Source organism: Vibrio sp. SALL6, from assembly GCF_002002385.1.
In the GTDB taxonomy this organism is placed as follows: Bacteria; Pseudomonadota; Gammaproteobacteria; order Enterobacterales; family Vibrionaceae; genus Vibrio; species Vibrio parahaemolyticus.
On the sequence record NZ_MQVK01000023.1, the window covers coordinates 173,015 to 230,685 of the forward strand.

Consider the following 57,671-nt stretch of genomic DNA (forward strand, 5'->3'; position numbering starts at 1 on the left):
AGCTTATCGCTCGTCTTCGCGCCCAACTACGCAGAGCATCTGGTAACGCTTCTCCGGTCATGCAAATAGGCGATTTAAGCCTAGATACCAGAACCTCAAAAGTGATGTGGCAAGGCCAAGCAGTGAGCCTAACAGCGCTGGAATATAAAGTAGTCGCTTACTTTATGCATAATCCTGAAAAAGTCATTTCACGCACGGAGCTTGTGGAGCACATTTACAAGCAAGACTTTGATCGTGATTCCAACACAATTGAAGTATTTATCGGTCGTATTCGTAAGAAAATCGCTCCAAAAATCATCAAAACCGTGCGTGGCTTAGGGTATCAACTGAATGCCGAATAAGAACAAACTGCCGCTGCATGCCTTAAAACGCTTAAGTATCAAAAGCCGATTGGTGTTGGCGGCGGTTGTGTGGCTCACCGCCATGATCCTTGCTGCGGGTGTCACCATTCCTACCCAAGTTTATAACTATATGGTGGACGACACGCGCTCCCAACTGAGCATCTTTATGGATGAAATCGCCGCACAATTGGAAGTCGATCATACAGGCCATCTTTCGTTAGCTGCTCAACTGTCGGATCCTCGCTTTAGTCGCCCGTACAGCGGCTTATATTGGAGTGCATCGACAGACTCAAGCCTCGAACGCTCTCGCTCGTTGTGGGATAAAAGAATCGAGTATAAAGAACTCGATAAAGATGCTTATGGTGCAAGAGACGAAAAACTGATTACTCTGGAAAAAGCGCTATATCTACCCGACTACGATGGTCCAATTCATATCATCGTAGGTATCGACGAAGAGCCAATAAAAAGCACACTGCAAACCCTTATTGGTCAACTCTGGCTAATTCTAGGATTGTTGTTTGCTGGCGTTCTGACTGTCATTCTCTTGCAAATCGTTTGGTCATTGAGTCCATTAACTAAACTTCAAAAAGAGCTGGCAGAGCTCAAAGCTGGAAATAAAAAGAGTTTAGAAGAAACTTATCCGAAAGAGATTTCGCCGCTTATTTCTGACCTCAATGCTCTGCTTTTCCACTATCAGGAGTTACTGGAGCGTGCGCGTAACCACGCGGGTAATTTGTCACATGCACTCAAAACGCCGCTATCTGTGTTAAAAAATGAAGTGCAAACGCTAGAGCCCAAAACGCAAGCACGCTTAAACGCCCCACTCAACCAGATTCAAGATCACATCGACTATCATTTAGGTCGCGCTCGAATGGCGGGTTCCATGAACATCCTTTCTGTCAAAGCCAATCCAGCAGAGCGAGTGGATGCTATCTCAATGGCGTTCGATAAAGTCTATGCCGAACGAGACATCACCTTAGTTAATGAGCTTGATTCTGAGTTGAATGTTGCTGTCGAAAAAACCGACCTCGACGAAATGATCGGTAACTTGCTTGAAAATGGCTATAAATGGGCAAATAGCATGATTCGCGTCCACTCTACTCAGGATAAGGATAGTATCCACCTGATTATCGAAGACGATGGGCCTGGAATCCCTCAAGCGCAATTAGGCCAAGTCATCAAACGTGGTGTCAGATTAGACGAAACAACGCCAGGTTCTGGGCTCGGTTTAAATATTGTGAGTGAAATGGCGCACAGCTATCGAGGCCAATTGGCTTTGGAAAAGAGCAAAATAGGTGGTTTAAAAGCCACATTAACGTTGCACCGTAGCCGTACTTAAAACGAATCACGAAAGACTCTTTTTCATCGGTAAACGCTAATCAAACCGATGAAAATAGAAGCGATACGAGCATTTTTCACGCTAAGTGATGAAAACCATCAACTTCGGATCCGCCAAATGATGTGTTTTTATTGATTTAGATACGATTTGGGTTGCCCAATTCTAAGTGGAATGATAGTATCCGCGCTCGCTTGAACAGTTCCTGTTTCAAGCTTTACCACGAACAACAAGGTCGCATTGTTGATTGTGAACATTTGATTTTTACTAATTTGAGAGTAAATACTATGAAATTCGAAGCAGTAGTACGTACTGAACTAGGTAAAGGTGCGAGCCGCCGCCTACGTCACGCTGGCAAATTCCCTGCAGTTGTATACGGCGGTGAAGAAGCAGCAGTAGCTATCGTTCTTAACCACGACGACATCGTAAACCAAATGGACAAGCCTGAATTCTACGAAGGCATCGTTCTAGTTATCGATGGCAAAGAAGTTAAAGTTAAGCCACAAGACGTTCAACGTCACGCGTTCAAGCCAAAAGTTGAACACATGGACTTCATCCGTATCTAATTCCCTACCAAGGAATTAGTCGGATTAAATCCAGACCTTTTGCATAAAAGATAATCGGATTTACCAACCGAGACATCTAAAAAATTTCAAAACCCCGGAGTCTTACCACCTCCGGGGTTTTACTATATATGGCATTTGATTTACGAACGGGCAATGTACTTCATTAAAGTGAGGTCAGTCAGCGTCATGCTATCAATGACTTCGGATTCTTCTTCCCCGGTACGCACAAAACCACACTTCTTGTAAAAATTCAGCCCTTGCTTATTAGTGTTCAGTGCTTTCAGACTTATCTGCATTACTGGCGTAGAGAGTAGACGTGTTTCGAGCTCATCTAACAGTGCGCTTCCTGCCCCTTGCCCATAATGTAACGGCGAGACATAGCAACACGTTACCAACGCCGTTTTATCTTCACTGGTGTGGTTAGGCAACTCGTAACTTAAAAACCCGACGATTTCCCCTTGTTTCTCAACCACGATCAATTGAGCCAGTTGCTCCGTCATAACTCGTGTCCACATCCTTTCTCGGCGCTCAATGGTAAACTGCTCTATATAGCTTTGTGGCATTAACCCTTTGTACGCCACCTGCCACGAATCGACATGTATTTTAGCAATTTGAGCTGCTTCTTCTCTGACAGCATTCCTTACTGTGTATCCCATTACTTTCCTTTCTATTCATCCTGAGTAAATACGCGCAATCGGTTATAAGCTTCAAATCCCAAAGATTCGCACAACTTAATCGAAGGTGTATTTTCGATATTTACTCGGTATCTCACTTTACGATCTCGCGTTTTAACCTCCGCCACTAAGTGTGAAAGCAAGCGCTTACCGTACCCTTTTTCTCTCGCTTTAGGGCTAACCAGTAACGATAACGACTCAAATGGCTCCTTTCCTTCGTAGCAATATGACGCTAATGCCGCAACCAATTTACCCTCTTCTAAAATGCCATAGAAGAAGTGGCTATCGAGCTCGAAATCGGCTTTCTCAATATCTTCTGCGCTGTTACTACGTAAAAATGCGTCAAGCAACTCATTGTCAGATTCAATATTCAAAGTGAACACATCAGCATCTTTATTGAAGGTATTATCATTAAATAAATGATAGTCGACGTCGTCATATTCGCAGAATAATTGCAGGTTATTTAATTTTCTCTCTAGCTCACTCGGCTGAAAATGTTTAATTTTATGCCAGAGATTTTCCGGACAGGATAAAAGAGTAAACGCATCAGATTGGAATAAATAAACAGCGGTGTGTTCGGAAAACCTTTTCCAAAATTGAGAGTCATAGTAATAACCGTTGTACGGTTTTTGACTGAGTTCAAACTGATTGCGCCAAGAGCAATCGATTTCTGCTGTTTTCGCAGATGATTTTATAAGCATCCCTACCTCTCTACCTTTGCAGTAGAAAATTATAACTATTTGTTTCGTAGGAACTTAGAAAAACATGAATTTGGCAAAATAATAACCTAACTTAGCGTCATACCTCACCAAAATGCGTATTGATTCACATAAACAACACACATTCAATTAACTGCCTCACAAAAAATAGCTTAAGCCACATAAAATAAATGCTAAATACCAATTCTGTTTATTTATAGACATAGTTTGCATGCTTATTAATTCGTATCTTCGATAGAAGTATAAATAAGAGATAGATCACTAAACTTTCACATTAATTCCGTATATTTCACGCCGTAACAATAACAAAATCACAAAGAAAGGATCCCTTATGAAGTTTTCCAAATCTCTATTGGTAGTGGCAGTGGGCGCTGCGCTAGCAGGATGCGGCTCAGACAGCGACAATTCACCAGTAACCTGTGAGACTGCAGATTCTTGTACTAAATTCACCGTTCTACACACTAACGACAACCATGGCCGCTTTTGGGAAAACAGCAAAGGCGAATACGGCATGGCTGCACGCAAAACTTTGATCGACTCTATTCGTGCAGAAGTGGAATCAAGCGGTGGCGAAACCATTCTATTGTCTGGCGGTGATATCAACACAGGTGTTCCTGAGTCAGACATGCAAGATGCAGAACCGGACTTCATAGGGATGAACCTGCTTGGTTACGACGCAATGGCTGTCGGTAACCACGAGTTTGATAACGCTTTAGATGTTTTGAACAAGCAGATCCAATGGGCTGACTTCCCTATGCTCGCTGCAAACATCTACAAGAAAGACACCGATGGTAAAGTAACCGATGAACGTTACTTCGCGCCTTACAAAGTCTTCACGATTAACGGACTTAAAGTTGCGGTTGTTGGCCTAACAACAAAAGATACAGCGAAACTGGTAAACCCAAGTAACGTTGCTGATATCTACTTCGAAGATCCTCAAGTTGAAATCAAAAAAGTACTTAAGGAAATCGAAGCAAACGAAACTGTCGATCTAGTTTTTGCAACAACACACATGGGTCACTACCAAGATGGTAACCATGGTAGCGAAGCACCAGGTGACGTTTTATTAGCGCGTTCTCTTGAAGAAGGCCAACTAGATGCAATTATTGGTGGCCACTCACAAAACCCAGTATGTATGGAGCCGGGTACTAACGAATACGCAGACTTCAAACCAGGTGACGAGTGTGCTCCAGACCAACAAAACGGCACATACATCATGCAAGCGCATGAGTGGGGTAAATATGTTGGTCGTGCAGACTTCGAATACTACGATGGCAAACTACATCTAGCAAACTACGCTTTGATTCCAGTTAACCTAAAGGCAAAAGATGCGAACGGCGACTACCAATTCATCGCTGAAGAAATCAAGCCAGATGCTGTAGTTAAGCAAATTCTTCGTACTTACCAAGAGCAAGGTCAAGATCTGCTTGACGTTAAAGTATCTTCTACGGATGGCAAACTTGAAGGCGACCGCGGTGTAGTTCGCTCACAGCAAACGAACCTTGGCCACCTACTAGGTGAAGCGTACCGTACATACGAGCTAGTGAAAGCAGACTTTGGTGTGATGAACTCCGGTGGTGTTCGTGATTCAATCCAAGCTGGCGATATCACTTACCGTGATGTACTAACAGTACAACCATTTGGTAACTTCGTAACAAAAGCGACCATGACAGGTAAAGAAGTAAAAGAATACCTAGACGTCGTTGCTACGAAATCTGCGGGTTCTGGTGCTTACGCTCAACTAGACAACATCACTCTAGATGTAGATTGTGATGCTGGCTCAGTAACTATTACTGACATTAACGGTAAAGGCTTCAACCTAGACGCAACTTACACGTTCGCTGTAATTAGCTTCAGCGCTGCAGGCGGTGATGACTACCCAGTTATCCAAGTTGAATCAACTCAAATGACAGACGCATCAGTACTGCGTGAGTTCTTCGTAAACAACCCGCAAATCTCGGCGGATAGCTACAACAAGAACCTAGACAACATCAAGTACTTCAGCAATAGCCAAGCAGTGAAAGGCTGTCCTGCAACTGGTAGCTAATACTCTACACCTTACGCTCTGACTAGAATGGTTCTATCGAATCAATCCGTCAGAGCTCCTAAATCAAAACCGAAGCTTTGTGCTTCGGTTTTTTATTTTCGATAAATTGCTGATAATTCTCCACCTTCACAATCTGTTCAAAAATTGTTCACTTGTGTTGTTGACGCCCCTGTGCTGGGCTTCTATGTTTGATAAGGTCTTTCAAATATGCAGGCTCATCGGCTAAATTTCGCGAGACATTTTTATTCGCATAGTCAATGATTCTGAGAAAGATGTGAATGGCGTTACAAACACTGCTCTCAAACAATTTGTCTTTGGACTTCAAACGATGGTGATGTGCCTCCACGCGCACGCCAATGAGCAGCGATCTGGACGTCAATGTGTTCAAACTGCTGCCATCGAGTTCTGGAGGTCAAAAATGAAACGAGCCAGCAATAGCTACAGACTCCAAATGATCAAAGAAGTGGTCATCCGCCGAGAGCGTGAAGCATGTACCGACCCTATGGCAAGGTACATTCACCAGTTAATGGATGAGCTTCCAACAAGCAAATTAGAGGTTGAGCTCAACCATCGATTTGCAGGAAATCACTTTGACGAACAAGCGGGAGGCTGGGTTAGCGACCGTTGGTCGATGAAATAACGCCAATTACCGATTTATAGGGAAAAATGGATAGGAGATTCCCGGTTCTTAAAGGATACCTTGCCGGGCCGGGAATATGTAAAAAGCAGAAGCAAGAACGATGGCGTGTCCTCACCTTAATTAGAAATGCTTCTAAAACAAATCTTGTTGAGGTGATGAACTATCTTGAAGCTGTTCTGGCTTCGTCTTCCCTGCCAACATCTTTCTTCTGTATCTTTGACGACACAACTTAATAACGTGCAACTGCTGAGCGGGGGTTAAGTTCAGCCAATTAAACCGTTCGTCTCTTTTTCTCATACACCCCTTGCAATACCCTTTTTCATCGGAGGTACATACTCCAACACAAGGGCTTGGGACAGTGAAAAATTCCAGTTGCTCCATACTATAAACGCTCTTTCCATGCTAGGGCGTGTTTGCCTAGTTTAAATAACTAAACGAGAAGATTACTCACCGACAAAATCTGTTATACACTTCGTTATGTCAAAAACATACGAAACCATAACCGTATGCTGACAAAAACAGTGTTTTATTACTTATACTTACCGCGTTTCTAAAAACGGAGTCTATAAAATGAAGCTTAGCCTAAAAACGTTAGTTACAGCAATCTCTCTCCCTGTTCTTATGACTGCTTGTGCTAGCAACGGTGATGATGTGAAAGAAATTACGGCTCAAGATTTACAGCACCACAACTGGGAACTTGTTCAAGTTGATGGTAAGAATATCGTTCTAGACGAAAATCAAAAAGCGGCTCGCCTAGAAATCGGTGAAAACCTAACAGCAAACGGCAATGCGGGTTGTAACAACTTCTTCGGTCAAGCTGAGCTGAAAAACAACCAACTACGCATCGAGAAAATGGGCATGACCATGAAGATGTGTATGGAAGATCAAATGAAGATCGAAAATGCAATGACACAAACACTATCTAACTGGAGTGACATCACTCTAACTAAAGATGGTCTTGTTCTGAAAAATGCCGATCATGAATTGACGTTTACTTTACGTGACTGGGTAAATTAATCCCAAGTCAGTAAACAAAATCATTTTTAAAAGCAGCCAACGGGCTGCTTTTTTTATACCTAAATTACGTGCCCTACTTTATGAATCAATGCCGCTAAACTTTCTACTTCCAACTTCTTCATTACATTGGAACGATGTACTTCTATAGTACGAAGCGAAACACACAGTTGGTTCGCCATATCCTGATTTTTCATCCCTTTAACCACCAGAATCAGTACTTCTTTTTCTCTTCTGGTAAGGCTTTGAAGAGTTAGTTTTGCACTTTGTTTTTCTTGGTTTTTTAGTGAACATTCCATAGCATTATCGATTGCCGCCACTAAAGTATTACCGTCCACAGGCTTTTGAAAAAAGTCCAACGCGCCTTCTTTTAAGGCGTCGACTGCCATTGGAATATCACCATGCCCAGTCAGATATATAACGCTGATTGGACTGCATTGATTACGCATTAGCAGGTGAAGCTCCTGCCCACGCATTTCTGGCATTCGGCTATCCAACAATACACATCCAGCTTGATGCAGATTCACACTCTGTAAGAAATCTTGCCCGTTTGAATAGACATCGACGCTATAACCATAACTTTCTAACATAAAAGCCATTGATTCTAAAACAGGCACTTCATCGTCAACGATATAAAGTGGACAAAGATTACGACTCATTCTGAGCTTCCTGATACGGTAAAACGATAGTCACTTGGCACCCAAATGGGTCAATTGACCTAAAATTGATGGAACCTTGGTGCGCTTCAATTACATCGCGACAAATAGCAAGCCCTAGCCCTAGGCCATTTTCCTTCGTGGTATAAAAAGGCTGATCAAGAGGGGTATTTTGCTCTTCGAGCCCGACCCCGTTATCCATGACATCAATGATGACAACGTCATCACAAAAGCTGACATGGAGATCAACAAACAACTCTTTTTGCGAAGTCGAATGAGCAAGACAGGCATCTTTGGCGTTATTAAGCACATTAATGATCACCTGTTGCAATCCAGTCACATCCGCATAAACGTTTTGTACCTCGCCCGAATACATCACACCTAGTTGGATATTGTGACGTTGGAACTCATAATCCACCAACTTCATTGCATCATTGATGACGGCAGGTAAGTCAACCCAGCTTTTCTCGATTGGCGTCCGGTGAATCAAACTACGTAAACGCTGCACTATGTCACTCGCAGACGTCACTTGTTGTTGAATTTTCTCTATTATCGGCAACATTTCCTCGGGTGTAGTGCCTTGCTCCATCCGCATCTTTGCACCTTGGCTGTAGTTTTTAATCGCAGCCAATGGTTGATTAATTTCATGTGCGATACTGCTGCCTAATTCTCCCACAATCGTAATACGTTGAGCGTGTTCCAACATGCTACTCTTGCGACGTAAATCATTGAGGGTAGCTTTCAACTTTTCTCTACTACGTTTGAACGTCCACTCTAGCCAAAAGTGATAGATAGTCAGTAACACCAATGTTAGCAGCGCTGCGATAGCGACTGCTTGGTTTTTATGTAGCCACTCTTGAACCTTTTGCGCCCAAGGTTTCTGTAAGGGATGTAAGTCCAAATGTTTGTAGACTTTATCTACGTTAACGCTAGGCGCAGGTAGCGTCCAACCCACATTGTTGGCAGCAATAGCGGCTGAATGATCTGCAGGCATTGCAAACAGGGTTTGTGCGACCTTTTGCCCAACATCTACTGGAGCACGCTCCGTCATGGCCATGGTCCAATTTGGGTACAAAGGAGTACTAACTGCGCAAACCGAATCAGCAGGCCTTCTTTCGTTGAGCACTCTCAAATTATGCAGCTCTATCTTGCCTTCGGCCGCCATGTTTTCCAGCGTACAAGCAGGAACAATTGCAACATCAATTTGGTCGTCGATCACATCGAGAATCAACTGATCGGTCGGTGGGCCAGTAAAATGGATTGTTTCAAAGAACGATGAGTTGAAATACCCAAGCTTGTCGAGCTCATAACGTAGAGCAAGAAAACCACCAAACGCCTTTTCTGATACAGCGGCGATACTGGCTTCATTGATGTCTCTCAGTGTTTTAAAAGGCGATTCTTCACGCACAACAACGACTGATGCTATCGACTTGTTCGGCACATTGCTGTAAGCCGTTTTCTGCGTTGCTAGCCAGTTAATAGGGTACTCACGAGCAAGCTTAGTTGCCTGTCCTGGGCTCGTTAATATGAAATCCAACCAACCGTGTAAAAAGGCTTCTTCTAGTTGGTCAAAATCGTAAGTATGTAAGTTGAATTCATAGTTAGGGTTTTGTTCTTCCAACCATGTCATTGTGGGTTGCCAAGATTCTTTAGCGTGAGAATGCCCTCTCAATGCCAACACACCTACATCAAATGTTGTCCTATCAGGCTGATGTTCTGCTTTGACTTGAGAAATACAGGTAAAACAAACAAATACAATAAAATAAAGGAGTTTTTGAAAATAATTTTTAGTCACTTAATAAAGCACAACGACTGCGTATTGGTTTCGCATTTTAGCACCGTTCCCCTCTCTAACTTTGTTGCTTTAGATCAATCCCACATCATTATTGTGGGAAACCACAATACCGCCTAACTATTGATTTCCTCAGAATGCCTTACCCACAAAGGGGTAGAGCGCATTTCCGCTTATTTTAAGCCATGAACACCAAAAATGATTAAGAAACGTTCATGCCTGTACTCCCCCTTCAAAAGCATTCTATCTGTCGAAACATCAAGGATTCGGCAGCAAAACTTTAAATTAAAATACGGAAGCAACTCATGAAAAAATCGACAATTGCGTTGGGTGTGTTGGCCGCTGTCGCAGCGGTTGGCTACTCAGCTTACAATACGATGTTCTCTGCTGAGGCTGTAATAGTGGATGCTGCTGCTCAAGAGCAGAAGTTCACACAATACGCTCACCCAGAACACTTCATCTCTGCACAACAACTGAAATCGCTGATGGATGGTGACAAAGACGTGGTTGTGATCGGTGCGCTAAACCCTATCAAACCAGATAGTCCTATTTCTGGTTCTTACACTATGTGGCGTAACGATTACTCAGCGGCTGAAGAGACCTACGACTTCGGCGGTATGAGTAATAGCACAGAAGAAATGGAAACAATCCTAGGCAGCTTCGGCGCTACAGCAGACAGCACAATCGTCGTCTACGCTGCGGGCTCACACCACGATGCTGCGCGTCTTTACTGGCAAATCCATAACCTTGGCCATCAAGATGTTCGTTACCTTGACGGGGGCTTGAACGCTTGGATGGGCGCTGGCTACCCAACTGGCTCTGCAAACCAAAGCGTTGCAGCGGTTGAATACAACGCACCTAACACACGGCAAGATAACAATGCCCTAGCAACGCTAGACATGGTTATCGCAGCGCAAAACAACCCTGATTGGGTGATCCTAGATACTCGCGGCAACGACGAGTTCAACGGTGAAGTTGCGGTTTCTGGCGCATACGGTCCGGGCACTATCCCAAGCAGTGTTCACATTAACTGGACCAAAGCGTTGAACGAAGACACAACGCTGAAATCAGCAGAAGAACTGCAAGCCCTTTATGGCGACATCATCAAAGGTAAGAAAGTTATCGCTTACTGCCAGTCTGGTGTTCGTTCTGCCCACACCACCATGATTCTTACTGAAGTACTAGGTGCAGAAGGCGTTTACAACTACGACGGCTCATGGATCGAGTACAGCCATGCTCACTACGAGCAAAAGAATCCTGAAGTGAACGTTATCAACGGCAAGAGCTAATCAACACGGAAACCGCAGTTAATGAACAATGTAATTTTTAGCCAAAAGCTATACGACACCGCGCAAATGATTGTCGATGGCTGTATGGGTGATGCCGATCCGGCATGTCAAACCGCATGTCCAATGCACACAGACGTAAAGCAATACCTTCGCATGGCGGGTGAAGGTAATTTTCAAGGTGCTCTGGATCTGATCCGCAGCAAATTATTTCTTCCTCAAACGCTTGGCCGCATCTGTGCACACCCTTGCGAGGCTTCTTGTCGTCGTAACACTGAATTCGGCCAGCCGATCAGCGTTGCAGGCATCAAACGCTTCGTCGCAGAAAAACTGGATAACCAAGATCACTGGGATCTTAACATTGCACCTCTGACTAACAAGCACATCGCGATCGTAGGTGCCGGCCCTGCTGGCGCGCAAGCAGCTATTGAGCTTCGTCGTCAAGGCCACGAAGTAACGATTTACGAAAAGCTAGACGTTTACGGCGGCATGATGCGTGTGGGTATCCCTGAATACCGTCTACCACGCGATGTTATCGATTTCGAATACAGCTACCTAGCGATGCTGGGTATCAAAACTCAGTTTGGCGTTGAGATCGGCAAAGACATTAGCTTCGACACTCTACGTAGCGAACATGATGCTGTGATTCTGGCTCACGGTGCACACGTCGGTTCGATCATCCCTCTGCCGGGTCATGACAACGATGGCGTGTTTTCTGCGGTTGAATACCTAAAAGAGATTTCTGAAACTCGCCAATTTCCACGTGCAGGTAAACGAGTGATGGTTATCGGCGGTGGTGACGTTGCTATGGACTGTGCGCGCTCTTCATGGCGTATCGGTGCAAGCGACGTTTACCAATGTTCACTTGAGAGCCTAGAGAACCTACCTGCAAGCCAAATCGAAATCGATGAGTCGCTAGAAGAAGGTGTCGAGTTCAACGCAGGTTGGGGCCCTGTTGCTATCGAACACGAAAACGGCAAAGTAACCGGCATCACTATCAAGAAAGTCCTGTCTATCTTTGATGAGCAAGGCAACTTTGCACCTCAGTACAGCGAAGAAAGCAAAACCATCTCTGTAGACACCATCGTTTTTGCAACCGGTCAAATCGTGGCAGACATTACTGACGGTGCACTAGAGCAAACTCGCGGTGGTCGTTACGTGGTCGATAAACAAACACTAGCATCGAGCCTAGAAGACGTCTTCGTAGCCGGTGACGCGTGTGGCGGTAACATCGTGATTGAAGCGATGGCATTAGGTCGTAAAGCCGCAATGAGTGTTGAGCGTTTCCTAACGACTCGCCCACTAACTGAAGACCGCGACTTTGAGCAAGAATACAGCTACTCATCTCGTCTAGACGTACCACTACCAAAAGGTACGGTAGATACCCCTCGCCTACACGGTGAATTGCGTGATGCTGAAGAGCGTAAACAAGACTTTGCACAAGTGGATTTAGGCTTTACTGAAGAACAAATCAAACAAGAAGCATCTCGCTGTCTGCAATGTAGCTGCAAGCTATGTATGACCGAGTGCATCATGATGAATGACTTCAGTGACTGTCCAAAGACCATCTTCTCTGACTTCGTGAACAACAAGTCGATGGATCCATTGCTGGCTTACTCATGTAACGCCTGTGACCAGTGCACCATCGTGTGTCCGAAAGACTTCCCGATGAAGGAAATGTTCCTAGGCGCACGTGCTGACTTTGTTAAGGCAAACAATGGTGAATCACCAATGCCGGGTCATAAAGCGATCAATATGCACCAGAAACTGGGCTTCTCAAAAATCTTCACTATGGCAAAACGAGCGGTATCGACAAAATGAGTAATAAAGTATTTATGCCAGGATGCAGTTTGCCATCCTATTCACCAGAAGGCGTAGCGGCCATTGCGAGCTACCTAAAAGAAGTATTCCCAGAAATGGGCGCAGTACAGAAATGCTGTGGCAAACCGACCGCGGCTATCGGTCAAACAGAGAAGTTCAAAGAACGCTACGGCCAGCTTCAAGCAGACTTCGACAAGCTAGATGCACAAGAAGTCATCGTGGCGTGCCAAAGTTGCTACGGCATGATCAAAAAATCTGGCGGCACACAAAAACCAGTATCTTTGTGGAAGCTACTTCCTGAAATTGGTTTACCGGAAGAACTGCGCGGCAAAGCCAAAAACAGCGACGTAGTGTTTACCATTCACGACTCTTGTTCAACTCGCTACGAGAAAGAACTGCAAGACGGTATCCGTTGGATATTAAACGAACTTGGTTACAAAACCTCTGAGCCAGAACACACACGTGAAAACACGCGCTGTTGTGGTTTCGGTGGCATGGTCGTGCCAGCAAACCCTGACGTAGCAACACGCGTAATCAAGCGCCGTGTCGAAGAATTCGAGACAGACTACGTTGTGGTTTACTGCTCGGCTTGTCGTGCATCCATGATGGGTGTTGGTACGAAATCTTGGCACATTCTAGATCTAATGTTCGGCCCGGTGATCATGCAAGGCGATGAACCGCCAGTCAACGTACTCGCTAGCCCTGTGAAAGCTTGGTTCAACCGCTACAAATCAAAAGCGGGTCTGATCAAGTGTATGTCTGTGTAGCTATGTCTATGTAACTACTTCTTTGTAGCTATATCTTTTTAATTATTAGGTTTAAGTGAAGTTGAACTTATGAAATTCGTAAAAATCGCTCTTATCGTCGCTGTTGTAGCTATTGCTCTGTTCGCGGCAAAACAAACTGGTATTCTTGAAATCATCACTGACATCAAGAGCCTACAAGATTGGATCGCAAGCTTTGGCGTGTGGGGCTACGCCGTATTCGTAGCAGCATTCGTGTTTGCGTGTGTTTTCCTACTACCGGGCAGCGCTTTCACCATTGTGGCAGGTATCGTATTTGGCCCTATCAAAGGCGGTATCTTAGCGCTGCTTTCTGCAACGCTTGGCGCAGTAGCGGCATTCATCGTGGCACGTTTCCTACTGCGCAACACCATCATGAAAAAGTTTGGCGACAACCCAATCTTCAAGAAAATCGATGACGGTGTAGCAGCAAACGGTACAAGCTTCTTAATTCTGACTCGTCTTGTGCCTGTCTTCCCTTTCAGCCTACAGAACTACGCTTACGGTCTAACCAGCCTAAACCTAGGCACTTACGCACTGGTTTCTCTACTGACAATGGCGCCAGGCGCATTCATCTTCGCTTACATGGCGGGGGATATTGCGACAAACGGCGTGTCTGTGATGTTGCTAGTGAAATTTGCGGTTGCGGGTCTTGTGCTGTTTGGTATGTCTCTGATTCCAAAATACATCGCGAAGAAAAAAGGCATCAACATGGAAGAATTAGCGAAGTAGTCCGGTCTATCCAACATTGATGCTAAAAGAGTGCAGCTATCGTGCTGCGCTCTACCCTTTACATCATTGATAGTAATTCCCTGAATCAATTAATAAATCCTATTGGGATTCACATTGATAATGCCGCGAGATAGATTACTATCCTTGTGAAGGACAGAGGCCATTCGCTAACAAACTCAGCGAAGCTTCAAACAAGAACCAGAAGAAAAACACGGACTACGTATGAAAAAGCTACTCAGTACCATTGGCATTTTAGCCACCACTTTTGCGACTTCATCTTTTGCTGACTCATCGGCCACTAGTGAATGGCAAAAAATCGAACAACAAGCCGACGGACAAACCGTCTATTTTCATGCTTGGGGTGGTAGCCAAGAGATCAACCGCTATATCCAATGGGCAGGAAAAGAGCTTAAATCTCGCTACAACGTGACGCTAAATCACGTGAAAGTCACTGATATTTCTGAAACTACCACTCGCCTAATCGCAGAAAAAGCCGCAGGCAAAAACAGCGGTGGCAGTGTTGATATGGTTTGGATTAATGGCGAGAACTTCAAATCAATGAAGGATAACCAATTACTGTTTGGTCCTTTTGTTGAAGGTTTGCCAAGCTGGCAGTACGTTGATAAATCATTGCCAATTGATGTGGATTTTTCAGAGCCGACTGAAGGTCTGGAAGCACCTTGGGGTGTGGGGCAATTAGTGTTTATTCACGATGAGCAAACCCTGCATAACCCTCCTCGATCTTTTGCTGAAATGCTGAGTTACGCAAAAGCGTTTCCAAATCGCCTAACTTACCCTCGCCCACCAGAGTTTCATGGGACAAGCTTTATTAAAGCACTGTTGATTGAGTTGACCAACAACGATCCCGCTTTGCAAAAACCAGTCACTGGTGAAACATTTGAGCAAATCACTCAACCGCTATGGGCTTACCTAGATGAGTTCCATAAAGTTGCTTGGCGTGGCGGTAAGCAATTCCCAGGAGGGACGGCTGAAACGCTTCAATTACTGGATGATGGTCAGATTGATCTTGCGATTACCTTTAACCCAAACGCGGTTTTTTCTGCGCAATCGAGTGGTAATCTTGCAGAAAGCACCAAAGCGTATGCGATGGACGCAGGTGCACTCTCAAACATTCACTTCTTAGCGATTCCTTGGAACGCAAATGCCAGTGCCGGTGCGCAAGTTGCGATAAACTTTTTATTGAGCCCTGAAGCACAATCTCGCAAAGGTAACCTTAACATCTGGGGCGATCCTTCAGTGCTAAACAGCCAATACCTAACAGGTTCGGCTAAAAATACTCAACAATTCAAATCTATCGCTGAGCCGCATCCGAGTTGGCAATCTGCCTTAGAAAAAGAATGGTTGAAACGCTACGGGAATTAATAAGAGCCCATGTTAAGAGCGCTATATTTAGTCATTATCGCTGTTTGTATTTTACCTACCATTCCGGGACTACTCGGAGTGGTGGTTTCTGCGCTCGGTTATGTACCTCCTATCGGCTTGCACCACTTTTCTTTGGATGGCTTTAACGCTGTTTTTGATTGGGAGGGTGTTTGGACATCCATCGGGCTGACTTTCTACTCTGCCATTTTTAGTAGCTACTTGGCTTGCTTGATCACATTTGCAATTTTGCAAGCATCGTGGGGCAGCAAGTTTTGGCGAAAAATTGAAGTTAGCCTCTCGCCACTTCTCGCTATGCCGCATGTCGCGTTTGCAATTGGCTTTGCGTTCTTGTTTGCACCAACAGGTATGGGCGTTCGTGTTCTCAACCAACTGTTTGGTTACGATCCCAATGCACAAACGGTGAATGACTTAACATTGCTGATTAAAGACCCGCATGCACTCGGTTTGGTCATCATGCTTGCGATTAAAGAAGTGCCGTTTTTATTGTTGATGAGTATTCCAATTCTTCAGCAATTGAAAGTCGATAAGATTGAAAAAGTCAGTCATTCGATGGGCTACAGTTCGGCGCAAGCGTGGTGGAAATGCGTATTCCCACAATGGATAGCAAAACTGCGCTTTCCAATGCTGGCGGTATTGGCTTACAGCTTGTCGGTTGTTGATGTTGCATTGATTATTGGCCCTACCAACCCACCGACGTTTGCAGTTTTGGTATGGCAGTGGTTTAACGATCCTGATTTATCACTTCTACCAAGAGCTGCCGCAGGCGCGGTCGTGTTGTTTGCTATCGCTAGCCTTTTGATTGGATTTGCACGCTTAATGGAATGGTGTATTACCAAAGGCTTCAAACGCTGGCAGTACTCTGGTCGAAACGGGTTTCGTTTACCCGGTAAAACCCTATTTTCACTGATTGCGCTACTTGCACTTCTAATGATTCCACTCATGGTGGTGTGGAGCTTTGCTCAACGCTGGCGCTTTCCAGATTTACTACCGAGCCGCTATAGCCTGCGTTTTTGGGAATACGAATGGCACAACATTCTTGGCACACTGGAGCAGAGCATGCTAATTGCCGTTATCAGCGCGACCGTCGCTCTAGCCCTTGCCTTGATCGCACATGAGTATCGCCTTCGTTATCGCTGGCAGGTGCCCGGTTACATCATCGCCATCCCAATGCTGATTCCTCAGCTATCCGTGCTATTCGGTATGCAAGTAGTGACGCTGTACTTAAACAGTAACGCGTATTTCTTTTGGGTATGCTGGGCGCACGTATTCTTCGCGTTCCCATTTATTTACCTCTCGCTAGACGGTCCATGGCGCAGCTTCGATAACGGCTTAACTCGCGTCGCACTCAGCTTGGGTAAATCACCGATGCAAGCTTGGCTAAAAGTGAAACTGCCAATCCTCCTACCTGCGATTGCATTCGCATGGGCTGTCGGGATTAGCGTAAGTCTGGCGCAATACCTGCCGACATTGGTGCTAGGGGCTGGGCGCATTAGCACCATCACCACCGAAGCCGTTGCGCTATCCAGTGGTTTTGACCGACGTGTCACCGCGATTTACGCCATTTGGCAAGCACTCTTGCCGTTCTTGTTCTTCTCTTTTGCGATACTACTAAGCCGCTTACACGTGAAGTATCGCCGCTTGTCTATAAAAGGTTTACTACTGAATGAGTCTTTGTCTCGAAAACCTCGCCATCCGTAAAGCCAATGGCGACACGCTTTTTTCAGCGTTCAACATGACCGTAGAGAAAGGTGAAATTGTTACTCTGATGGGACCAAGCGGCTGTGGTAAATCCACTTTGTTGGATGCCATAGCTGGGCACCTATCCGCTGAGTTCAACTACTCTGGATCCATTACGCTTGATAACGAAAAGTTGGATGCCCTCCCTGCCCATAAGCGTCAGGTCGGTATTCTGTTCCAAGACGATTTGCTCTTCCCTCACTTGACGGTTTGGGAGAACCTTGCCTTCGCGCTACCAAACTCAATCAAGGGTGAGGAGCGTAAAGCACACGCCATGCAAGCACTGAAGAACATTGCATTGACCAAACTTGCCGAATCCTTCCCAGATCAAATCTCCGGAGGACAACGTGCCCGTATTGCTTTGACTCGTATGCTGTTGGCAAAGCCGAAAGTTGCGCTACTCGATGAGCCCTACAGCAAGTTAGATAAAGATCTGCGCGTACAATTTCGCAATTGGGTGGTCGAGCAATTGCAGCAAGCGAACATCCCTACTTTGATGGTAACGCACGATGAAGACGATATTCCCAATGGCAGCCGCTGCCTAAACTGGCCGTGGGAGACAAATCATGCTTGATAGCCTGAGTATAAAGCTCATCCGCAAACCGCTGGCACTCAGTGCGACATACCTCGACAAATGTGGCATCACCGCAAACCAAACGACAGCATTTGGTTTTGTGCTTGGCTGCTTTGCCCTACCGGCTTTGATCACCGAACAATACTTGTTGGCATTGCTGTTTATTTTGCTGAACAGAATCTGTGATGGATTAGACGGTGCACTGGCGAGGATTCAAGGCATTACTGATGCGGGCGGCTTTCTCGATATCAGCTTAGATTTTCTGTTCTATTCCCTGATTCCTTTTGGTTTTGTGTTAGCAAACCCAGAACAAAATGCCATTGCAGGGGCATTTTTGATTTTTTCCTTTGTCGGAACGGGAAGCAGCTTTTTGGCTTTTGCCATCATGGCAGGGAAACAAGGCATCGATAATCCGGTGTATAAACACAAATCTCTCTTCTACATGAGCGGTTTAACCGAAGGCACGGAAACCATCGGCTGTTTTGTGCTGTTTTGCCTGATGCCCCAGCACTTTTCGGTCATTGCTTACATTTTTGGTGCGGCATGTTGGTTTACCACATTTACGCGAATTTACTCTGGGTTTCATACGCTAAAAGGCCGTTAACATCGCTCAGAAATGTACGTATTCTTGAGAAAGAACATCACTAAGCGACTGTTTATTAACGCATCAAAGCACATGCTAAATTGAGGTATATACTCTTTGGGTGGAGAAACCATTCGGAGGCTATATGAAAAAACACATCAAGTTAGGCATGTTGCTCACCATTACTTGTGCGATCGTGCTTGGCGGCTGTAGCTCACCTAACCCGTACGGAGATGCATACGGCTCGTCCGACACTCGCAAAGTTCAGCAGGTTTACTACGGCACGATAGAAAAAGTAGAACCCGTAACCATTGATGCCTCTACCCAATCCAACGCCATCGGTACAATAGCAGGGGCTGCCGTGGGTGGCATTTTGGGTTCGAAAATTGGGGGCGGTTCTGGCTCGGATATCGCAGCCATTGGTGGTGGTTTATTAGGTGGCTATGCAGGTAGTAAAGCCGCCGAAGCAACCGCGAAAAGAAATGGTGTGAACCTGACTATTCGCTTAGAGGATGGAAAGATCATATCTGTCGTTCAAGAAGCAAACCCAAACATGATTTTCCAGCCAGGCCAAGCCGTTCAAATCAACATGTCTGGTAATGACGCAAGGGTTGTACCTCGCTAATTTGAACACGATGACTCCGTTCCATTGGTCTGCTGTTTTGGCTCAAAGAGCTTAGTCCGCGCAAGCGTACGTTGCTTACTCATCGGCTTGCGCGATTCTATTTGTATCAAATTTGATCGTCGTCAATGGAACATCAATCTCCCACACCTTTCGATGTTCAAATGACATCAAATTGCTAGCATGAGCCCATTCCAGATAACTTTGGGCTTGTTATGACACCGACTGTTGACCACGTACTCCTTAATATCGCGCTAAACCTCAGCTCTAATCGCTCTCATGAGCAGCAATATCAAAACCTCATTGATGGGGTCGCGCAAGTATTCCCATGTGATGCGAGCTGCCTGTTTATCTTCGATGAGGATGGGTTTCTGACTCCTGTCGCGGTAAAAGGCTTATCCAGCTCGGTCTTAGGTCGTCGCTATTTCCCCAAAGCACATCCACGCTTAGATGCCATTATTCATAGCCGTGAGCCGGTGCGTTTCGATGCCGATTGTTCATTGCCTGATCCTTTTGACGGCACACTATTAACCGAAGACCAGTGCATTGATGTTCACGATTGCATGGGCTTTAGCTTGTATGTGGAAGGACAACTTGTTGGCGCGTTAACCATGGACGCCCTAACCATTGGCGCATTTGATGACATTGACCCTGTCGCTATCGAAACCTTTGCGGCTTTGACCGCTGCGACATTGCGTAACATTGCGCAATTAAAAGCACTCAAAGCACAAAACCAGAAGCAAAAAAGCGTCACTCAAACCCTTATCCAGCAAGCCCGTTCTCAACATGGTGAAATGGTGGGTTTGAGTCCGCAGATCAACCAGTTACGAAACAACATTGCGACCGTTGCTCAATCAGATTACGCGGTACTTATCACAGGAGAGACCGGAACTGGTAAAGAACTGGTCGCGCACTCGGTACACGCGCAATCTCATCGTAGCGATAAGCCGATGATTTACGTCAACTGTGCGGCCCTGCCTGAGGGTCTGGCTGAGAGTGAACTGTTTGGCCATGTCAAAGGCGCATTCACTGGAGCTAATAGCCACCGTGCCGGTAAGTTTGAACTGGCAGACGGTGGAACGATTTTCCTTGATGAAGTGGGCGAACTGCCTTTGATTTTGCAAGCAAAATTGCTACGCGTAATTCAGCAAGGCGAGCTGCAACGTGTAGGTAGCGATCAGCATTTGATGGTCAATGTGCGCATCATCGCCGCGACCAATCGACAATTAGAAAAAGAGGTCGAATCTGGCACGTTTCGAGCAGACCTTTTCCACCGTTTGAACGTGTTCCCAATCCAAGTCCCCCCACTGCGTGCCCGTGACGGGGATATTCCCGTTTTAGCAGGATATTTGTTGGAAAAAGTACGCCAACAATTCAATGCACCCAATCTGCACGTTCATCCTAAAGTGTTGACTCAATTGGAATCTTTACCTTGGTACGGAAACGTGCGCGAGCTCGAACACACTTTAACTCGCGCGGCTTTACACGCCATTCAACAAGGCGCAAGCACGATCATGCTTAACCATTTCGACACCTCATTGGCTCTCGATGATGTAAAAAACACATCACATTATTTACCCAAAGAAAGCCAACCAATGCGAGAGCTAATAGAAAGCTATCAGCGTGATTTAATTGAACATGCTTTGAGCCAAACTGGTGGCGTTTGGGCAAAAGCAGCGGAGTTTTTGCAAATGGATCGCGGGAACTTATATCGGATGGGTAAAAAACTTGGGATCAATAAATAACCAACCACAAGAAGCTGATGTAATTAAGACATCATCCGCGTTGTCTTAATTACATCACCCGCCCTATCAAAAATACACAAAATCATTAAAAATTAACAAGATAATAATTGGCACGCATTCTGCTCTCTAGTGGTCAACATCACGACTATTAAAACAATCACTGGAGAACCCAATATGTTCTGTATTCAATGTGAACAGACAATTCAAACCCCTGCTGTTAAAGGTTGTTCTTTTGCACAAGGCATGTGTGGCAAAACTTCTGAAGTATCAGACCTACAAGACGTGTTGGTTTACACACTGCAAGGGGTTTCTTTTTGGGCATCAAAAGCACTTGAATTCAACATCATTAACGATGAAATCAACCAATGGGCACCCAAGGCATTTTTCTCTACATTGACGAACGTTAACTTCGACCCTGAACGCATCCTGGAGTTAACTTCTCAAGCCGCAACGTACAAAGCATTGTTAAAAGAGCAAGTGATGTCTGCAGCAACGCTTGCCGATACCGAAGTCGCTGACATTCCTGCGGTTGCTCACTTTGAGCTACCAAACAGCGCAGAAGCAATCTTAACTTTTGCTCCGCAAGTCGCGGTTAACCGTGGTAAAGACCAAGTACATGAAGATGTTATTGGCCTACGCCTACTTTGCCTATACGGACTTAAAGGTGCAGCCGCGTACATGGAGCACGCACGTGTTCTTGAGCAAACCAACAACGATATCTATGCCGAACACCATGAAATCATGGCGTGGTTGGGCACAGATCCTGAAGATCTTGGCGAACTACTTGATTGCTCAATGCGCATTGGCCTGATGAACTACAAAGTGATGGAAATGCTCGACCAAGGTGAAACAACGACCTTCGGCCATCCAGAACCAACCACGGTGAACGTCAAGCCAGTAAAAGGTAAATGTATTCTTGTTTCTGGCCATGATTTGCATGACCTAGAAAAAATCCTGCAACAGACCGAAGGCAAAGGCATTAACGTTTACACCAACGGTGAAATGCTGCCTGCACACGGCTACCCTGAGCTGAAGAAATACCCTCATCTCGTCGGTAACTACGGCAGCGCATGGCAAAACCAACAGAAAGAATTCGCAAACTTCCCTGGCGCAATCGTAATGACGTCAAACTGCTTGTTGAATCCAAATGTGGGTCAATACGCAGACCGTCTATTCACCCGCAGTATTGTTGGCTGGCCTGGAGTTGCTCACATCGAAGGCGATGATTTTAGCCAAGTGATTGAATGTGCTCTAGCGCAAGACGGTTTCCAACACGATGAAATCGAACACCACATCACGGTTGGTTTTGGTCGCAATGCACTGATGAACGCCGCCCCTGCGGTTATCGACCAAGTGAAGCAAGGCAACATCAAACACTTCTTCCTAGTCGGCGGTTGTGATGGTGATAAAGCGGAACGCAGCTACTACACCGATTTTACGGCTGAAGCGCCAGAAGACACGCTCATCCTGACCTTGGCGTGTGGTAAGTTCCGCTTCAACAAGAATACGTTTGGCGATATCAACGGTATCCCTCGCCTATTGGATGTGGGCCAATGTAACGATGCTTACTCTGCAATCCAGCTTGCACTTGCACTGGCGAAAGAGTTTGACTGTGACATCAATGAACTACCACTCACGCTTGTGCTTTCTTGGTTCGAGCAAAAAGCGATCGTTATCTTGCTAACGCTATTTGCATTGGGCGTGAAAGGCATTTACACAGGCCCTACTGCACCGGCATTCCTTACGCCAAACCTAATCGCCATCATCCAAGAGAAGTTCGATATGCGCAGTATTGGCAATGTTCAGGATGATCTAAAAGCTATCCTAGCAGCTTAATAAACTTGCTTGTTCGCGCCTCCTTACGTGGAGGCGCTATCTATTTCGAACTAAAAATAGCCACAACCAAAGAGATTGTTATGTTTTTTGAATGGCAAGGTAACCAACCCGTCACGCTCCGTTGCATCGACAAATACTTCGAAACACACGACACCGTCAGCATCAAATTGGCCGAACTAACCGAATCACTTCTGTTTCAGTTTAAGCCAGGCCAGTTTATTAACTTAGGCGTCGAAATTGATGGAAAAATGGAGTTTCGTGCCTATTCAATCAGCTCGATCAATGAAGACGATCACCTTCAACTCACCATCAAACGAGTATCTGGCGGTAAAGTATCGAACTACATCGTTGACTCGCTGCTGCTCGGTGATACCGTTCAAGCATTACCACCAGCGGGCGAATTTAACTGCATTGACCACCCACCCGTTTTACGTGATGGCGAAACAAGAGCCTTGCTTATCAGTGCAGGTTGCGGCGTCACGCCCGTATTTTCGATGGCAAAACACTGGCTGAGTGAGCAAGATGGAAACGACAACGATGTGGACATCGCATTTCTTCATATCGCACGCAGCCCAGAAGAGACGATTTACTACGACCAGCTAGAAACGTTCGACGCTGTGTATCCCAACTTCCATTTAAAGCTGTTGCTGAAAAACCGCGAAGGAACGTCACACCCACAAGGTCGTTTGAATGCCGACTGGCTTAAAGAGCTTGTTCCTGATTTCAAACAGCGCACCGTTTACCTGTGTGGTCCAAGTCAGTTCATGCAAGATGTTCACGGCTATTTGAATGACCTTGGTTTTGACATGACGAACTTCTACCAAGAGAGTTTTACGCCAGCAACTGGCGCAGAAACATCGGTCTCCGATGAAGTTGTTCGTGTTTCTGTTCCTGACTTTGCTCAAACCATCGATGCGCAAAAAGGTCAGGTACTGGCCGATGTGCTTGAAGGCGCAGGTTTACCATTAATCGTCGCTTGTCGTAGCGGCATTTGTGGCTCGTGCAAATGCAAGGTTCGTCAAGGCAGCGTCTCTTCCACCAGCCTAGAAACATTAACGCCAGAAGAAATTGAACAAGGCTATGTGCTCGCCTGCTCATCAACCATCGAAGCGGATCTTGAAGTGCAGATTGGTTAGTTTTCCAAATACAAAAAAGCGCCGCGATACGTCTGTCTAGTTGTTTCGCGGCGCTTTTTTTGATGTTACTTCTGTTGCAACAAAAGTCTTTTAGCTAAATAACAACACTTTCAATGCTGCTTCGCTGTCTACGTCCATAAACTCTGGTGGGTTATCCAGACGCTCACGGAATGTCAACTCTGGCGCTTCTTCTTTCATGCTTTCAATCAAGAAGTCGCTTGTCACAGATGGCGAGTTCACACATGCCATCACTTGACCGCCGTCTGCCAACAAATCCGGCAATCGACGTAGAATCTTTTTGTAATCTTTCGTCAGCGCAAAGCTGCCTTTCTGGAATGAAGGCGGATCGATGATAATCAAGTCATACTGACCAGATTTTTTAATCTTACCCCACGATTTAAAGATATCGTGCCCCATAAAGCTTACCTGGTTGATGTTATGACCATTTAGCTTGTGGTTCTCACGACCTTTAGACAGCGACGCTTTTGCCATGTCGACGTTAACCACTTTATCTGCGCCACCCGCAATGGCAGCGACAGAAAAGCCACAGGTGTAAGCAAATAAGTTGAGCACGTTTTTATGCTTCGCATTTTCGCGAACCCAATCACGACCGTAGCGCATGTCCAAAAACAGACCGAAGTTTTGATTGCGGCCAATATCCAATTGGTATTTCAAACCGCTTTCTTCAACGACAGGGCGAGCGTCTAATTCACCGACAAGCACTTCTGAAGGCGCACCATCGGCATAACGGTGCTGAAGAACCATAGTGCGACCTTGCTTATTTGCCCACAGTTGTGATTGTGCCAACGCATTGAGGCCGCTTTTCAGCTCAGCGAGAAACGCGTCGTCGACTTCTTTAAACAAGTTGATAATCAACTGACCTTGTAACCAATCACAGGTGATTTGCTCTAAGCCCTCAAAACGACGGCCACGACCATGAAACAGTCGACGAATTTCGTTCGGAGCTTGCGCGAGCTCGGTTTCTAGATGCTGAAAAAACAGCGGAAGTTGTGATGCTTGCATCGAGTTCTCTTATTAGTTTTCTTTGTGACGGTTATTTGATCGTAGGCCAGTTCAGTTCCCAAGGGGAAAGCCAAGTATCCAAACCCTGAGAGACGATTTCACTGTGCCATTTGCTACCCAGCACTTGGTATTCTCGTGGATCGCAAACAAAGCGATATTGCTCATCTCGGTATTGGAAGCAAAGTGAAAATGCATGCAGGTAACCGCGATCAGCCTCATTGCCTGCATTGTAAATCGGGTCGCCAACAATACCTGAGCCAACCGATTTTAATGCCACGCGGATTTGATGCGTTTTACCAGTGTGTGGCTTACATAAAAATAGGCGCTCTCCGGGCTCTGCCGCAAGAGAGAAAAACTGGGTGACGGCTGGGTTATTTTTGCTGTTGACCAGCTTCCATGATGAACGGCGCGAACGCTCCATATCACCAGCGACCAAACCTTGTTTCTTTTTCGGCTTTTTAGAGCCAATCGCCAGATAGAACTTTTCCACTTGGCGGTCAGCGAAGGCTTGTGATAACGCACTGGCCGCTTTGGCGTTGCGTCCGAGGAGCAGAATACCCGATGTCATTTTATCCAAGCGATGGATAAGATAGAGCTGCTCATCACCACTCTGCTTAGCCACTTCTTGCAGCAGCATTGTGTCGCCATCGTCTTTATGAACAGAGACGTTGGGATGCTTATTGATGATCAGAAAATCGGGATGGGTATGTAGAATATCGAACATAAAAAACTGGCTCCACGTTTGGAGCCAGAAGTATACCGATTCTGATTGATTAGGCGAGCTTAAACTTACCCACTAGTGTTTCCAACTCTTGCACCTTGCGGTTCAAACCTTCTACGCTTTGTGAGCTGTCATTCGCTAGTTGCAGTGAACGAACCGAAATATCGCTGATCGACGTAATATCTGCGGCAATTTCTTTTGTCACCGCAGTTTGCTCTTCGGCTGCGGTCGCAATAGAGTTCACCATGCTTTGCACGTGCCCTGCACCAGCAACGATTTCTTCCAATGATTCCACCGCTCCCGAGCTTTGGCTAACACCAATTTCCACCAAACGGCAACCATCTTCGGTGTAAGTCACGGCTTCTTGCGTGCCAACTTGAATCGCTTGGATAATCTCGCCTACTTCTTGTGTTGCTTTCGTCGTACGCTCAGCAAGTGCACGGACTTCATCAGCCACAACCGCAAACCCGCGACCAAACTCACCCGCACGCGCAGCTTCAATTGCCGCGTTTAACGCAAGCAAGTTAGTTTGCTCTGCGATGTCTTCAATCACTTTAATCACTGCGCCAATTTTCTCGCCATGAGCACCAAGGTGATTCATCTGAACCGACATGTCCGCCATTTGCTTCGATACCTGTTGAATGCTCTCTACCATTTCAACAATGACCGTACGGCCTTGCTCGGCTGTGGCTTCTGATTTACGAGCCTCTTCAAACGTAGACGCACCTTGTTCCGCCACTTGTGAAATGGTCAAACTCAGCTCTTCTGCTGCCGTTGCGATAAGGTTCGCTTTGTCGGCTTGGCTACTCGCACCAGAAACAATGTCTTGGCTAACAACAGACAGCTCACTCGTGACCGACTTAACTTCTTCAGACACGACGGAAATAGAGCCGATCAACCCCGTTAAAGATGCCTGCATTTTATTTAAAGAGGTCGCTAAGTTAGAAAGCTCATCACCCGATTCGTCTTTGATAGGAGAAGCTGTCAAATCGCCTTCCGCCACGCGTTGTGCCAAAGTATCCAGCGCGGTCAAACGCCCTGTGATTGAATTAGACAACAAGTATGCAATGAACACTGTTGCGATCGCCGCAAACGTACCTAGCGCGTAAATGGTGTTCTCAATATCGTTGAATGAATCGGTCAATTGGAGAAGCGCATCATGTGTGCTTTGTCGACCTTCTGCCGTTGCCGCATTGAGCATGTCTTCAATTGGGGCTAGATTCACCTCGTACAACTGACGGACTTGCTCAACGTTTTCTTCTAAACTGCGATGCCCAATATTCGGCTGAATTTGGCTCTCAAAGCTCGACGTAAAATTCGCCATAAGCTGCTCAATTTTTTCGATATTGCGATAGTCTTCTCCACCAGCGGTTTCAAGACGTTTTACATCAGCCAACGCAGAGGCAAACTCTTTCTTGTTCGATTGATATTCACGTTGTGCACCACTGGTATTGATGATCATACCGACAGCATCTCGATAAATATCCCCAGCTTCATCGATCAAAGCCATGTATCCAATGGTCTCTGGGACGTCGTCTGTTCTGACTTCTTGTGCCACTTTATGTGAATTAATCACTTCAAACGTAATAATCGCGATCATCACCAACATGGTTGCCAAAATGGCACCAAAGCTCGCATATAACTTTTTACGAACTGACATTTTCACTGACAAGGTTCCTTATAAATTATGTTCTGTGCAGACATTGCTGTATCAATCTGCACATAAATTATTTCGGGACGATAGACACCCCTTTGCAGTGGTTGCGCATTTTATGTGACAAACATCACATTGCAATTAAAGTTTTATAAAAAGACACAATTAATCTAAAAATGTCAGTCTTATCCTACAGACACAAAAAAAGCGGGAGCCTTACTAAGCCCCCGCTTTTCTTTATCTTTTTAAGTCGTTTACAGTTTCTTCGAAAGTAATCCTGCAAAACCAATAATCGCGATACCTAAAACCATGATTTCGCCTTTGCCACTATCGAAGCCAGACTTAATGCCCATGAAGGCAACAATAGCAATCGCTACCGGAATGACGTATTTAACGAGGTTGTACCATAAGCCAAATAGTGGGAATGATACTTCGCCATCATTCGTGATTTCTTTTTCAAGCTCTGCACGGTTTAAGCGCCAGCCAGCAAAGATACATACCAACATACCCCCAACCGCTAGGAAGATTTTGTCTGTCAGTAGGTCGAAGATATCGAATGCGCCGGTACCAAATAGCGTTGGTCCCATACCGCCTAGCGAAAGCGATGCAAAGACACAAAGTGATGCCATCACGACACTTGCTGAAACTACTGCGTTAGAACGTTTCATGCCTTTCTCATCGATAAGGTAAGAAACCACTACTTCTAACAATGAAACCGAAGAGGTAAGCGCCGCTACCGTTAATCCGATGAAGAACAGAAGCGCAAGTAGCAAACCAATCACACCGCCCATTTCCGCGAACAATTGAGGAACAACGACGAACACCAGACCTGGGCCGGCTGCTGGCTCCATGCCAAAAGCAAACATTGCAGGGAACATCGCGACACCAGCAAGGATCGCTACGCCGGTATCCATTGCCGTAACCATACCTGTTGTTTGAACGAGGTTTTCTTTCTTCTTCAAGTAAGAGCCATAAGTCATCATACAACCCATACCAAGACTCAATGAGAAGAACGCCTGACCTAATGCTGCAAGTACCACGTTACTGTCTACTTTTGAGAAGTCTGGCATGAACAAGAATTCAAGGCCTGCCATCGCACCTGGAAGCATCAAACCTTTCACCGATACGATGATCAAGATGACAAACAGCAGCGGCATAAGAACTTTACCCGCTTTTTCGATACCGCCAGAAATACCTTTCATTACGATCAGTACGTTAAGGAAAAGGTACACCCCCATCCAGAACAGCGGTTGTAGCGGATCAGAAATGAAACCACCAAAGCTGTCACCGATTGCCTCCGGCGTGCTTAGTAGACCACCACCGACTTTAAAAATGTACGCTAACGCCCAACCACCTACGACTGGGTAAAAACCCATGATAAGTAACCCACTAAATACACCAATTACGCCAGTGAACGTCCAGCGTCGGTCAGTGGATTTAAATGCGCCTACTGCTGATAGACCTGTCTTACGACCAATAGCGAACTCAGTAAGCATGACGCTAAAGCCGATAAAAATAACAAAGAAAAGGTAGATCGCAACGAACGCACCGCCGCCACTCTCACCTGCTGTGTACGGGAACTTCCAGATGTTACCCAAACCAACAGCGGAACCCGCTGCGGCCATTACGAAGCCTAATTTAGACCCCCACGTATCACGTGGTGCTGCTGTATTAGTTGTAGCCACGCTTATTCTCCAAAGATTTGTTGTGTTGTGTATGCATAGAGATAGGCGTCTAAAATGTTTGTGTAAATTTTTGTATACACTTATAAGAAGTTTGTTCGACGCTCTATGTATAGCAAGTAAAGCAGTTCCCCATTAGAATTGGAACCCCAAAAAGTACATTTATCGCACAAGTGTAGTATTACGCACGTTAAATGCTGCTTTTTTGTTCGAAAGTTAAAAAATAGCCTTATTTTTCACATTAAAATAACAGAATCACCTGTTATGAAATTTGTTCCTCATGTAGGGTCAATCCCACTTCTCATTGGGAAATCTGTTCCCCCAACCCACTTTTATGCTTAATATCCTAGATGGGCATATTACTTTGAGCGTATATGGACAAGTTCTATCATTTTCTTACTCTTACTGGCATTGGACTGTATTGGTTCTTAGTTGCTGGTGTTACTTTACGCGTTGTTTTGAAGCGTCGTGCGGTGAGCGTGTCTTTAGCTTGGCTAATGATCATCTATATCCTTCCCGTGCTTGGCGTCGCGTGCTATTTCCTATTTGGTGAGCTGAACTTAGGCAGAAAACGAGCTGAACGAGCAAAAGAGATGTTTACCCCTTTTGCCAAGTGGTTTAGTCAACTCAATGATTGCCACGCGCACATGCCTGAAACCATGGGTCGCCATATCTACCGCATCGATGAACTGTGTAACAACCGTCTTGGGCTACCGGCTCTGAGCGGGAATACTCTGTCCTTGCAACAATCTCCTGATGAAATTCTGCACTCCATCATCGAAGACATCGAGAATGCCAAAACGAGCATTCGAATGGTGTTCTACATTTGGCACCCAGGCGGCTTGGCCGATTCGGTAGCATCCGCTCTTATCCAAGCATCTAAACGCGGTGTGGATGTGAAGCTGCTATTGGACTCTGCGGGTAGTCCGCGCTTCTTCAGAAGTCCTTGGTACAAAATGATGAAAGATTCGGGTATCGAGGTTATTCAGGCGCTCGAAGTGAAGATGTGGCGTATGTTCTTACGTCGTCTTGATCTTCGCCAGCACCGTAAAATCATCGTCATTGATGATGAAATCGCCTATACAGGCTCAATGAACCTTGTCGATCCTGCATACTTTAAACAGAGCAGCGGCGTTGGGCGTTGGATCGATATCATGGTGCGAATTACAGGGCCAACCGTAAACGTACTGAGTGCGATTCACTGCTGGGACTGGGAAGTAGAAACGGGCGAACGTTATCTGCCGAAGTTGCCGGAGTGCAAAATTGACAACAGCAAATACCAACATCCGATTCAGGTGGTCCCATCTGGCCCCGGCATGCCAGAGTATTTGATTTATCAAGTGCTTACTTTGGCAATTAACCAAGCCAATCGTTCGGTACGAATCACAACACCGTATTTTGTACCTAATACCGACTTGCTTGAGACGTTAAAAATGACGGCGCAGCGCGGTATTGATGTTGAGCTGATCATACCGCACAAAAATGACTCACTTATGGTTCAGTGGGCATCGCGCGCCTTCTACAGCGAACTTTTAGCTGCTGGCGTGAAAATTTACGAGTTCTATGGTGGCTTGCTGCACACCAAATCGGTCGTTATCGACGACCAGTTCTGTTTGGTTGGTACGGTAAATATGGACATGCGCAGCCTGTGGCTGAACTTTGAAGTCACTCTGGCTGTCGACGATGAAGAGTTCACTAAGCAATTGTCATGGTTGCAAGATGGTTATATCAAGCAATCTCATCCTGTCGTTTTGGACGAGTGGGAAAAACGTAGCCTTTATTCTCGTTTCCTTGAGCGTGTGTTCTACCTCTTCAACCCATTGCTCTAAATCAGTGACCATTTCAGTTCAAACCTCCAGTAATGAGAGTCCATGCTGGAGGTTTATTTTATCTGCGTCTTACTTTTCGCATCGACTATTCTGTGCGTTCCCCAATACGTCTCATGTAATCATCGCTACCACACGGCGCTCTAAACGTTCAATCCAAACGGTTATTGGTCGATATGTGACTTTTCCCTTGCAAACCCTATGTCGTCCATGTTTTAAATAATCCAAATTGTAATATTTAAGACAGGGAATATTTATGTCAGAGGGCAAAAAGACCAAACTCATTACCGCAGGCCGCGATAAGAAGTGGACCAACGGCGTGGTAAACCCACCAGTACAACGCGCTTCTACTGTCGTGTTTAATACTGTTGCAGAGAAAAACCAAGCCGCAATAAACCGCGCAAACAAAACGCTGTTTTACGGGCGTCGTGGTACTAACACTCACTTTGCTTTTCAAGATGCAATGGTCGAGATCGAAGGCGGCGCGGGTTGTGCTCTTTACCCTTGCGGAACGGCAGCCATTTCTAACGCGATCCTTTCTTTCGTTGAAGCTGGCGACCATATTTTGATGGTTGATACGTGTTACGAACCAACACGTGATTTCTGCAACGTGATCATGAAAAAGATGGGCGTAGAAACCACTTACTACGATCCGATGATCGGCGAAAACATTCGTGATTTGATTCAACCAAACACCAAAATACTGTTTCTTGAATCGCCGGGGTCAATCACGATGGAAGTTCAAGACGTTCCAACTATGGCGCGCATTGCTCACGAGCACGATATCATTGTGATGCTCGATAACACGTGGGGCGCCGGCGTGAACTTCTCACCTTTCGAGCATGGTGTGGACATTTCTATTCAAGCGGCGACAAAGTACATCGTTGGACACTCTGACGTCATGCTCGGCACCGCAGTGGCGTCTGAGAAATACTGGGATCAGCTTCGCGAACAAAGCTACCTGATGGGTCAATGCGTTTCTCCTGATGACGCTTACCTTGGCCTACGTGGCATTCGCACTTTGGATGTTCGCTTACGCCAGCACGCTGAAAACAGTTTGAAAGTCGCACAGTGGTTGGCAAGCCGCCCTGAAGTGGATCATGTTCGTCACCCTGCCCTAGAAACTTGCCCTGGTCATGAGTTCTTTGAGCGTGACTTTACTGGCGGCAATGGCTTGTTCTCATTTGTGCTGAAAACCTCGTATCCAAAAGCGACCACAGCTTTGCTTGATGGCATGAAACACTTCAGCATGGGTTACTCTTGGGGTGGTTATGAGAGTTTGATTTTGGCTAACGAACCTCGCAGCTTTAACAGCTTACGCACGGTCGCCAATCCGAACTTTGAAGGCACTCTGATTCGTATTCATGTAGGCTTGGAAGATGTTGAAGACTTAATCGCCGATTTAGAAGCCGGATTTGCTCGATACAACGCCCTAGTGCTTGAAAAAGAAGTCTCTCTGAAATAACTCATGTTATCGCCCTGCTCAGCAGGGCTTTTTTATAAGCTAATGAAATAACTGGAGATCTACCGCCTCCCTTCTTACTCTCCTTCAATGTTCATCATTTGTGTTGTTTTTCATTTGAGCAATCACAGAATAAAAACATGTGCTTCATGAAGACTTCCCATCTTCTCAATTTGTCTCCTACCTTTTACTACTCATAAGAGGTCATACCACAAGGAGATAACTTTGAAACTCAAACTCATAGCAGTGTTGCTTTTTACTCTAATTACCCTGCCGATTGCTTCAGCCAACACCGCCACTGGCTATACGCAAACCAAATACCCCATTGTGTTGGTTCATGGTTTATTCGGCTTTGACTCGCTGGCTGGCGTGGATTATTTCTTTGGTATCCCTCACTCATTAACCAAAGATGGCGCTACAGTTTATGTGGCACAAGTTTCTGCGACAAACAGTAGCGAAGCCCGCGGTGAGCAGCTTCTTTCTCAAGTCGAAACCTTACTCGCCGCCACAGGTGCTAGCAAAGTGAACCTCATTGGTCACAGCCATGGTGGCCCAACAGCGCGTTATGTAGCCTCTGTACGCCCTGATTTAGTGGCTTCTGTCACCAGTATCGGCGGAGTCAACAAAGGCTCAAAAGTCGCAGACTTAGTACGTGGCACTGTTCCAGAAGGATCGGGGACAGAACAGTTGGTCGTTAAACTCGCGCAGGGATTAACCACACTGATCAATCTGCTTTCGGGTGGTTCAGATCTTGATCAAGATCCACTGGCTTCGTTAGCCGCATTAACGACGGAAGGCTCGCTAGCTTTTAACCAACACTACCCTGAAGGCATTCCAACCAGCGAATGTGGCGACGGTGATTTGCTGGCTCCCAACGGCGTGTATTACTACTCATGGACCGGATCATCCACTTTTTCCAACGTTTTCGATCCGACAGACGCAGCCATAATGGTACTCGGCTTGGCATTCGATGGGCCAAACGATGGGCTCGTTGGCGCATGCAGCACTCATTTAGGAAAAGTCATTCGTGATGATTACAAAATGAATCACTTGGACGAAATTAACGGTTTACTCGGTATCCACCATCTTTTTGAAACCGACCCCGTCACGCTGTATCGCCAGCATGCGAATCGTTTGAAACTGCAAGGACTGTAACAGGAATTCCCCATGAAGAAAGTCGCTCTTATTGCTGTACCCATTCTTTTGCTTCTCGGTGTGGGAGCGGCTTCCCTCTACGTATCGGACTCACCACAATCCAAGATGGCTCAATCGCAACATGACACTACTATCGACCTCTCCTCTCAGAAAGACTTTTTTGAGTACTCATTAAGTGGTTTGGGGGAACATAGCCTTGAAGAAATCCAAGAAAATATTGAAGAAAGTATCTCGCAGCAAAACTCACTAGGCATTGATGCTGAGTTGTTTCAAACCTATCTCGCGTACAAACGGGCGCTTTCTAAATTAGAACCACTTGAAGATACGACGTTGTCATTAAGCCAACTGCAACGGCTGAATGAAGCCATTCTAAATTTGCAACTTGAATACTTTAACGATCAACAAATTTCCCAACTATTTGATGAAGAAAATCGACTACGCCAACTCGCAATAGAGAAACTGGTGATTAAAACGTACGAGCAAGACTCTGATTCTCAGCAACTACTACTCAACCAAGCGTTGTCTGAACAACCTGAGTACATCCAGCAAAGTGAACGCAACAATGCCTTAACGAGGCAACTCGACCAAACCGCATTACTCAGTTCACAGGATAAGTATCTTGCTCGCGTCGAGTTGGTAGGAGAAGAAGGTGCGCAAAGGCTGCAAAAATTGGATGAACAACGAGCGACGTTTGAAATAGAGCTGACAAATTACCTAGAAAAACGTGCAGATATTCTTAATGATGAGTTTTTGGGTCGCGAAGAGAAGCAGTTAGAAATTGCTAATTTGAGGAAGCAAAGCTTCGAGACAACTCAATGGCGCCGTATCGAAGCCTTGGAACGTATTCATGACAGCCAGAACTAGCTGTATAAACTGAACAGTTATATAAACGAAACGTTACTGGTTTTGTTTTTTAGGGCATCCAACGATGTGGTCATCCACCATGCCAACGGCTTGCATAAAGGCATAACAGATGGTTTCACCGACAAACTTAAAGCCTTTCTTTTTGAGAAACTTGCTCATGGCTTTGGACTGTTCTGTCGAAGCAGGTACGTCACTCATTTCATGCCACTGATTTACCACAGGCTTGCCATCGACAAACTGCCACAATGCCTCTGATAAGCTGCCATATTCAGTAATAAGTGCTTTGGCTGCTTTAGCGTTGCTAAATACCGAATTGATTTTGCCGCGATGCTTCACTACATCGAAGTTTTCGACGATGTACTCGGCGCGCTCTTCATTTCTCTGTTCCAACGCGTCCAAATCATAGTTTTCAAACGCTTCTCGGTATCCTTCACGTTTTTTCAGAATCGTAATCCAACTCAATCCCGCTTGCGCACCTTCCAACGTAATAAATTCGAACAACACTTTGTCGTCATAAACCGGAACGCCCCACTCTGCATCGTGATATTCTCGCTCTAGAGGGTGGTTCATCGCCCACGCGCACGTTTTGTGTTCTGTCATTTTTCGTCCTTATAAAAAGCGCCTCTAACTCACCAGCTAGAGGCGCTGAACTTTACATCGTTACTTTACATTAAGCCTATTTCGGCACCGACACTTTATGGAACAGACGATACAACACTGGCACGACAATAAGTGTCAGGATGGTGGCAAAACCTAAACCAAACATAATCGTTACCGCCATCGGTTTAAAGAAGATATCAGGTAGAAGAGGAATCATACCCAAAATGGTGGTAATTGCTGCCATACACACTGGGCGAACACGACTGACTGCCGCATCAACCACTGCGTCATACGCCTCTTTCCCCGACTTCATCTCAATTTCAATTTGGTCGAGCAGAACAATGCCGTTTTTAAGTACCATACCGGATAAGCTCAAAAAGCCCAGCAACGCCATAAAGCCAAACGGCGTATTGAGTGCCAACAAGCCCGTGGTGACACCAATCAATGCCAGTGGCACAGTGAGCCAAACAATCAGCGGTTCTTTAATCGAGTTGAATAGGAACACGGTGATCAAGAACATGAACAAGTAGCCCATCGGCATCGTTGTGAACAGAGACTCTTGAGCATCACCTGAAGACTCGTACTCACCACCCCATTCTAGAGAATAGCCAGGTGGCATTTGAATCGCTTCGATTTGCGGCTGTAGGCGTTTTTGCAACGTCGATGCGGTTTCTTCACCGAGAATATCAGGGTCCGCCATCACAGTAAGCATACGCTTACGGTTCTTACGCACGATGATAGGATCTTCCCAACGCATGTCGTAACCCATTGTGACTTGCTGGAGTGGGATAAACTCACTCTGCGCAGGGCTCCAAATTTTCATGCCTTCGATGTTACGAATATCGATACGCTCGTCTTCTGGTAAACGCGCCACAATCGGCATCAACGTAGTACCGTCACGGTAAAGACCTATCGTCATTCCCGAGAACGACATCGATAAGAAATCATCCACATCAGATTTAGTGATACCGTAACGACGCGCTTGGCTTTCGTTGAACTGAGGCTCAAGCACTTGAGTACGCTCACGCCAGTCGTGGCGAATATTGGTCGCGCCCGGATCGGCGTACATGATATCCATTACTTGCGTCGCAATCGTGCGAAGCACCGTTGGATCAGAGCCGATAATACGCGCTTCAATTTTCGCGCCGCCACCAGGGCCCAATTCAATCTGTTTGAGCTTGTAATTGATCTCTGGATAGTTGGCTTTTAGGTGATCCCTAAACCGTGCCATTAACGGCGCAAGCGCTTCGTAGTTATCAACTCGCGTAGTGATTTCACCATAAGCGGCATAGCTTTTTTCCGGAGCATACGTCAGCATAAAGCGTTGCAGACCTTTACCCGCAGTTGTTGTGATGTGATCTACGTGCTCTTGCTCAGCAAGCCAAGATTCCAGTTCTTTTAGCTTATCGTTAGTCGCACGAATATCTGTACCTTCCGGTAGCCACACATCCAATTGGAAAATTGGCGTGGTTGAAGATGGGAAAAACGATTGTTTTACCAAGGTAAACCCATAAACACTTGCACCAAGCCCAACAATCAACACCACGACCGTTAACCACGCGCGACGCATACAAAACTCTAAAAACTTTTTATATGCCACAAAAATAATGCCGTTATATGGGTCGTTTTCCTCACCTTCACCTTGCTTAATTTTCTGCCCCTTAAAGAAAATATCGGCAAAGAACGGCGTTAGCGAAATAGCGGTAAACCAACTCAGCATGAGGGAAATCAGCAGCACCGTAAACAAGGTGCCACAGTACTCACCCGTGGAGTCTTCCGACAAACCAATTGGCGCAAATGCCGTTACCGCAATTACAGTTGCACCCAATAGCGGCCATTTGGTTTGAGTGACAATATCCGTCGCAGCTTGTAATCGCGTTCGCCCTTTTTGAGTACCGATTAATATCCCTTCCACCACCACGATGGCATTATCCACCAACATACCGAGTGCGATAACCAACGCACCCAGAGAGATGCGCTGCAAGTCAATCGCGAGATATTTCATGAAGATGAACGTACCTAAAACCGTGAGTAGCAAGATCAGGCCTATCAATAGACCCGAGCGCAGCCCCATAAAGAACAGCAATACGATAATTACGATGCCAACTGCCTGCGCCAAACTGATCACAAAGCCGCTGACCGATTTATCTACCTCTTTCGGTTGGCTGTAAATCTCTGAGATTTCGACACCAACCGGTTGTTGATACTTCAACTCGGCAAGGCGACGATCAAAGGCCTTACCGACTTCAACCACGTTGACTCCTTGGGCAAACGACACACCAACGTTCAGCGCTAAGCTGCCATTAAAGTTGATGATGTTACTCGGCACTTCAACATAGCCACGTTTAATTTCCGCTACGTCTTTGAGGAAAATAAGCCCTTGCGCGCCAGATTCGGTGATCAACAGATCCCCTAACTCATCAACGCTTTGGAACTCACCCGTAGGCTGAATTCGAATGTACTCATCACCAATACGAATAGCGCCAGCATCAGACACAATATTTTGCGTGGACAGCAAGTTAAAAACCGTATTTGGCGACAAACCAATACTGCTGAGCTTCTTCATCGAAACTTCAATAAAGACTTGCTCTTGCTGCTGACCAGAGACAGAAACCTTGCTGACGCCATCGACCAGTTCAAGCTCACGGCGTAAGTAGTCGACATAATCCAGCAACTCTTTGTAGCTGTAGCCATCACCTGTCACTGCCAACAAGATGCCGTACACATCACCGAAGTCATCAATAACCTGAGGCTCATTAACACCTGGTGGTAACGTGACTTTTAAGTCGTTCACTTTTCGACGCAATTCATCCCAAATTTGTGGTAAATCATCGGGGCCATAGTTGTTTTTCATCGTCACGGTGATCTGAGATAAACCACGGTTGGAAATGGAGTTCACTTCGTCAACGTAAGTCAGTTGCTGGATGGCTTTTTCCAGCGGGTACGTCACTTCTTCTTCCACTTGTTGCGGCGTCGCACCTGGGTATGACGTCACTACCATCGCATCTTTGATAGTAAAGGCCGGATCTTCTAAACGTCCCAACCCGAAGAAGGCAGCAATACCACCAATCAAGAAGATCAAAGACACCATCCAGCTAATCACGCGATTTCGAATGAAATAAGCCGCAATGCCCGTTACATCATCATCACTTTGAGGCACTTTATTTTGCTCGCTCATAAACCAGCCTCCTGCTTAACCACTTCCACTTTCATTCCATCTCTGAGTCGCGAAACGCCAGCAACCACCACTTTGTCGTTAAGCGCTAATCCATCAAGCACTTGAATCGAGGTTTTGGAGGCTTTGCCGGTTCGGATTTGTTTTCGTGAAATGGTACCGTCGTCATTCAGCACCCAAACAAACTTGTTCTCACGTCCAAGCTCGTCTCCATCGGCATTGAAAATCGCCTCAATCGGCACATTGATCCCAACGTTCAGCTCTAAACCCACTTTTTCATCTTTCGAGGTCACTTCAACGGCCATACCATCAAGGATGTATTCCTCTTTTGGCATCGGTAAAGAAAGCGTCACGGTAAACGTTCCTGTGGTTGGATCAGGCTCAGTGGTGAACTCTTTAACCGTCGCCTTGTACTCGTTGCCACTAGGAACACGAACCACCGCATTAATTGCCGTTAATCTTTCTTCTGTAGGAGGTTGTTTGACGTACAAGCGATCTGGCAATTGAATCAGAACTTCTACGCGATCCAGACTGTGGATATTGACAATATGTTGCCCAACTTGAACATTCTCAAATTGATCAATATTGACCCGAGAAATGATGCCATCAACCGGCGCTTTTAATGTGGTGAACGATAAACGCAACTTAGCGAGTTCCAACTCCGCCAATGCGATTTGGCGCTGCGCAGCAATTTCATCAAACTGCGACTTCGCCAACAAACCTTTATCCACCAAAGGTCGAGAGCGGCGATATTGACTGTCGACCACAGAAAATCTCGCCGTGGCATTATCGACATCCAGTTGATAATCCGTTGGGTCTAGGGTGGCGATAACAGCGCCTTTTTGCACTTTATCCCCTTCTCGCACCATGACGCGACTCACTTCACCCGCCACACGGAAACTCAAATGAGAGCGGTCCGCAGCGTTCGCAACAGCAGGAAAATACAGATTGTCATCAACTCGATTACCTTCCAGCGAAACCACTCTTACTTTGGGGGTTTCGACGGTTCTTTCTGGTCCTTTTTCACCACAGCCAGCCAAAGTAAGCGCCGCGAAAATAGCGGTTAAGGTTATGATTCCTTTCATACTACAACCCTCGCTCCTTCACCCAAGCCCGGACTTTGATTCCCGGCTCAATGACATTAATGCCTGAGATAATGATTTGATCGCCATCCGCTAACCCTTGCAAGATCTGTCCGTTGTCATTCATCGTAATGTCTGCTTTCGCAACCACACCTTGGTCATCAACGCGCCAAACGTAAGTTTTTCCATTTTCTTCAAAGAGCGCAGAATCTGGAATTTTGGTCGCTCCGGAGTTTTGTGACACGAGATACGCATTGCCTGACATACCTGGAAGAATGCCTAGCTCTGGCGGTCTTTCCATCACCATCGTCACTTTATAGCTGCCCGTTTTTGGGTCGGCTTCGGTGTCAATTTCTTGGAAAGTCAGATCGAAAGAGCGTTCGGGAAACGCATCGAATATCATTTTTGCTGAAACATTCACGCCTTGCGTATAACGGTTGAGCAAATAGTCAGGAAGTTGAAAAATCACCTTCATTACCTGATTGGTTTGAATGTTCATCACTCCTTCTTTGGCGGCAACGTATTCATGGTTTTCGGCAGGGAGATAAGAAATTGTGCCATCGTAAGGAGCAACGAGTTGGGTGTAGCGCAAGTTCGCTTTGGCTTGATCCCATTGCGCTTTAGCGGAGTTATGATTAGCTTTCGCTTCATCAAAATCTTGTTCAGAGACCACTTGGTCTTTCCGCAGCTTTTTATAGCGCTTGTACTGAACATCAGCTAACGCAAAATTCGCTCTTGCTTGCTTTTCCAATAAGGAATATTCATCTGGGTTAAGAACTGCTAGCACATCGCCTTTTTTAACGACTTGCCCTTCATTAACTTCGATAGATTGAAGCAACCCTGGGACACGAAATGCGAGTACAGCTCTGTCACCGGCTTCTGTGGTGGCGGGGAAATGGCGTTCAAATTGTGCGTTGCCAACAGAAACAGTAAAAAGTTTTGCGGGGCGAGATTCTGGCTCAGGAACTGGTGGAAGCTCTTTACCACAACCCGACAATGCAGCCGTGACGGCTATCGGAATGAGCAGTTTTCTCATCACATTCATCCATAAAAAGTAAGTGATTACATTTAAAGTAGATGAATTATGAATTAACTTCCAGAGCACAAAAGATTAATTATGCTTAAAAATTAGTAATTTGTGATAAAAAAGCAGGCTTGTCGCCTGCTTTATTTAAATCATTGATAGATGCATCAAGTTTAGAGTTTGCTGAACTCTCGGTTCACCCTAAATGTATCGGACGTCACATACGCTTCCATGTTACGAATTTTGCCATCAAGACGGTCAAAATCTCTTTCCAAAACACTGAGTAATTGATCCGGACTTTGTCCTTTCTGCCAAGGCTTACTTTTAAGCGTATGCTCTTGCTGCTCTCTTATGTTTTCAGAATATCTCACGGGTTGCTTTTCGAGCATAAATGCCATCGCGATATACGCTAACACCACTAAGAATGTACCACCTAATAGGGCAGCAGAAATCACGACAATACGAATCAACCAAACTTCTGCACCAAAGTAGTTGGCAAATCCGGCACAAACACCGGAGATTTTGCCATTTACTGGATCACGATACAGTTCTCGATTATTCATACTTACGTCTCCATGTTGGTGACTCAGCATCTAAGATGCGCTCCAATGTATCAACTCGAGACTGCATCGCTTCCGCTTTTTCAGACAGTACCTGAAGGCGCTCTAAGTCTTGGCTCGACAGTGCACTATCCGTTTTGCGTTTGCTGCGATAGTGTAAGAAGAGCCATAGTGGAGCGACAAAGATTAAAAAGACAATCACTGGTCCTACTATCAAAAATGCCAACATAAATGGCTCCTCTCTTATTTATCTTGCGATGACATCTGTTCTTTCAGTTTTGCCAACTCTTTTTCAATTTCGTCTTGTGCCTGAAGCTCGGCAAACTCTTGCTCTAGCGATTTTGCATTCCCAGTTTGAGCGTACAGATCGGCTTCCGCTTCCATTTCGTCAATTTTACGAGAATATTGATCGAACTTCGCCATTGCCTCATTTGTGCGGCTAGTATGCAGATGCTTTTGAACATCGCGACGGTTAGACGCTGTTTGATTACGAATCGCTAGCGCTTGTTGCTTTGCTCGTGTTTCTGCGATTTTGTTCTCAAGCTTACCGATTTCACCAGTCAACTTGTTGATCGTTTCTTCCACCAGCGTTTGCTCTGTGTGCAAACCTTTTACGACTTGCTCAAGTTTTTGCTTTTCAATTAGGGCTGCACGCGCCAAATCTTCGCGCTCTTTAACCAACGCTAGGCTCGCTTTTTGACCCCATTCGCCAATTTGCTCTTCTAGCATCTCAACTTTACGAGCCAGCTCTTTTTTGTCTGCAATCGCTTTAGCCGAGTTAGTACGCACTTCTACAAGTGTGTCTTCCATTTCTTGAATGATAAGACGGATCATTTTTTCAGGATCTTCCGCCTTGTCTAGCAATGCACTGATGTTTGAGTTAACGATATCTGCAAAACGAGAAAAAATACCCATAACGGAACTCCTCTTTTTTCCTATTAAAACTCGACAAGGTGGTGATTCACCTTGTGTCTCCCTGAATATATAACAAGTACCATGCCAACTTTTATAATCTATTAAAATCAACAAGTTATCAGTAATCTTGTTGTTATGCACCGTTATGATATGATGTTTTTCACCAACAGTTGGTAAAATTCACCAACTCTGCGCTTAAATTAGGCTAGGTAGCAAAAATAAGAAGGATTTTATGAAGCAAAACCTTATTGGTGAATCTCCCGCTTTTCTCGCTGTATTGGATAAAGTATCACAACTCGCCCCAATTGAACGTCCCGTCCTCATTATTGGTGAGCGCGGTACCGGTAAAGAACTGATCGCTCAACGTTTGCATTACTTATCAAAACGTTGGGATAAGCCACTTCTTTCTCTCAACTGTGCGACCTTAAGCGAAGGTTTGATTGACTCCGAGTTGTTCGGCCATGAATCCGGCTCGTTCACTGGTTCAAAAGGCAAGCATAAAGGCCGTTTTGAACGTGCGGAAGGTGGCACTTTGTTCTTGGATGAGTTGGCAACTGCGCCGTTACTTGTGCAAGAGAAGCTGCTGCGAGTGATTGAATACGGTGAATACGAACGCGTTGGTGGCCACACCGCTCTTAATGCGGATGTGCGCTTAGTATGTGCTACCAATGCAGATTTGCCACGACTGGCTGAGCAAGGTGACTTTCGTGCCGACTTACTCGATCGTCTAGCCTTTGACGTTATCATGTTGCCACCACTGCGAGAACGCAAAGAAGATATCCTGTCGCTTGCCGAACATTACGCAATGAAAATGTGTCGAGAGTTGCAACTCGAATACTTCGTTGGTTTCACTCATCAAGCGCAACAAGCCCTGCTCGATTACTCGTGGCCAGGTAATGTTCGTGAGCTAAAAAACGTAATTGAGCGCGCTATCTATCAACACGGACTAAATGCAGAACCGATTGATGAGCTGATTTTTAACCCTTTTGCCTCTGGTTGGAACAATGCGCTTGGCCATACTGCGGCAAACGAAGATCCTCAGGAAGAAGCCTCGTCTCAAACGACTTCGATCCACTTTCCTCTCGACTACAAACAGTGGCAAGAGGAGCAAGATATCAATCTTCTCAATCGTGCCTTGGAAGAAGCAAAATTCAACCAACGACAAGCAGCCGAATTGTTGGGATTAAGCTATCACCAGCTACGAGGTATGGTCAGAAAGTACGGTTTAGTCGGACAAAGTTAACAAAACCAAAAACACCACTAGCCATAGATAACGCAACTCATGTCTGCAAAATTCGGGCTACAGTGTTAAATAGACATCGTATTTTGATCTAACACCCTACCAGCAAAAGATTTTGTGTTTGGAGCGAGTTCACAAAGGTGTTAAATTAGCGAGATCATTTTCGCTTGTGAGCTCCGGACGAGTAAGATCAAATGAAACAAGCAAAATCCAATGAACATTTCATATTATGAATGCTTTTATAAGATTATCGCTGAGCCTTATTGGTATTAGCTTACTGACTGCCTGTGGTGAAGAAATCGATCACAACGATATTCGCCAAGCAGGTTTTGTGTTTTGTGGGCAAGGTAAACCAACAACATTTAACCCTCAGCTTATAGACAGTGGTATTACAGCCGAGGCGTTAAGCCCTCAGTTGTACGACACATTACTCACGCTTGATCCTAAAACACACCAACCTATTGCAAGCATTGCGGAAAGTTGGTCTGTGAACAAGGAAGGTACTGAGTACACATTCAAGCTCAAACATGGCGTTCAGTTCCAAACGACACCGTGGTTCTCTCCGACTCGCCCGTTAAATTCAAAAGACGTGGTATTCAGCTTTAAGCGAATCATTGATGTAGACCATCCTTTTCATCAAGTTGGTGGTGGTTTTTATCCATGGTTTGCTGGTTTAGATTTTCAAAATCTATTGCAAGATGTGATTGCTGTCGATGATTACACAGTGACGTTTAAACTCGCTCAGCCAAACTTTTCATTCTTGGCAAACATCGCCACCAGCCATGCGGTAATACTGTCAGCAGAATACGGTCAACAATTGGCGGCAAAAGACAACAAAGAGCAAATCGACCAACTCCCTATTGGTTCAGGGCCTTACCAGCTCAAAGAGTATCAAGTAAACGATTTGATTCGCTTGGAACGTCATCCGAACTACTGGAACTCGCCAGCGAAAATGGAACAAGTAGTGTTCGACATTTCACACCGTGGTACTGGCACGTTAGCTAAGTTGCTGCGCAATGAATGCGATGTTTTGTCTTCACCTATCTCTAGCCAGATCCCAATCATTCAAGAAGATGAAAACCTTGAGTTGACAGCAACACCAGCAAATAACGTTTCCTTTATTGCGATTAATACCGAGACTCCAGCACTTCGCGACCCAAGAGTCCGCCAAGCGTTGAACCTTGCGATCAATCGTCAAAATATCTTGGATTCGGTTTATTACGGTACAGGAACCCTAGCCTATACATTGCTGCCGCCGAACTCTTGGGCGTATCAAAAAGACAGTGCGAAAATTCGTTATGACCGAAATTACGCTCTCGCTCTACTTCGTGAAGCGGGATACGAAGATGGTCTAAAACTGTCGATGTGGGTGCCACTAGAGCCAAGAGCATTCAACCCAAGTCCACGCAAAACTGCTGAGCTCATTCAGGCGAACTTCGCCGATATCGGCATCAAGCTGACTCTGCTCACCGACGACCGTTTCGAGCGAGTGGATCTTGAAAACATCAACGATATCGACTTGCTCCTTACTGGCTGGATTGGCGATACTGGCGATCCGGATAACTTCTTCCGTCCTTTACTATCGTGCGAATCAGACCGAGTGGGCCTTAACGTTTCGATGTGGTGTAACGATGATTTCGATTTTTTGCTGGATCTCGCGCTAGAGACGCAAGAGCAACGTTACCGCCTAAACCTGTATCGTCAGGCGCAAAATATTTTGAATGAAGAGTTTCCAGTTATTCCGTTGGCACATGGGGTTCAATTCCGTGTGCACGACAAGTCATTAACTGGCTTCAAATCGAGCCCTTTCAATGCCCAACCGTTTGATAGAGTTGAGAGAATCCACTGATGTTTTGGTACACCGTTCGACGATTTAACCTCTTTTTCATCACTTTGATGATTCTCACTTTGGTGGGCTTTTCTCTGCTGCGCCTTGACCCGCTTTCACATTGGGCAAATGTTGAGTTCTGGTCTGGCTGGCAAAGCTACTTAATTAACCTTTCTCAGCTCGATTTTGGTTTGAGCAAAAACGGCAATGCGATTTACGACGAACTCGCGGTTGTTTTTCCTGCCACATTAGAATTGTGCTTTTTCGCCTTTCTGGTTTCGCTCTTAATCGGTATCCCGCTTGGTACGATTGCAGGGATGAAACAGGGTAAGTGGCTAGACACTGGTATCTCGTTTCTTTCGATGTCGGGTTACTCTGCTCCGATTTTCTGGGTGGCACTACTGCTGATCATGGTCTTCTCGTTGGAATACCATATCTTCCCTGTTGCTGGACGCTACGACTTGCTGTACGAAATCGACCATGTGACTGGGTTTGCCATTATTGACGCCTTTATGGCGAAAGGTGAATACCGAGCTCACGCACTGCAAAGTGTCATCGAGCACATGGTTCTGCCGTGTTTGGTTCTGGCGTTGGCACCTACGACTCAAGTTGTTGGTTTGATGCGCGCTTCTGTTGCAGAAGTTATGAGCCAAAACTACATTCGCGCAGCCCGAATCAAAGGTTTATCGAATCGTGAGATCGTCACTCAGCACGTAATGCGTAACGCCATTCCGCCTATCATTCCAAAAGTTGGGGTTCAGCTATCTAGCATGATCACTTTAGCGATCATCACCGAGTCGATCTTTAACTGGCCGGGCATTGGTCGCTGGTTGCTGGATGCGCTTGCCAACCAAGATTACGCCTCAATCCAAGCAGGAGTAATGGTGCTTGCGACACTCGTTTTAACTGCCAATATCCTTTCGGACTTGATTGGTGCCATGATCAACCCTCTGGTGAGAAAGGAATGGTATGCTAACAAATAACGTTTATCAGGAAGAACGCATTCCAACTCAGTTCGAGCGATTTTGGCGTAGTTACCGCGCTAACGGGTTAGCGATGTTTGGCTTGTGGTGTTTAGGCTTGATTGTATTGATCACCATTTTAGCTCCGTGGCTTGCCCCGTTTGATCCACAAGCACAATCTGGTGAGTTACTCGTTCCCCCTTCATGGGCACCAGCGGGCACCGTCGATTACTTTTTAGGAACCGATGACTTAGGTCGTGATATTCTGTCGCGCTTGATCATGGGCTCTCAACTGACTTTTGGCGCAGCAGTTGGCATTACTGCGATTGCGACCATCGTAGGTTGCTTTATCGGGGTGCTAGCGGGGATGACGAAAGGTCTGCTTTCCAGTACTTTGAACCACCTTCTCGACACCGTTATGTCGATTCCATCGCTATTGCTCGCGATCATTTTTGTGGCATTCCTTGGCTTTGGTGAATTTAATATCTTGCTGGCGATTTGTTTGGCCCTGATCCCACGCTTTATTCGCTCGGTGTATATTGCCGTACATACTGAGGTAGAAAAAGATTACATCATGGCAGCCCGCCTAGATGGCGCAAATGACTTCTACTTGCTGTGGAGCTCGATTCTTCCAAATATTTTAACCGTCATTGCAGCAGAGATTACTCTCGCTCTGTCGGCGGCCATTTTAGATATTACAGCTCTTGGATTTCTTGGCTTGGGTGCTCAAGCGCCGAGTACCGAATGGGGAGCCATTTTGGGTGATTCCGTTGAGCTGATTTACATCGCACCATGGACCGTGACGCTTCCGGGTCTGACCATCATGTTCACCGTAATTATCTTAAACTTAGTAGGTGAAGGTGTACGCCAAGCGCTGAATGCGGGGATCGAATAATGCCGTTATTAGATATTCGACATCTGACTATCGAGATCGAAACACCACAAGGGATGGTGAAAGCCGTCGACCGAATGAGCCTAACGCTCAATGAAGGTGAAATCCGAGGCTTGGTGGGCGAGTCTGGCTCAGGTAAAAGCTTAGTTGCGAAAGCGATCGTGGGGGTTTGTAAGGACAACTGGCGAATCACCGCAGACCGAATGCGCTTGGGTAACATCGACCTTTTACAGCTTACGCCTAAAGAGCGTCGACGCGTCATTGCCCGCGATATCGCGATGATCTTCCAAGAACCCTCAACCTGTTTGGACCCTTCCGAAGAAGTAGGTCGTCAGTTAATTGAGTCTATCCCCTCTCGCGCCTTTGAAGGCAAGTGGTGGGAGCGATTCAAATGGCGTAAAAAACAGGCCATTGCGCTACTGCACAAAGTTGGCATCAAAGATCACAAACGCTTGATGGGCAGCTACCCGTACGAGCTAACAGATGGTGAATGTCAAAAAGTCATGATCGCCATGGCCATCGCAACCAAACCTAAATTGTTGATTGCCGATGAACCAACTAACGACTTGGACCCCATCACTCAATCGCAGATTCTGCGTTTGTTGAGCCGAATGAACCAGCTCAACAACACCACGATTTTGCTGATCGGTCACGACTTGGCTACCATCACGCAATGGGCAAGCCGAATTACCGTCATGTACTGTGGTCAGTCGGTTGAGTCTGCCGACACAGACAAAATCATCGAAGCCCCCAAACACCCTTACACTGACGCGCTGCTAAAAGCGATGCCAGATTTTAATGATTGGGTACCGCACAAGCAGAAACTGCAATCGCTACCTGGGTCTATCCCTCCTTTGCAGCACCTGCCAATTGGTTGTCGATTAGGGCCGCGTTGTCCGTACGCGCAAAAACAGTGTGTTGAAATTCCACACACGCGACGCATTAAAAACCATAAGTTTAACTGCCACTTTCCATTGAACACGGAGAAGAAGTCATGAGTGCGTTACTCGAAGTCGATAACTTATCGAAGCAGTTTGTCACGCGTTCTCGACTGTTCAGATGTCAAGTTAATGAAGCGGTTAAACCCGTGAGCTTTACGCTAGAACCGGGGCAAACTATTGGCTTTATTGGCCAGAATGGCTCCGGTAAATCAACACTTGCACGTATGCTCGCAGGCGTTGTTGAACCGAGCTCTGGTGAGATCCGAGTCAATGGTGAGCGTTTAGAACACAAAGATTACGCAACGCGATGTAAGTTGATTCGCATGATTTTCCAAGACCCAAACACGTCATTGAACCCTCGGATTCAAATTGGACGAATCTTGGAAGGTCCGTTGAAACGAAACACCAACATGCCGCCAGATGCACGAATGAAACGTGTGAAAGAGACGTTGCTTCGCGTGGGGCTTCTGCCGGAGCACGCCTACTTCTATCCTCAAATGCTTGCTGCTGGTCAAAAACAGCGTGTCTGTTTGGCTCGTGCACTCATCCTTCAGCCATCAATCATTGTGGCGGATGAAGCGCTAAACGGTTTGGATATGGCGATGCGCTCACAGATCATCAACTTGTTCTTGGAGCTGCAAGAAGAGATGGGCTTGTCGTTTGTGTACGTGTCTCAGCATATCGGTATCGTAAAACACATCACCGACAAAGTGATGGTAATGCACGAAGGCGAAGTGGTTGAGTTTGGAGAGACAAACCAAGTCCTTACTAATCCAGAACATGCGATTACCCAGCGCTTGGTAGAAAGCCATTTCTACAAAGCGCCAAGCCACTAAACAGACAGCTCACGAAAAACAAAAAGCCTGCTTTCATGCAGGCTTTTTCTATTGGGTGAAGCGAGTAAAGGCAGATTAACGACGGCTTGCTTGTTTGCGCAGTTCGAAATCAAACTCGTCAGGAAACAACACCACGCCTTCTTCGTTTTGATTCGGGAATACAACAACCGATAGCTCATCATCTTCTAGGCCAGTAGTCCAACGGCTATGCCATTTGTTAAGAGAGATCGCTTCTGGTTCACACTCTTCCCAGTCACCCGTTGCCCACTGCTTGGCAAATTCTTCATTTGGCCACACAGGAACGCAATCATCGTCTTCTGTGTTTAACATGACACAGCCGTGCTCGTCTTTAAGAATCCAAACTTTACGATTCGCGACAATCTCTTTGACACAATACTTTAGGCGCTGCTCTTCGTTGTAGCGATTAATCGTATCAATTTGTTCTTGGGTGAGTTGCTCAGACATATCAGTCTCCTGTTTCCCATAGAAAAATGCCCGCAGCTAAGCGGGCATTTACAGTATATGCTGGTAATAGTGAAATTACGCTAGCTCAGTTTGAAGCCAAGGCCAACCTTGCTTCTTACGGCTTAGTGTATTTTCCATCATTAGCATGCCGTCTTTCTCGTGCTTAACAAGTTTCTCAGCCCACTCACCTTTGTATAGAAGACGAGTTTGAGCAGTTGTGATATCTGTTAGCATAACAGCAGCGAACGCTAGGTTATCTTTCTCACAACGAGATTCTAGGTCTGCTTCTAGTGCTTCGATCATACCGTCAACTTGCTCAAGAGTTGCAAGTTCAACCTGACCAACCACTACGTCACGACCGTTGAATGGGTAACCTTTAAGGTCCTTTTCAACGAGTTGAGCCGCAGATAGACCTTCGATGTTTGTCTTAGCAATTAGAAGATCTTTCGTGAATGCATCCACATCTTGTACGTCAGCGATTGCAGCTAGCTCAGCAACAGCATCTTTGTCTTTTTGTGTACAAGTTGGAGAAGCGAAGCCTACTGTGTCAGATAGGATTGCTGACATCATTAGCTTAGCGATTTGAGGCTTGATCTCGTGACCTTCAATCTTGAACATGTTGAATAGTACTGTGTTAGTACAGCCAACAGGCCAGATCCATGCTTCCATTGGGTTCACTGTCATCACGTCACCTAGACGGTGGTGGTCAACGATACCCGCAATTTCAGCTTCAGCGATGTCGTCTGGTGCTTGCGCTAGATCTGAGTAGTCTACTAGCCAAACGGTTTCACCCGCTACTGAAGTGCGAAGTTCTGGAACTTCTGCGCCAGCTACTTCAAGAATGTGCTGAGTTTCACGGTTGATTTCGCCCTGACGAATTGGCATTGCTTCAACGCCACGCGCCTTTAGAAGTTCTGTTGCAACTAGTGCACTACAAATACTGTCACTGTCTGGGTTCTTATGACCTACAACTAGAATCATGTTTCTTCCTATCCAAGTCAATTTGATACGCTTCCGAACAATGGCACGGTGTGCCGTGGAAGCTGTTTGCTCACAAAGGTCGATACTTTACCTGATTTGAGGGAGTTTGACACGAAGAAAAGTTCACAACCCTATTGCGAATAAATCTCATTTACATATAATGATAATTATTACCATTTGCATTTGAGTTAACGATGAACGCGACCCGATTTTTGCACTCCGCACAGCAGCTATTTCAGCCAACTCAGTTCCAGTTAGCTTATAAGCGACTGCTTATCCCCATTATCATGCTTGTCTTATTAGCGAATGAGAACACCCGAGAGATCACAGTGACCACGCTTTCCGATTCTTTCTGGGCAGTATCTTGTTATGTCGCAGCAACCTTGGCGATTTATCATTACCTCTCCAACTTTATGTCGAAGACGAATCGCATCACTCAACTCTATCATCGTTCTCGTCATCATCAGGTGTTTTTTGCAGCCCTACTCGGTGCGCTTCCGGGCTGTGGCGGCGCTATTGTTGTTACGACTCAATTTATTAGTGGACGAGTAGGATTTGGCGCAATCGTAGCCGTACTGACATCAACCATGGGCGATGCGGCATTCTTGTTACTCGCGGCAAAACCGTCCGTCGGCGTTGGCGTCGTCGCACTTGGCATTGTGGTAGGTACGGTTTCGGGTTTGATCGTCAACGCATTTCATCCTGATGATTTTCTACGCCCCGAGCCAAAGCAAGCGAGCGCTCACCACCATTGTTGTCAGCATCAAAGCGAGCGATACACACCTTTAGAGCAACGTGCGATTAATCTTCAAGGCGCATTCTGGAAGTGGTTGATAGTCCCTGCGAGCATGGTGGCCGTAATGACCTCATTCCAAGTGGATATCAATCAGCTACTGAATTTGAGTCCAAGTAGCATTGAATGGTTAGGAGCGATATTTGCGGTGGTCTCCATGTCGTTGTGGGCAATGACAAAAGAGTTGGGAGATTATCAATCGACGGTGTCAGAAGATGAAAAAATCGTTGATTCACACCCGATTCAAAAAACAGCCCAAGACACCAACTTTGTCAGCGCGTGGGTTATCGTGGCGTTTCTTGCGTTTGAATTAACGACCTATTTTTCAGGCGTTGATTTGGCTGCTACCTTCTCAAATTGGGGCATCTGGATGCCATTGGCTGGCTTAGCCATCGGTATGCTACCAGGCTGCGGCCCACAGATTCTCGTCACCAGTTTGTACATTACTGGTGCCGCACCATTATCCGCGCAGATTGCAAATGCGATTTCTAACGATGGAGATGCACTGTTCCCCGCGATTGCCATGGCTCCCAAAGCGGCATTGATGGCAACGATCTATTCTTCTATCCCTGCGTTCATTGTGGGCTATGGTTATTACTTTCTGTTTGAGTTTTAGTAATTCCGCTCTCAACAAAGAACGCGTAAAAACAAGAAAAGAGCCCAAGTGGCTCTTTTCGTTTAATACGTTGTTTTCAATGATCTTTATGCGGTCACTATTGCTTTGGCATTCAGACCTCTATCGACACTCACTAGAAGCAACTGACAAGGATCTTGGTTGAGCTTTTCTCCGGTCCAGTAGTCATACCAATCAACGGGCTGATCCGCTGTGAGAGTAAATTCAGTCGCATTGTGATTCGCGTAATTGAACAAACAATGTAGATCATTCTTGTCCGTCAGTTTCAAAAAAGCATGGCTCAAACTTAACGCCGTGAACTTAGCAGATTCTTGGCTGCGTCGTTGTCGCAACATCAGCTTCGCCAAGGTTTTACTCGCAAATGGCGTGATTTCCGGGAGAGGGTCGCCAGACAAAAGCAATCCGCCAGACGCCAATAATACGGTACGGTGAAACTCGTAGTCTTCACGTGATGCAGCTTGATTAGCAAGAGAAGTAAACGTCGCGCAGTCTGGGTCAATTTGCCACAATTTACGGTGCTGCCAGCTACGGAAAAACGTCTCTTTAGCGATCTGTTCAAAACGGTGGCTATGGCGCTCGACGTCATCAGACACACGCATCGCATCCACCAGCCCCAAAGATGGCCACATTGGCGCGTTGCAGCCAAGCAACCACGCGTCTCCTGCGCCTCTGGCGATCGCCTCCATCCCTAATCGATACGCTTCGACACCCGTAATACCAGACTGACTACGTTTTCCTTTTAGTGTTCCCCAGTAGTTTGCATCGAGCTTAAACAGCTCTACGCCCCACTCTAGCCTCATCACTGACACAACGTGCGTTAGATGATCTTGCACTTCTGGGTTGGACGTATCGAGAATATACCAAGGCGTGCAACGCCAGCCGCCGTAGGTAACATCTTCGGCTTTAAGGAGCTGACCGTCAGGATGACGAACAAACCATTCAGGATGTTGCTTAAAGACCTCAGATTCTGGCTGCGCTATGAAAGGAGCCATCCAAATCGCCGGCCTTTTGCCTTTTGCGCGAATGTTTTGAATCAGCTCCTTCACACCGCCAGAGAATTTATCCGACGGCGTAAGCCAATCCCCCATGAACGCTTGATAGCCATCATCCAGAAGTACCCATTCTAGGTCTTCGAGCTTGTCTTGCATGCAATCGACATTTTCTAAAACATTTTGCTCGGTCACATCGGCATAGTACGCATACCAAGAACACCAGCCTATCGGTGCATCCTGCGTGACACCGTTGCGAATAGGATGATGCGCGGCAATCATCTCGCTGAACTCTTGATACAGATCGGATAGCGAGTTGCCAGTTAAAATCGTAATGGACTCAAGTTGATTGTGTTCCCAATCCGCCACTTGTGTGTGTTCACCATCAATTGCTGCGGTCAGTATCCACTGCCCATTTCGCTGTTGTATATCAAAGTAACCAGCAAATCGACGGCACGTCGTGAAGCCAAACAAGGTGTAACCAGCAGAATCCTCAATCACTAGATAGTTGTAGTAACGCTTAGGTGCATGTTGCGAGTACACACGGTATGGGGGAATGTTGTCGGGGCATCGACCTATTTCAATCGGGTGCGTGATCGTTCCTGACGTTTGCGCCAACATTTGAAAACCATCACCAATCACGTTGGCTTCGTGCTCGTATAGAAACGGCATTTCGAACAGCACTTCACGGTCAGTAAAGGTCTTATTGTGAAGCCCAGAGAAAGAGAAATGGGCTTGATTACCAATCACATCCACGTGCAGATCGTTATCGATGATCGTCACTTCGGAATGATTGGCTAACTGAATGGTCTGAGCCATATTGCATCTACTCACTGATTATTATTGTTTTGTGTCCAATTGACCCCACGATGCTTGGTTGCGCGTGAAGCCTTTTGAATATGACTTCATTATCCTGTGAATGATGCGAGCAATTCGTTATTTTCGTCACGAATCCATGCACTCTGACGCTCAAAAACGGTTATTGAGATAACGCTCACTGAAATTTTGGTTAAAAAAAATACCAGCCCGAAGGCTGGTATTTCGATTTATGCAAATTGCTCTAATTAAGCAACTTCGATTGGACCACCGAATGAAGTCACTGGCGGTACTTTGCCTGTGAACTTCTCGAAGTCTACGATACATGTGTTCGCAGAAGTCGCTTGAGCAAGCTCAGAAGAGCCGATGTCCTGCGTTAGCGTATTAGGGTCACCGTAAGTACAGATTGCGCCTTCTTTCTCGTTTAGAGGGCCGTACCATGCACCTTCTTCGATACGGATAACGCCACGTGGATAGCTGTCAGTTAAAACAGCACCAGCTAGTAGCTGACCGCGGCCGTTGAATACGCGTACCAAGTCACCGTCTTTGATACCTTTTGCTTTTGCATCGATTGGGTTGATGTAAACAGGCTCACGACCTTGCACCGCGTATGTCGCGCGGAACTCTTCAGACTCACACATTTGAGAGTGCAGACGCTTGTCTGGGTGACAAGACTGCAACCAGAATGGGTATTTGTCTGAACCAGGGCCACCGTGTGAACGCTCTGATTTTTCGAACCACATTGGGTGCTCTTGACAGTGTTCGTAACCGTAACGGCCGATCTTACGTGATGTAATCTCGATGAAGCCAGACGGTGTACCTAGAGGGTTAAGCTCAGGGTCTTTACGGAAGTCCGCGTGACGAACCCAAGGTTTACCTTCACCGAAGTCTAGTACGCTCTTCTCCCAGAACTCATTGAATTCTGGCATTTCGAACTTACCTTCGTTCGCTTTCTTACAATCGTTGTATAGGCTTTCGATCCACTCCATCTCGCTCATACCACGAGTGTATTCTTCGCGGCGACCAAAACGCTGAGTTAGTTCACTCATGATTTGGAAGTCAGGCTTAGATTGGAACAATGGATCAACGAGACGATGCATCGCGATCAGACCTTTGTTCGAGTATGAACCGTACACGTCGATGTCATTACGTTCCCATTGCGTACACGCAGGTAGAACGATGTCAGAGAAACGACATGTTGCAGTCCAAGCAAACTCGATCGTTACAACCGTTTGAAGTTTACGGAACGCTTTCTTCATGCGGTTACGATCTTGATGGTGGTGCCATGGGTTACAACCAGAGATAACCATCATCTTGAAGTCTGGCAGTTTCACTTTACCGCCGTTGTAATTGATCTCTTTGCCTGGCTCAAGCAGACAGTCGATCCAACGTGCAACTGGGATAGTACGGCTGTAACCGTTAAAGTCGTTGTTGTCCCACTTCGGCTTCATACCTTGGTCAAGGTTACGAGGGAAGCCACCAGGGCCAGCGAAACCAGTAGAAGGCACACCGATACTTGAGTAGTGGTGACCGTAAGATATACCACCGCCAGGTAGACCGATTTGACCAACCATTGCCGCAACCACAGCCGCCGCCCAGTATGGCTGCTCACCGTGCTCTTGACGCTGGATACACCAACCCATCAGGATCTGTGTACGGCCGCTCACTAGCATGCGTGCGAATTCGCGAATCTTGTCCGCTTTCACGCCACAGATAGCCGCTGCCCATTCTGGTGTCTTCTCTACTTTGTCTTTTGTCTTACCTTGAACGTATTGGATGAACTCTTCAAAGCCTAGACAGTAAGTATCAATGAACTTCTTGTCGTACAGGTTTTCGTTGTACAGAACATGAGCCACAGCCAGCATGAACGCTACGTCTGTCATCGGGTTGATGTACAGGTGATCGTTCTCTAAGTAGCGTTGCGTTTTGTTCTTAACTGGGTCAACAGACAGAACGTTGATCTCGCCTTTCGCTACTTTTTCTTTTAGCTCTGCAAGGTACTTGAATGATTCGTGAGTTTCACAGTTCCAACCTACTTGTAGGTTTTTCACTGGGTCGTTTGCCCACAGAATGATGTTGTCTGAGTTCTCAAGGATTTCAGACCAAGACGTACCTTGTGCGTAAACTTCGGTTGAACCAAGTACGTAAGGCATGATGGTTTGACCTGCACCAGTCGAGTAGTCGCCTACTTTAGTGATGAAGTTACCGTGCATACCTACTGCACGTTGCATGTGCGCGGTACAGTTGTTGAATGAACCTGTTTGGTTCCAACCAGTTTGACCAGCATGCAAAGCCCAAGGACCGTATTCTTTTTGAACACGTTCTAGCTCACGGTAGAACAAGTCTAGAGCTTCATCCCAAGTCACGCGGATGAAACGGTTGTTACCGCGAGTATCCGCGCTGTATTTGTGTTTCTTCAACCAATCTAGACGAACCATTGGGTAACGAACACGTGAAGGGCTGTAGATAATACCCTTGATGCCGTTCAACATTTCTGTTGGGTTTTTGTCTAATTCTAGCGGTTTGATCTCTTGAACTTTACCCGCGTAGATGTGGGCGCGGAACGCGCCCCAGTGTGAGCCTGTTACTTTCCAAGTACCAGTCGACTCAGCTGCGTTTGCAGAAGCTGACGCCAATAAGCTTGGACCGATAACTGACGCTGCACTTGTGGTTGCTACACCTTTAAGAAAACTTCTTCGTGTAATAGCCATTTAAATTACTCCAATCCGCGCTTATTAGTGGTGGCCTTCAGCATAATCTGAAGAGTGCTTCTGTAGATATTTCAAGATCAGTGCTTCACTGTCTGTATCTAGGTTAACGAACGCAAGCATGCCGTCGAACATACCTGGCCAGGTGTTCGCATCGAAGTGCGCTTCAGCTGGTTGTGTATGACATACAGAACAGTTTGTTTTGTATGCTTCTTTCGATTTTTCCCATACAGGGTTGATGTCGTTCAGCATAGACTCTTTCTTGATCCATACTTTCGCTGCCACTTTCTCCCAAGGAAGACCAGTCAGCTCGTCCACTCGTTTTTCACCAGTCGTTACGATGTTGCTGTCTGTAGACGCTTCTTTAAGTAGAGACGCAGTTGCAATGTTCTTACCGAAATCTTCTTGAATTACGCGACCAAAGCCTTTCGCTTTACGCCAGCCGTCAATTTCGATTTCGATGAAGTCACCTTTATCTTCCAGAACTTTTACTGTTGATGCAGGGTTTAGAAGACCCGCTTCTTTCGCGCCTTGCGCGTCAAAGTAAATTGGAAGGTGACGAATACTTACGAGCTCTTGACCTACTGCGTAGTCAGTACCTGATGTCATTTGCTCTAGATCACCCACGATGCCGCCGATGCTATCCATACCCGCTGGTAGGTTGTGCGCGATACCTTTGTGACAGTCAACACAGCTTTGATCTTTTTCTGCCGCTTGCTTCATCTGGATACGAGCGGTTGGAGACATTTGCTCGAAGTCCATAGACTCGTAGTTGTGACAGTTTTTACACTCTAGAGATTTGTTTGCAGAGAAACGATCCCATTCGTGTTTAGCAAGTTCGATACGACGCTCTTCGAAAACGCCAGGTTCAGAGTAGTTGCCAAAAACTTGCGCAAATACTTCTTTAGAAGCCTGCATTTTACGAGCGATTTTGTCAGTCCAGTTGTGAGGAACGTGACAGTCAGGACAAGTAGCACGAACACCAGAGTGGTTTTTCCAGTGAACCGTGTCTTGCAGCTCAACGTATACGTTGTCACGCATGGTGTGACAGCTAATACAGAATTCTTCAGTGTTGGTTGCTTCTAGCGCGGTGTTAAATCCACCCCAGAAAATAACACCAGCGATGAAACCGCCCATAGTCAGCACGCCAAGGCTGATATGAACTGCCGGGCGCGTCATCGTACGCCACAGTTTAATGATTAATGATTTCATTATTTGCTCTCTTAAAATCTTTTCAAAAGTGTGGTTGTGAGCTCACTGGCTTACATGCCGTGTGCGCCTGGAGGACCAAAGAAGAACACTTGTAGTGCCCAAACGATAAATCCGTAGCCGCCTACGAAAGCCACACTCAGAATTGGGAAGAGAACAACTGCAATGAAGAGGAAAGACTTCCACTCCAGTGAGCGTTTTTCGCCACTCTCAATTTTATTAACATCACTCATACATTTGCCTATTTTGTATCTAGTGTTATTGAAAAGCCCGTGTAACCAAGCTTAAGTTTTTACAATCTCTAATTGAAAATGTTAGACCATACTAATAGTAAGGTTCAATCAAATAACTCCCTTCAAGCCTTGTAATTCAACACTTTTTTGAGCTCATCCGGAGTTGTGTTGGATTGATATTATTTATTAAAAAACATGAACAGATATGAAAAAATAAGTCTTTTAAAACCTTGTTAAACTTACAACATTTACAAAACATAAATTACATTTGAGCGGTAAAATTCGTGCCGAAAAATTACTCAAACTCCTGAGAAAGATAATGACTTGTAAACAAAATGATAAAAACATTTTATAAAAC

General features: G+C 45.9%; 51 protein-coding genes (1 of these 51 cut by a window edge). 29 read left to right on the top strand and 22 right to left on the bottom strand.

Features of this window, described 5'->3' with window-relative positions; genetic code table 11:
* The 3 genes from BIW15_RS15460 to rplY form a co-directional block, all read left to right on the top strand.
* On the top strand, nucleotides 1-341 hold the 3' portion of the coding sequence (locus BIW15_RS15460; protein WP_005478918.1) for a response regulator transcription factor. The gene continues 319 nt to the left of window position 1, outside the view; only the last 341 of its 660 coding nucleotides appear in the window; its start codon lies beyond the left edge, outside the window; it ends in the stop codon at nucleotides 339-341.
* Nucleotides 331-1,680 carry an ATP-binding protein gene (locus tag BIW15_RS15465; protein ID WP_077281257.1) on the top strand — a complete coding sequence of 450 codons (1,350 nt, stop codon included), beginning with the start codon at nucleotides 331-333 and terminating at the stop codon, nucleotides 1,678-1,680. Before BIW15_RS15460 ends, BIW15_RS15465 begins: the two co-directional genes overlap by 11 nt.
* Before the next feature lie 284 nt (nucleotides 1,681-1,964).
* Nucleotides 1,965-2,243: a 50S ribosomal protein L25 gene (rplY, locus tag BIW15_RS15470; RefSeq protein ID WP_005378066.1), complete on the top strand. Its 279-nt coding sequence runs from the start codon at nucleotides 1,965-1,967 to the stop codon at nucleotides 2,241-2,243.
* Between the two features lie 140 nt (nucleotides 2,244-2,383).
* On the opposite strand, the gene BIW15_RS15475 is transcribed toward rplY, so the two are convergent.
* Nucleotides 2,384-2,899: a GNAT family N-acetyltransferase gene (locus BIW15_RS15475; RefSeq protein ID WP_021449248.1), complete on the bottom strand. Its 516-nt coding sequence runs from the start codon at nucleotides 2,897-2,899 to the stop codon at nucleotides 2,384-2,386.
* An 11-nt stretch (nucleotides 2,900-2,910) separates the two neighbouring features.
* The gene (locus BIW15_RS15480) at nucleotides 2,911-3,618 is read right to left on the bottom strand and encodes a GNAT family N-acetyltransferase (RefSeq protein WP_025558539.1); all 708 of its coding nucleotides are present in this window, start codon (nucleotides 3,616-3,618) and stop codon (nucleotides 2,911-2,913) included.
* 349 nt (nucleotides 3,619-3,967) lie between these two features.
* On the opposite strand from BIW15_RS15480, the gene ushA reads away from it, so the two are divergent.
* Both ushA and BIW15_RS25145 read left to right on the top strand, forming a co-directional pair.
* Complete coding sequence (gene ushA, locus BIW15_RS15485) at nucleotides 3,968-5,683, top strand: bifunctional UDP-sugar hydrolase/5'-nucleotidase UshA (protein ID WP_005495634.1); 1,716 nt, start codon at nucleotides 3,968-3,970, stop codon at nucleotides 5,681-5,683.
* Between the two features lie 418 nt (nucleotides 5,684-6,101).
* Complete coding sequence (locus BIW15_RS25145; RefSeq protein ID WP_005462330.1) at nucleotides 6,102-6,323, top strand: hypothetical protein; 222 nt, start codon at nucleotides 6,102-6,104, stop codon at nucleotides 6,321-6,323.
* Nucleotides 6,324-6,455: 132 nt separating this feature from the next.
* Here BIW15_RS25145 and BIW15_RS15495 read toward each other — a convergent pair whose 3' ends face one another.
* Nucleotides 6,456-6,704 (bottom strand): DUF1289 domain-containing protein, encoded by a 249-nt coding sequence (locus tag BIW15_RS15495; protein ID WP_077281258.1) that lies wholly within the window; start codon nucleotides 6,702-6,704, stop codon nucleotides 6,456-6,458.
* A 189-nt stretch (nucleotides 6,705-6,893) separates the two neighbouring features.
* On the opposite strand from BIW15_RS15495, the gene BIW15_RS15500 reads away from it, so the two are divergent.
* The gene (locus BIW15_RS15500) at nucleotides 6,894-7,340 is read left to right on the top strand and encodes an META domain-containing protein (protein ID WP_005486896.1); all 447 of its coding nucleotides are present in this window, start codon (nucleotides 6,894-6,896) and stop codon (nucleotides 7,338-7,340) included.
* Between the two features lie 59 nt (nucleotides 7,341-7,399).
* Here BIW15_RS15500 and BIW15_RS15505 read toward each other — a convergent pair whose 3' ends face one another.
* Both BIW15_RS15505 and BIW15_RS15510 read right to left on the bottom strand, forming a co-directional pair.
* Nucleotides 7,400-7,996 carry a response regulator transcription factor gene (locus BIW15_RS15505; protein WP_077281259.1) on the bottom strand — a complete coding sequence of 199 codons (597 nt, stop codon included), beginning with the start codon at nucleotides 7,994-7,996 and terminating at the stop codon, nucleotides 7,400-7,402.
* Entirely contained in the window at nucleotides 7,986-9,728 is a 1,743-nt protein-coding gene (locus BIW15_RS15510) for a sensor histidine kinase (protein ID WP_256857006.1), read from the bottom strand. Before BIW15_RS15510 ends, BIW15_RS15505 begins: the two co-directional genes overlap by 11 nt.
* Nucleotides 9,729-10,090: 362 nt before the next feature.
* Here BIW15_RS15510 and BIW15_RS15515 point away from each other — a divergent pair, with 362 nt between their 5' ends.
* The 12 genes from BIW15_RS15515 to BIW15_RS15570 all read left to right on the top strand — a co-directional run bounded on the left by BIW15_RS15515 (nucleotide 10,091) and on the right by BIW15_RS15570 (nucleotide 24,043).
* Complete coding sequence (locus BIW15_RS15515; RefSeq protein ID WP_025515771.1) at nucleotides 10,091-11,074, top strand: sulfurtransferase; 984 nt, start codon at nucleotides 10,091-10,093, stop codon at nucleotides 11,072-11,074.
* Nucleotides 11,075-11,095: 21 nt separating this feature from the next.
* Nucleotides 11,096-12,892 (top strand): FAD-dependent oxidoreductase, encoded by a 1,797-nt coding sequence (locus BIW15_RS15520; protein ID WP_077281260.1) that lies wholly within the window; start codon nucleotides 11,096-11,098, stop codon nucleotides 12,890-12,892.
* Entirely contained in the window at nucleotides 12,889-13,659 is a 771-nt protein-coding gene (locus BIW15_RS15525; RefSeq protein ID WP_021454244.1) for a (Fe-S)-binding protein, read from the top strand. The genes BIW15_RS15520 and BIW15_RS15525 overlap by 4 nt, the downstream gene beginning before the upstream one ends.
* A gap of 69 nt (nucleotides 13,660-13,728) precedes the next feature.
* The gene (locus tag BIW15_RS15530; protein WP_021484793.1) at nucleotides 13,729-14,406 is read left to right on the top strand and encodes a TVP38/TMEM64 family protein; all 678 of its coding nucleotides are present in this window, start codon (nucleotides 13,729-13,731) and stop codon (nucleotides 14,404-14,406) included.
* 222 nt (nucleotides 14,407-14,628) lie between these two features.
* Entirely contained in the window at nucleotides 14,629-15,789 is a 1,161-nt protein-coding gene (locus tag BIW15_RS15535) for an ABC transporter substrate-binding protein (RefSeq protein WP_065788040.1), read from the top strand.
* Between the two features lie 9 nt (nucleotides 15,790-15,798).
* Complete coding sequence (locus BIW15_RS15540) at nucleotides 15,799-17,508, top strand: ABC transporter permease (RefSeq protein WP_077281261.1); 1,710 nt, start codon at nucleotides 15,799-15,801, stop codon at nucleotides 17,506-17,508.
* A complete protein-coding gene (locus BIW15_RS15545) occupies nucleotides 17,474-18,121 on the top strand; it encodes an ATP-binding cassette domain-containing protein (RefSeq protein WP_020903950.1) in 648 nt (215 codons plus the stop codon). Before BIW15_RS15540 ends, BIW15_RS15545 begins: the two co-directional genes overlap by 35 nt.
* Nucleotides 18,114-18,725, top strand: a complete 612-nt coding sequence (locus tag BIW15_RS15550) for a CDP-alcohol phosphatidyltransferase family protein (protein WP_077281262.1) — start codon at nucleotides 18,114-18,116, stop codon at nucleotides 18,723-18,725. The genes BIW15_RS15545 and BIW15_RS15550 overlap by 8 nt, the downstream gene beginning before the upstream one ends.
* A gap of 124 nt (nucleotides 18,726-18,849) precedes the next feature.
* Nucleotides 18,850-19,329 (top strand): glycine zipper 2TM domain-containing protein, encoded by a 480-nt coding sequence (locus BIW15_RS15555; protein WP_005462302.1) that lies wholly within the window; start codon nucleotides 18,850-18,852, stop codon nucleotides 19,327-19,329.
* A 212-nt stretch (nucleotides 19,330-19,541) separates the two neighbouring features.
* Nucleotides 19,542-21,071, top strand: a complete 1,530-nt coding sequence (norR, locus tag BIW15_RS15560; protein WP_005495657.1) for a nitric oxide reductase transcriptional regulator NorR — start codon at nucleotides 19,542-19,544, stop codon at nucleotides 21,069-21,071.
* Between the two features lie 174 nt (nucleotides 21,072-21,245).
* Nucleotides 21,246-22,907 (top strand): hydroxylamine reductase, encoded by a 1,662-nt coding sequence (gene hcp / locus BIW15_RS15565; RefSeq protein WP_077281263.1) that lies wholly within the window; start codon nucleotides 21,246-21,248, stop codon nucleotides 22,905-22,907.
* An 80-nt stretch (nucleotides 22,908-22,987) separates the two neighbouring features.
* Nucleotides 22,988-24,043, top strand: coding sequence for a hybrid-cluster NAD(P)-dependent oxidoreductase (locus BIW15_RS15570; protein ID WP_077281264.1), 1,056 nt, complete (start codon nucleotides 22,988-22,990; stop codon nucleotides 24,041-24,043).
* 90 nt (nucleotides 24,044-24,133) lie between these two features.
* Here the strand turns inward: BIW15_RS15570 and BIW15_RS15575 are convergent, their stop codons facing one another.
* From BIW15_RS15575 to BIW15_RS15590, 4 genes are all read right to left on the bottom strand, one after another.
* On the bottom strand, nucleotides 24,134-25,066 hold the full coding sequence (locus BIW15_RS15575) for a class I SAM-dependent methyltransferase (protein WP_053321159.1): 933 nt from the start codon (nucleotides 25,064-25,066) through the stop codon (nucleotides 24,134-24,136).
* A gap of 31 nt (nucleotides 25,067-25,097) precedes the next feature.
* Nucleotides 25,098-25,790 carry a TIGR01621 family pseudouridine synthase gene (locus tag BIW15_RS15580; protein ID WP_077281265.1) on the bottom strand — a complete coding sequence of 231 codons (693 nt, stop codon included), beginning with the start codon at nucleotides 25,788-25,790 and terminating at the stop codon, nucleotides 25,098-25,100.
* A 49-nt stretch (nucleotides 25,791-25,839) separates the two neighbouring features.
* A complete protein-coding gene (locus BIW15_RS15585) occupies nucleotides 25,840-27,453 on the bottom strand; it encodes a methyl-accepting chemotaxis protein (RefSeq protein WP_025551688.1) in 1,614 nt (537 codons plus the stop codon).
* Nucleotides 27,454-27,695: 242 nt separating this feature from the next.
* Nucleotides 27,696-29,126 carry a sodium-dependent transporter gene (locus BIW15_RS15590; protein ID WP_024702722.1) on the bottom strand — a complete coding sequence of 477 codons (1,431 nt, stop codon included), beginning with the start codon at nucleotides 29,124-29,126 and terminating at the stop codon, nucleotides 27,696-27,698.
* A gap of 371 nt (nucleotides 29,127-29,497) precedes the next feature.
* On the opposite strand from BIW15_RS15590, the gene cls reads away from it, so the two are divergent.
* From cls to BIW15_RS15610, 4 genes are all read left to right on the top strand, one after another.
* Nucleotides 29,498-30,952, top strand: a complete 1,455-nt coding sequence (cls, locus tag BIW15_RS15595; protein ID WP_017448347.1) for a cardiolipin synthase — start codon at nucleotides 29,498-29,500, stop codon at nucleotides 30,950-30,952.
* Between the two features lie 253 nt (nucleotides 30,953-31,205).
* Nucleotides 31,206-32,414, top strand: coding sequence for a cystathionine beta-lyase (locus BIW15_RS15600; protein WP_015296547.1), 1,209 nt, complete (start codon nucleotides 31,206-31,208; stop codon nucleotides 32,412-32,414).
* A gap of 222 nt (nucleotides 32,415-32,636) precedes the next feature.
* Nucleotides 32,637-33,566, top strand: a complete 930-nt coding sequence (locus BIW15_RS15605) for a triacylglycerol lipase (protein ID WP_077281267.1) — start codon at nucleotides 32,637-32,639, stop codon at nucleotides 33,564-33,566.
* A 12-nt stretch (nucleotides 33,567-33,578) separates the two neighbouring features.
* On the top strand, nucleotides 33,579-34,430 hold the full coding sequence (locus BIW15_RS15610; RefSeq protein ID WP_077281268.1) for a lipase secretion chaperone: 852 nt from the start codon (nucleotides 33,579-33,581) through the stop codon (nucleotides 34,428-34,430).
* Nucleotides 34,431-34,463: 33 nt separating this feature from the next.
* On the opposite strand, the gene BIW15_RS15615 is transcribed toward BIW15_RS15610, so the two are convergent.
* The 7 genes from BIW15_RS15615 to pspA form a co-directional block, all read right to left on the bottom strand.
* Entirely contained in the window at nucleotides 34,464-35,030 is a 567-nt protein-coding gene (locus tag BIW15_RS15615) for a DNA-3-methyladenine glycosylase I (RefSeq protein WP_025515745.1), read from the bottom strand.
* A 76-nt stretch (nucleotides 35,031-35,106) separates the two neighbouring features.
* Nucleotides 35,107-38,208 carry an efflux RND transporter permease subunit VmeI gene (vmeI, locus tag BIW15_RS15620; RefSeq protein ID WP_077281269.1) on the bottom strand — a complete coding sequence of 1,034 codons (3,102 nt, stop codon included), beginning with the start codon at nucleotides 38,206-38,208 and terminating at the stop codon, nucleotides 35,107-35,109.
* On the bottom strand, nucleotides 38,205-39,290 hold the full coding sequence (vmeH, locus tag BIW15_RS15625) for an efflux RND transporter periplasmic adaptor subunit VmeH (protein WP_005462350.1): 1,086 nt from the start codon (nucleotides 39,288-39,290) through the stop codon (nucleotides 38,205-38,207). The genes vmeI and vmeH overlap by 4 nt, the downstream gene beginning before the upstream one ends.
* Before the next feature lies 1 nt (nucleotide 39,291).
* Entirely contained in the window at nucleotides 39,292-40,323 is a 1,032-nt protein-coding gene (vmeG, locus tag BIW15_RS15630) for an efflux RND transporter periplasmic adaptor subunit VmeG (RefSeq protein WP_005462329.1), read from the bottom strand.
* 161 nt (nucleotides 40,324-40,484) lie between these two features.
* The gene (pspC, locus tag BIW15_RS15635; RefSeq protein WP_005462375.1) at nucleotides 40,485-40,874 is read right to left on the bottom strand and encodes an envelope stress response membrane protein PspC; all 390 of its coding nucleotides are present in this window, start codon (nucleotides 40,872-40,874) and stop codon (nucleotides 40,485-40,487) included.
* The gene (gene pspB, locus BIW15_RS15640; RefSeq protein ID WP_005495682.1) at nucleotides 40,867-41,100 is read right to left on the bottom strand and encodes an envelope stress response membrane protein PspB; all 234 of its coding nucleotides are present in this window, start codon (nucleotides 41,098-41,100) and stop codon (nucleotides 40,867-40,869) included. The genes pspC and pspB overlap by 8 nt, the downstream gene beginning before the upstream one ends.
* Nucleotides 41,101-41,114: 14 nt before the next feature.
* Nucleotides 41,115-41,786: a phage shock protein PspA gene (gene pspA, locus BIW15_RS15645; RefSeq protein WP_005462360.1), complete on the bottom strand. Its 672-nt coding sequence runs from the start codon at nucleotides 41,784-41,786 to the stop codon at nucleotides 41,115-41,117.
* 232 nt (nucleotides 41,787-42,018) lie between these two features.
* Here pspA and pspF point away from each other — a divergent pair, with 232 nt between their 5' ends.
* The 6 genes from pspF (at nucleotide 42,019) to BIW15_RS15675 (ending at nucleotide 48,485) form a co-directional block, all read left to right on the top strand.
* Complete coding sequence (gene pspF / locus BIW15_RS15650; protein ID WP_077281270.1) at nucleotides 42,019-43,029, top strand: phage shock protein operon transcriptional activator; 1,011 nt, start codon at nucleotides 42,019-42,021, stop codon at nucleotides 43,027-43,029.
* A 226-nt stretch (nucleotides 43,030-43,255) separates the two neighbouring features.
* On the top strand, nucleotides 43,256-44,875 hold the full coding sequence (sapA, locus tag BIW15_RS15655; protein ID WP_005462340.1) for an ABC transporter substrate-binding protein SapA: 1,620 nt from the start codon (nucleotides 43,256-43,258) through the stop codon (nucleotides 44,873-44,875).
* A complete protein-coding gene (locus BIW15_RS15660) occupies nucleotides 44,875-45,837 on the top strand; it encodes an ABC transporter permease subunit (protein WP_005478933.1) in 963 nt (320 codons plus the stop codon). Before sapA ends, BIW15_RS15660 begins: the two co-directional genes overlap by 1 nt.
* Complete coding sequence (locus BIW15_RS15665) at nucleotides 45,824-46,711, top strand: ABC transporter permease subunit (protein ID WP_005462338.1); 888 nt, start codon at nucleotides 45,824-45,826, stop codon at nucleotides 46,709-46,711. Before BIW15_RS15660 ends, BIW15_RS15665 begins: the two co-directional genes overlap by 14 nt.
* The gene (locus tag BIW15_RS15670; RefSeq protein WP_005462378.1) at nucleotides 46,711-47,706 is read left to right on the top strand and encodes an oligopeptide/dipeptide ABC transporter ATP-binding protein; all 996 of its coding nucleotides are present in this window, start codon (nucleotides 46,711-46,713) and stop codon (nucleotides 47,704-47,706) included. Before BIW15_RS15665 ends, BIW15_RS15670 begins: the two co-directional genes overlap by 1 nt.
* Nucleotides 47,703-48,485 carry an ATP-binding cassette domain-containing protein gene (locus BIW15_RS15675; RefSeq protein ID WP_077281271.1) on the top strand — a complete coding sequence of 261 codons (783 nt, stop codon included), beginning with the start codon at nucleotides 47,703-47,705 and terminating at the stop codon, nucleotides 48,483-48,485. The genes BIW15_RS15670 and BIW15_RS15675 overlap by 4 nt, the downstream gene beginning before the upstream one ends.
* Before the next feature lie 75 nt (nucleotides 48,486-48,560).
* Here the strand turns inward: BIW15_RS15675 and BIW15_RS15680 are convergent, their stop codons facing one another.
* On the bottom strand, nucleotides 48,561-48,950 hold the full coding sequence (locus BIW15_RS15680; RefSeq protein ID WP_005478908.1) for a DUF2750 domain-containing protein: 390 nt from the start codon (nucleotides 48,948-48,950) through the stop codon (nucleotides 48,561-48,563).
* A 75-nt stretch (nucleotides 48,951-49,025) separates the two neighbouring features.
* Nucleotides 49,026-49,931 (bottom strand): manganese-dependent inorganic pyrophosphatase, encoded by a 906-nt coding sequence (locus tag BIW15_RS15685; RefSeq protein WP_005462364.1) that lies wholly within the window; start codon nucleotides 49,929-49,931, stop codon nucleotides 49,026-49,028.
* A 194-nt stretch (nucleotides 49,932-50,125) separates the two neighbouring features.
* Between BIW15_RS15685 and BIW15_RS15690 the strand changes: the two genes are divergently transcribed.
* Nucleotides 50,126-51,340, top strand: a complete 1,215-nt coding sequence (locus BIW15_RS15690) for a putative manganese transporter (RefSeq protein ID WP_077281272.1) — start codon at nucleotides 50,126-50,128, stop codon at nucleotides 51,338-51,340.
* A gap of 86 nt (nucleotides 51,341-51,426) precedes the next feature.
* Here BIW15_RS15690 and BIW15_RS15695 read toward each other — a convergent pair whose 3' ends face one another.
* The 4 genes from BIW15_RS15695 to torE all read right to left on the bottom strand — a co-directional run bounded on the left by BIW15_RS15695 (nucleotide 51,427) and on the right by torE (nucleotide 57,313).
* Entirely contained in the window at nucleotides 51,427-53,166 is a 1,740-nt protein-coding gene (locus tag BIW15_RS15695; RefSeq protein ID WP_077281273.1) for a glycoside hydrolase family 36 protein, read from the bottom strand.
* Between the two features lie 245 nt (nucleotides 53,167-53,411).
* Entirely contained in the window at nucleotides 53,412-55,874 is a 2,463-nt protein-coding gene (torA, locus tag BIW15_RS15700) for a trimethylamine-N-oxide reductase TorA (protein ID WP_005462326.1), read from the bottom strand.
* Between the two features lie 24 nt (nucleotides 55,875-55,898).
* Entirely contained in the window at nucleotides 55,899-57,083 is a 1,185-nt protein-coding gene (gene torC / locus BIW15_RS15705; protein WP_005462368.1) for a pentaheme c-type cytochrome TorC, read from the bottom strand.
* 50 nt (nucleotides 57,084-57,133) lie between these two features.
* Complete coding sequence (torE, locus tag BIW15_RS15710) at nucleotides 57,134-57,313, bottom strand: trimethylamine N-oxide reductase system protein TorE (RefSeq protein ID WP_005450728.1); 180 nt, start codon at nucleotides 57,311-57,313, stop codon at nucleotides 57,134-57,136.
* Nucleotides 57,314-57,671: the final 358 nt, after the last annotated feature.

Bases quoted from the DNA above. Each gene is read 5' to 3' on its own strand.
- torA (WP_005462326.1), bottom strand. From the start codon at position 55,874: ATGGCTATTACACGAAGAAGTTTTCTTAAAGGTGTAGCAACCACAAGT.
- pspF (WP_077281270.1), top strand. From the start codon at position 42,019: ATGAAGCAAAACCTTATTGGTGAATCTCCCGCTTTTCTCGCTGTATTG.
- hcp (WP_077281263.1), top strand. From the start codon at position 21,246: ATGTTCTGTATTCAATGTGAACAGACAATTCAAACCCCTGCTGTTAAA.
- BIW15_RS15675 (WP_077281271.1), top strand. From the start codon at position 47,703: ATGAGTGCGTTACTCGAAGTCGATAACTTATCGAAGCAGTTTGTCACG.
- BIW15_RS15615 (WP_025515745.1), bottom strand. From the start codon at position 35,030: ATGACAGAACACAAAACGTGCGCGTGGGCGATGAACCACCCTCTAGAG.
- vmeH (WP_005462350.1), bottom strand. From the start codon at position 39,290: ATGAAAGGAATCATAACCTTAACCGCTATTTTCGCGGCGCTTACTTTG.
- torC (WP_005462368.1), bottom strand. From the start codon at position 57,083: ATGAAATCATTAATCATTAAACTGTGGCGTACGATGACGCGCCCGGCA.
- BIW15_RS15530 (WP_021484793.1), top strand. From the start codon at position 13,729: ATGAAATTCGTAAAAATCGCTCTTATCGTCGCTGTTGTAGCTATTGCT.
- BIW15_RS15495 (WP_077281258.1), bottom strand. From the start codon at position 6,704: ATGGAGCAACTGGAATTTTTCACTGTCCCAAGCCCTTGTGTTGGAGTA.
- BIW15_RS15610 (WP_077281268.1), top strand. From the start codon at position 33,579: ATGAAGAAAGTCGCTCTTATTGCTGTACCCATTCTTTTGCTTCTCGGT.
- pspC (WP_005462375.1), bottom strand. From the start codon at position 40,874: ATGAATAATCGAGAACTGTATCGTGATCCAGTAAATGGCAAAATCTCC.
- sapA (WP_005462340.1), top strand. From the start codon at position 43,256: ATGAATGCTTTTATAAGATTATCGCTGAGCCTTATTGGTATTAGCTTA.
- BIW15_RS15575 (WP_053321159.1), bottom strand. From the start codon at position 25,066: ATGCAAGCATCACAACTTCCGCTGTTTTTTCAGCATCTAGAAACCGAG.
- torE (WP_005450728.1), bottom strand. From the start codon at position 57,313: ATGAGTGATGTTAATAAAATTGAGAGTGGCGAAAAACGCTCACTGGAG.
- BIW15_RS15465 (WP_077281257.1), top strand. From the start codon at position 331: ATGCCGAATAAGAACAAACTGCCGCTGCATGCCTTAAAACGCTTAAGT.
- BIW15_RS15665 (WP_005462338.1), top strand. From the start codon at position 45,824: ATGCTAACAAATAACGTTTATCAGGAAGAACGCATTCCAACTCAGTTC.
- BIW15_RS15515 (WP_025515771.1), top strand. From the start codon at position 10,091: ATGAAAAAATCGACAATTGCGTTGGGTGTGTTGGCCGCTGTCGCAGCG.
- ushA (WP_005495634.1), top strand. From the start codon at position 3,968: ATGAAGTTTTCCAAATCTCTATTGGTAGTGGCAGTGGGCGCTGCGCTA.
- rplY (WP_005378066.1), top strand. From the start codon at position 1,965: ATGAAATTCGAAGCAGTAGTACGTACTGAACTAGGTAAAGGTGCGAGC.
- BIW15_RS15600 (WP_015296547.1), top strand. From the start codon at position 31,206: ATGTCAGAGGGCAAAAAGACCAAACTCATTACCGCAGGCCGCGATAAG.
- norR (WP_005495657.1), top strand. From the start codon at position 19,542: ATGACACCGACTGTTGACCACGTACTCCTTAATATCGCGCTAAACCTC.
- BIW15_RS15685 (WP_005462364.1), bottom strand. From the start codon at position 49,931: ATGATTCTAGTTGTAGGTCATAAGAACCCAGACAGTGACAGTATTTGT.
- BIW15_RS15695 (WP_077281273.1), bottom strand. From the start codon at position 53,166: ATGGCTCAGACCATTCAGTTAGCCAATCATTCCGAAGTGACGATCATC.
- BIW15_RS15525 (WP_021454244.1), top strand. From the start codon at position 12,889: ATGAGTAATAAAGTATTTATGCCAGGATGCAGTTTGCCATCCTATTCA.
- BIW15_RS15505 (WP_077281259.1), bottom strand. From the start codon at position 7,996: ATGAGTCGTAATCTTTGTCCACTTTATATCGTTGACGATGAAGTGCCT.
- BIW15_RS15520 (WP_077281260.1), top strand. From the start codon at position 11,096: ATGAACAATGTAATTTTTAGCCAAAAGCTATACGACACCGCGCAAATG.
- BIW15_RS15475 (WP_021449248.1), bottom strand. From the start codon at position 2,899: ATGGGATACACAGTAAGGAATGCTGTCAGAGAAGAAGCAGCTCAAATT.
- vmeI (WP_077281269.1), bottom strand. From the start codon at position 38,208: ATGAGCGAGCAAAATAAAGTGCCTCAAAGTGATGATGATGTAACGGGC.
- BIW15_RS15480 (WP_025558539.1), bottom strand. From the start codon at position 3,618: ATGCTTATAAAATCATCTGCGAAAACAGCAGAAATCGATTGCTCTTGG.
- BIW15_RS15660 (WP_005478933.1), top strand. From the start codon at position 44,875: ATGTTTTGGTACACCGTTCGACGATTTAACCTCTTTTTCATCACTTTG.
- BIW15_RS15670 (WP_005462378.1), top strand. From the start codon at position 46,711: ATGCCGTTATTAGATATTCGACATCTGACTATCGAGATCGAAACACCA.
- BIW15_RS15555 (WP_005462302.1), top strand. From the start codon at position 18,850: ATGAAAAAACACATCAAGTTAGGCATGTTGCTCACCATTACTTGTGCG.
- BIW15_RS15500 (WP_005486896.1), top strand. From the start codon at position 6,894: ATGAAGCTTAGCCTAAAAACGTTAGTTACAGCAATCTCTCTCCCTGTT.
- pspB (WP_005495682.1), bottom strand. From the start codon at position 41,100: ATGTTGGCATTTTTGATAGTAGGACCAGTGATTGTCTTTTTAATCTTT.
- pspA (WP_005462360.1), bottom strand. From the start codon at position 41,786: ATGGGTATTTTTTCTCGTTTTGCAGATATCGTTAACTCAAACATCAGT.
- BIW15_RS15680 (WP_005478908.1), bottom strand. From the start codon at position 48,950: ATGTCTGAGCAACTCACCCAAGAACAAATTGATACGATTAATCGCTAC.
- BIW15_RS15535 (WP_065788040.1), top strand. From the start codon at position 14,629: ATGAAAAAGCTACTCAGTACCATTGGCATTTTAGCCACCACTTTTGCG.
- cls (WP_017448347.1), top strand. From the start codon at position 29,498: ATGGACAAGTTCTATCATTTTCTTACTCTTACTGGCATTGGACTGTAT.
- BIW15_RS15690 (WP_077281272.1), top strand. From the start codon at position 50,126: ATGAACGCGACCCGATTTTTGCACTCCGCACAGCAGCTATTTCAGCCA.
- BIW15_RS15570 (WP_077281264.1), top strand. From the start codon at position 22,988: ATGTTTTTTGAATGGCAAGGTAACCAACCCGTCACGCTCCGTTGCATC.
- BIW15_RS15540 (WP_077281261.1), top strand. From the start codon at position 15,799: ATGTTAAGAGCGCTATATTTAGTCATTATCGCTGTTTGTATTTTACCT.
- BIW15_RS15580 (WP_077281265.1), bottom strand. From the start codon at position 25,790: ATGTTCGATATTCTACATACCCATCCCGATTTTCTGATCATCAATAAG.
- BIW15_RS15550 (WP_077281262.1), top strand. From the start codon at position 18,114: ATGCTTGATAGCCTGAGTATAAAGCTCATCCGCAAACCGCTGGCACTC.
- BIW15_RS25145 (WP_005462330.1), top strand. From the start codon at position 6,102: ATGAAACGAGCCAGCAATAGCTACAGACTCCAAATGATCAAAGAAGTG.
- vmeG (WP_005462329.1), bottom strand. From the start codon at position 40,323: ATGAGAAAACTGCTCATTCCGATAGCCGTCACGGCTGCATTGTCGGGT.
- BIW15_RS15545 (WP_020903950.1), top strand. From the start codon at position 17,474: ATGAGTCTTTGTCTCGAAAACCTCGCCATCCGTAAAGCCAATGGCGAC.